This window comes from Aquabacterium humicola (assembly GCF_030167915.1).
In the GTDB taxonomy this organism is placed as follows: Bacteria; Pseudomonadota; Gammaproteobacteria; order Burkholderiales; family Burkholderiaceae_C; genus Pseudaquabacterium; species Pseudaquabacterium humicola.
The window spans coordinates 509,314-560,449 of sequence record NZ_JARGNB010000004.1 but is presented as its reverse complement, the minus strand read 5'-3'; the positions used below and the strand labels follow the sequence as shown (position 1 = coordinate 560,449).

42 protein-coding genes are annotated in these 51,136 nt (G+C 71.5%); 11 read left to right on the top strand and 31 right to left on the bottom strand.

Annotation, left to right across the window (positions count from 1 at the left end; translation table 11 throughout):
• Positions 1-186: 186 nt before the first annotated feature.
• The 3 genes from P1K89_RS21270 to P1K89_RS21260 all read right to left on the bottom strand — a co-directional run bounded on the left by P1K89_RS21270 (position 187) and on the right by P1K89_RS21260 (position 2,743).
• Positions 187-648: an Lrp/AsnC ligand binding domain-containing protein gene (locus P1K89_RS21270; protein ID WP_284618513.1), complete on the bottom strand. Its 462-nt coding sequence runs from the start codon at positions 646-648 to the stop codon at positions 187-189.
• A 156-nt stretch (positions 649-804) separates the two neighbouring features.
• Positions 805-1,326 carry an Lrp/AsnC ligand binding domain-containing protein gene (locus P1K89_RS21265; protein WP_284618512.1) on the bottom strand — a complete coding sequence of 174 codons (522 nt, stop codon included), beginning with the start codon at positions 1,324-1,326 and terminating at the stop codon, positions 805-807.
• A gap of 148 nt (positions 1,327-1,474) precedes the next feature.
• Positions 1,475-2,743, bottom strand: coding sequence for a Glu/Leu/Phe/Val family dehydrogenase (locus P1K89_RS21260; RefSeq protein ID WP_284618511.1), 1,269 nt, complete (start codon positions 2,741-2,743; stop codon positions 1,475-1,477).
• Positions 2,744-2,944: 201 nt separating this feature from the next.
• Between P1K89_RS21260 and proC the strand changes: the two genes are divergently transcribed.
• Positions 2,945-3,796, top strand: a complete 852-nt coding sequence (gene proC / locus P1K89_RS21255; RefSeq protein WP_284618510.1) for a pyrroline-5-carboxylate reductase — start codon at positions 2,945-2,947, stop codon at positions 3,794-3,796.
• A 15-nt stretch (positions 3,797-3,811) separates the two neighbouring features.
• Here proC and ubiA read toward each other — a convergent pair whose 3' ends face one another.
• On the bottom strand, positions 3,812-4,717 hold the full coding sequence (ubiA, locus tag P1K89_RS21250) for a 4-hydroxybenzoate octaprenyltransferase (RefSeq protein ID WP_284618509.1): 906 nt from the start codon (positions 4,715-4,717) through the stop codon (positions 3,812-3,814).
• Positions 4,718-4,771: 54 nt separating this feature from the next.
• Between ubiA and P1K89_RS21245 the strand changes: the two genes are divergently transcribed.
• The 4 genes from P1K89_RS21245 to tssA all read left to right on the top strand — a co-directional run bounded on the left by P1K89_RS21245 (position 4,772) and on the right by tssA (position 8,857).
• Positions 4,772-5,740, top strand: a complete 969-nt coding sequence (locus P1K89_RS21245; RefSeq protein ID WP_284618508.1) for a PfkB family carbohydrate kinase — start codon at positions 4,772-4,774, stop codon at positions 5,738-5,740.
• Positions 5,737-6,669, top strand: a complete 933-nt coding sequence (locus P1K89_RS21240) for a pseudouridine-5'-phosphate glycosidase (RefSeq protein WP_284618507.1) — start codon at positions 5,737-5,739, stop codon at positions 6,667-6,669. The genes P1K89_RS21245 and P1K89_RS21240 overlap by 4 nt, the downstream gene beginning before the upstream one ends.
• Positions 6,670-6,715: 46 nt before the next feature.
• Complete coding sequence (locus P1K89_RS21235) at positions 6,716-7,606, top strand: hypothetical protein (RefSeq protein WP_284618506.1); 891 nt, start codon at positions 6,716-6,718, stop codon at positions 7,604-7,606.
• Positions 7,607-7,945: 339 nt separating this feature from the next.
• Complete coding sequence (gene tssA, locus P1K89_RS21230; RefSeq protein ID WP_284618505.1) at positions 7,946-8,857, top strand: type VI secretion system protein TssA; 912 nt, start codon at positions 7,946-7,948, stop codon at positions 8,855-8,857.
• Between the two features lie 39 nt (positions 8,858-8,896).
• Here the strand turns inward: tssA and P1K89_RS21225 are convergent, their stop codons facing one another.
• The 6 genes from P1K89_RS21225 to P1K89_RS21200 form a co-directional block, all read right to left on the bottom strand.
• The gene (locus P1K89_RS21225) at positions 8,897-9,721 is read right to left on the bottom strand and encodes an OmpA family protein (RefSeq protein WP_284618504.1); all 825 of its coding nucleotides are present in this window, start codon (positions 9,719-9,721) and stop codon (positions 8,897-8,899) included.
• A gap of 141 nt (positions 9,722-9,862) precedes the next feature.
• Positions 9,863-10,852, bottom strand: coding sequence for a type VI secretion system-associated protein TagF (gene tagF, locus P1K89_RS21220; RefSeq protein ID WP_284618503.1), 990 nt, complete (start codon positions 10,850-10,852; stop codon positions 9,863-9,865).
• A gap of 58 nt (positions 10,853-10,910) precedes the next feature.
• Entirely contained in the window at positions 10,911-14,861 is a 3,951-nt protein-coding gene (tssM, locus tag P1K89_RS21215) for a type VI secretion system membrane subunit TssM (RefSeq protein WP_284618502.1), read from the bottom strand.
• A 16-nt stretch (positions 14,862-14,877) separates the two neighbouring features.
• The gene (locus tag P1K89_RS21210) at positions 14,878-16,338 is read right to left on the bottom strand and encodes a hypothetical protein (protein WP_284618501.1); all 1,461 of its coding nucleotides are present in this window, start codon (positions 16,336-16,338) and stop codon (positions 14,878-14,880) included.
• A gap of 46 nt (positions 16,339-16,384) precedes the next feature.
• Positions 16,385-16,654, bottom strand: a complete 270-nt coding sequence (locus tag P1K89_RS21205; protein WP_284618500.1) for a PAAR domain-containing protein — start codon at positions 16,652-16,654, stop codon at positions 16,385-16,387.
• Between the two features lie 28 nt (positions 16,655-16,682).
• Positions 16,683-17,534 (bottom strand): M15 family metallopeptidase, encoded by an 852-nt coding sequence (locus P1K89_RS21200; RefSeq protein ID WP_284618499.1) that lies wholly within the window; start codon positions 17,532-17,534, stop codon positions 16,683-16,685.
• Positions 17,535-17,786: 252 nt separating this feature from the next.
• Here P1K89_RS21200 and P1K89_RS21195 point away from each other — a divergent pair, with 252 nt between their 5' ends.
• Positions 17,787-18,641: a hypothetical protein gene (locus P1K89_RS21195; RefSeq protein WP_284618498.1), complete on the top strand. Its 855-nt coding sequence runs from the start codon at positions 17,787-17,789 to the stop codon at positions 18,639-18,641.
• A 13-nt stretch (positions 18,642-18,654) separates the two neighbouring features.
• On the opposite strand, the gene P1K89_RS21190 is transcribed toward P1K89_RS21195, so the two are convergent.
• The 12 genes from P1K89_RS21190 to P1K89_RS21135 form a co-directional block, all read right to left on the bottom strand.
• A complete protein-coding gene (locus P1K89_RS21190) occupies positions 18,655-19,239 on the bottom strand; it encodes a hypothetical protein (RefSeq protein ID WP_284618497.1) in 585 nt (194 codons plus the stop codon).
• The gene (locus P1K89_RS21185; protein WP_284618496.1) at positions 19,229-19,894 is read right to left on the bottom strand and encodes a GAD-like domain-containing protein; all 666 of its coding nucleotides are present in this window, start codon (positions 19,892-19,894) and stop codon (positions 19,229-19,231) included. The genes P1K89_RS21190 and P1K89_RS21185 overlap by 11 nt, the downstream gene beginning before the upstream one ends.
• Positions 19,891-21,420 (bottom strand): polymorphic toxin type 15 domain-containing protein, encoded by a 1,530-nt coding sequence (locus tag P1K89_RS21180; protein WP_284618495.1) that lies wholly within the window; start codon positions 21,418-21,420, stop codon positions 19,891-19,893. Before P1K89_RS21180 ends, P1K89_RS21185 begins: the two co-directional genes overlap by 4 nt.
• Before the next feature lie 7 nt (positions 21,421-21,427).
• Positions 21,428-24,529: a type VI secretion system Vgr family protein gene (locus P1K89_RS21175; RefSeq protein WP_284618494.1), complete on the bottom strand. Its 3,102-nt coding sequence runs from the start codon at positions 24,527-24,529 to the stop codon at positions 21,428-21,430.
• A 25-nt stretch (positions 24,530-24,554) separates the two neighbouring features.
• Positions 24,555-27,329 carry a type VI secretion system ATPase TssH gene (gene tssH / locus P1K89_RS21170; RefSeq protein WP_284618493.1) on the bottom strand — a complete coding sequence of 925 codons (2,775 nt, stop codon included), beginning with the start codon at positions 27,327-27,329 and terminating at the stop codon, positions 24,555-24,557.
• Between the two features lie 14 nt (positions 27,330-27,343).
• Complete coding sequence (tssG, locus tag P1K89_RS21165) at positions 27,344-28,474, bottom strand: type VI secretion system baseplate subunit TssG (protein ID WP_284618492.1); 1,131 nt, start codon at positions 28,472-28,474, stop codon at positions 27,344-27,346.
• A 10-nt stretch (positions 28,475-28,484) separates the two neighbouring features.
• Complete coding sequence (gene tssF, locus P1K89_RS21160) at positions 28,485-30,347, bottom strand: type VI secretion system baseplate subunit TssF (RefSeq protein ID WP_284618491.1); 1,863 nt, start codon at positions 30,345-30,347, stop codon at positions 28,485-28,487.
• Entirely contained in the window at positions 30,340-30,849 is a 510-nt protein-coding gene (gene tssE, locus P1K89_RS21155; protein WP_284618490.1) for a type VI secretion system baseplate subunit TssE, read from the bottom strand. The genes tssF and tssE overlap by 8 nt, the downstream gene beginning before the upstream one ends.
• 78 nt (positions 30,850-30,927) lie before the next feature.
• The gene (locus P1K89_RS21150) at positions 30,928-31,449 is read right to left on the bottom strand and encodes an Hcp family type VI secretion system effector (protein ID WP_284618489.1); all 522 of its coding nucleotides are present in this window, start codon (positions 31,447-31,449) and stop codon (positions 30,928-30,930) included.
• 31 nt (positions 31,450-31,480) lie between these two features.
• The gene (tssC, locus tag P1K89_RS21145) at positions 31,481-32,968 is read right to left on the bottom strand and encodes a type VI secretion system contractile sheath large subunit (RefSeq protein ID WP_284618488.1); all 1,488 of its coding nucleotides are present in this window, start codon (positions 32,966-32,968) and stop codon (positions 31,481-31,483) included.
• Positions 32,969-33,035: 67 nt separating this feature from the next.
• The gene (gene tssB, locus P1K89_RS21140; RefSeq protein ID WP_284618487.1) at positions 33,036-33,551 is read right to left on the bottom strand and encodes a type VI secretion system contractile sheath small subunit; all 516 of its coding nucleotides are present in this window, start codon (positions 33,549-33,551) and stop codon (positions 33,036-33,038) included.
• 41 nt (positions 33,552-33,592) lie between these two features.
• Entirely contained in the window at positions 33,593-34,390 is a 798-nt protein-coding gene (locus P1K89_RS21135) for a hypothetical protein (protein WP_284618486.1), read from the bottom strand.
• 167 nt (positions 34,391-34,557) lie between these two features.
• Between P1K89_RS21135 and tssJ the strand changes: the two genes are divergently transcribed.
• From tssJ to icmH, 3 genes are all read left to right on the top strand, one after another.
• Positions 34,558-35,199: a type VI secretion system lipoprotein TssJ gene (tssJ, locus tag P1K89_RS21130; RefSeq protein WP_284618527.1), complete on the top strand. Its 642-nt coding sequence runs from the start codon at positions 34,558-34,560 to the stop codon at positions 35,197-35,199.
• A gap of 98 nt (positions 35,200-35,297) precedes the next feature.
• Positions 35,298-36,644, top strand: a complete 1,347-nt coding sequence (gene tssK / locus P1K89_RS21125) for a type VI secretion system baseplate subunit TssK (RefSeq protein ID WP_284618485.1) — start codon at positions 35,298-35,300, stop codon at positions 36,642-36,644.
• Positions 36,645-36,686: 42 nt separating this feature from the next.
• Positions 36,687-37,484, top strand: coding sequence for a type IVB secretion system protein IcmH/DotU (gene icmH / locus P1K89_RS21120; RefSeq protein ID WP_284618484.1), 798 nt, complete (start codon positions 36,687-36,689; stop codon positions 37,482-37,484).
• A 37-nt stretch (positions 37,485-37,521) separates the two neighbouring features.
• Here the strand turns inward: icmH and P1K89_RS21115 are convergent, their stop codons facing one another.
• Positions 37,522-39,159 carry a peptide chain release factor 3 gene (locus P1K89_RS21115; protein ID WP_284618483.1) on the bottom strand — a complete coding sequence of 546 codons (1,638 nt, stop codon included), beginning with the start codon at positions 39,157-39,159 and terminating at the stop codon, positions 37,522-37,524.
• Between the two features lie 82 nt (positions 39,160-39,241).
• Here P1K89_RS21115 and P1K89_RS21110 point away from each other — a divergent pair, with 82 nt between their 5' ends.
• Together P1K89_RS21110 and P1K89_RS21105 are read left to right on the top strand one after the other, a co-directional pair.
• On the top strand, positions 39,242-40,168 hold the full coding sequence (locus P1K89_RS21110) for an Fpg/Nei family DNA glycosylase (protein ID WP_284618482.1): 927 nt from the start codon (positions 39,242-39,244) through the stop codon (positions 40,166-40,168).
• 67 nt (positions 40,169-40,235) lie between these two features.
• A complete protein-coding gene (locus tag P1K89_RS21105; protein WP_284618481.1) occupies positions 40,236-42,998 on the top strand; it encodes an ATP-binding protein in 2,763 nt (920 codons plus the stop codon).
• Positions 42,999-43,025: 27 nt separating this feature from the next.
• Here P1K89_RS21105 and P1K89_RS21100 read toward each other — a convergent pair whose 3' ends face one another.
• The 8 genes from P1K89_RS21100 to P1K89_RS21065 form a co-directional block, all read right to left on the bottom strand.
• Positions 43,026-43,523, bottom strand: coding sequence for a Dps family protein (locus P1K89_RS21100; RefSeq protein ID WP_284618480.1), 498 nt, complete (start codon positions 43,521-43,523; stop codon positions 43,026-43,028).
• A gap of 149 nt (positions 43,524-43,672) precedes the next feature.
• Positions 43,673-44,596: a LysR substrate-binding domain-containing protein gene (locus tag P1K89_RS21095; protein WP_284618479.1), complete on the bottom strand. Its 924-nt coding sequence runs from the start codon at positions 44,594-44,596 to the stop codon at positions 43,673-43,675.
• A gap of 55 nt (positions 44,597-44,651) precedes the next feature.
• Positions 44,652-45,293 carry a cohesin domain-containing protein gene (locus tag P1K89_RS21090; protein WP_284618478.1) on the bottom strand — a complete coding sequence of 214 codons (642 nt, stop codon included), beginning with the start codon at positions 45,291-45,293 and terminating at the stop codon, positions 44,652-44,654.
• A 23-nt stretch (positions 45,294-45,316) separates the two neighbouring features.
• Entirely contained in the window at positions 45,317-47,134 is a 1,818-nt protein-coding gene (locus tag P1K89_RS21085; RefSeq protein WP_284618477.1) for an NHL repeat-containing protein, read from the bottom strand.
• Positions 47,135-47,150: 16 nt separating this feature from the next.
• On the bottom strand, positions 47,151-48,218 hold the full coding sequence (locus P1K89_RS21080; RefSeq protein WP_284618476.1) for a hypothetical protein: 1,068 nt from the start codon (positions 48,216-48,218) through the stop codon (positions 47,151-47,153).
• Positions 48,219-48,256: 38 nt separating this feature from the next.
• Positions 48,257-48,604: an SH2 domain-containing protein gene (locus tag P1K89_RS21075; RefSeq protein ID WP_284618475.1), complete on the bottom strand. Its 348-nt coding sequence runs from the start codon at positions 48,602-48,604 to the stop codon at positions 48,257-48,259.
• Between the two features lie 259 nt (positions 48,605-48,863).
• Entirely contained in the window at positions 48,864-49,994 is a 1,131-nt protein-coding gene (locus tag P1K89_RS21070) for a branched-chain amino acid ABC transporter substrate-binding protein (protein ID WP_284618474.1), read from the bottom strand.
• Positions 49,995-50,028: 34 nt separating this feature from the next.
• On the bottom strand, positions 50,029-51,009 hold the full coding sequence (locus P1K89_RS21065) for a porin (protein ID WP_284618473.1): 981 nt from the start codon (positions 51,007-51,009) through the stop codon (positions 50,029-50,031).
• Positions 51,010-51,136 lie beyond the last annotated feature (127 nt).

Genomic DNA, 51,136 nt, shown 5'->3' with positions numbered 1-51,136 from the left:
GCAGCGAGTGGAGCTAAATGGACGGCGCGCCCCCGAGCCGCTCGAGCCCGGGAAGTCGGCCCCCCCGGGGCCGACCGCCGGAGTCGCGCGGTGCGGGCTGCCCGACCGCGCCTTTGTCGCTCCACAAGTCGCCAGTCCTTCGATTACGCATGCGAACGACCGCAAGGGGCGCAACCAGTCATCCACTCACACCGCGATGCGCGCCGTGTGCTTCACCTCCTCGACCACCGCAAAAGTGCGCAGGTCGCGCACGCCCGGCAGGCGCCAGACCACCGCGGCGACGAGATCGCGGTAGGCCGCCATGTCGGCGACGCGGGTCTTGATCATGTAGTCGAAGCAGCCGGCGACCTCGTAGCACTCGAGGATCTCGGGCCGCTGCTGCACCGCCGCGCGGAACGCATCGGAAACGTTCGCGCCGGTGTATTCGAGCCGCACCTCGGCGAAGACCAGCATGCCGGCGGCCAGCTTGGCCGGGTTCAGGATCGCCTCGAAGCCGAGGATGTAGCCATCGTCGACGAGACGCTTCACGCGTTCATGGGTCGCCGCGGCGGACAGGCCGACCACCTCGGCGAGTTTCTGCTTCGGCAGGCGGCCGTCGACCTGCAGCAGGCGCAGGATCTGGGCATCGATGTCGTCGAACGGGTGCATCGGGCGAACGGCTAGACGTTCCGCTACGGTGCCGCAGATCGACGGTTGGCTTTCACTGAATTCGCCCGCGCGCGGCGAGCGATGTGCGGCATTCGGTCTCGTGCGCCGAATGCGCCGGCCGGCTCGGATCGGGCTCAGATCACGGTCGGATCGCGCTTAGATCGGCAAGGCGGTGTGGTTCTTGACCTCTTCCATCACCGTGTAGGTGCGCGTCTCGCGCACGCCGGGCAGGCTCCAGATCACGGTGGCGATCATCTCGCGGTAGGCGCGCATGTCGGCCACACGGGTCTTGATCAGGTAGTCGAAGCCGCCGGCGACGAGGTGGCATTCGAGGATCTCGGGCCGGGCCTGCACCGCCGCCTTGAACATGTCCATCACGTCCGGTGCGGTGCGGTCGAGCAGCACCTCGACGAAGACCATCATGCCGGCGCCGAGCTTGCTGGGATTGAGCCGCGCCTCGTAGCCGAGGATGTAGCCGTCGCGCGTCAGGCGCTTGACCCGTTCGAGCACCGCGGTGGGCGACAGGTGCACCTGTTCCGCGAGCTTCAGGTTCGAGATGCGGCCGTCCTTCTGCAGGGCGCGCAGGATGCGGGCGTCGATCTTGTCGAGCCCGCGATCGGCAGGGCTCGCGCCCGCCGGGGCGGCGGGCGGTGTGGGATTCGGGGCGGTGTCGGCCATGGCGGCGAATTATCCAACTGCTATCGCGAACGACCGAACATCTATCCACGGGGTTTTCCCAAGCAGGACACCGCGGAACCGGCTCCGCCGGGCCGCTGGTGTCGCCCCCTTGAGGGGGTGGCGGCCGCCAGGCCGACTCGGGGGTGGGTCACGGATACAGGCCGCGTTCCTGGCGCGCCATCAGGATGCGCTCGCAGGCGACGGCGAAGGTCGCGGTGCGCAGCGTGACGCGGTGCTGGTCGGCGGTGTCCCAGATCTTGCGCAGCGCGCCGACCATGATCTTGTCCAGGCGCAGGTTGATCTCGTCCTCGGTCCAGAAGAAGGACGAGAAGTCCTGCACCCACTCGAAGTAGCTGACCGTCACGCCGCCGGCATTGCAGATCACGTCGGGCACGACGAGGATGTTGCGGTCGGCGAGGATGTCGTCGGCCGCCGGCGTCGTCGGGCCGTTCGCGCCTTCGAGCACCAGTTTGGCCTGCACGCGGCGGGCACGGTCGGCGTTGAGCTGGCCTTCGAGCGCGGCGGGGATCAGGATGTCGACCGGCAGGTCCCAGAACGCCTCGTTGTCGCAGACCTCGGCGCCCTTGAAGCCCGCGACGCCGCCGGTGTCGCGCACGTGGGGGATCAGCGTCGCGAGGTCGAGGCCGTTCGAGTTGACGATGGTGCCGGTGTGGTCCTGCGCGGCGACGATCTTCGCGCCGGCCTGGCCGAACAGCTCGGCGGCCGACGAGCCGACGTTGCCGAAGCCCTGCACCGCGACGCGCGCGCCTTCGAGCTCGAGGTTGATGCGGCGCGCGGCTTCACGGCCGGTGACGAACACGCCGCGGCCGGTGGCCTTGACGCGGCCCAGCGAGCCGCCCAGGTGGATCGGCTTGCCGGTGACGACGCCGGTCGACGTGGCGCCGGTGTTCATCGAGTAGGTGTCCATCATCCAGGCCATCACCTGGGCGTTGGTATTGACGTCCGGTGCCGGGATGTCCTGCTGCGGGCCGATGATGATGCCGATCTCGCTGGTATAGCGGCGCGTCAGGCGCTCCAGCTCCTTGGTCGACAGCCTCTTCGGGTCGACGCGGATGCCGCCCTTGGCGCCGCCGTAGGGCAGGTTCACCGCGGCGTTCTTGATCGACATCCAGGCCGACAGCGCCATCACCTCCTCGAGCGTGACGTCCGGGTGGTAGCGCACGCCGCCCTTGCCGGGACCGCGCGACAGGCTGTGCTGCACGCGATAACCCTCGTAGTGCGCGACCGTGCCATCGTCCAGCTCGATCGGCACGTCGACGATCAGCGCGCGCTTCGGGCGCTTCAGCGACTCGGCCCAGCGGGCCAGGGGCCCCAGGTAGGGGATCACGCGGTCGACCTGCGACAGGTAGGTGCCCCACGGGCTGTCGGCAGTCGGGTTGACGTACGAGAGGGTCATGAAAGGGTCCTGTTGGGAATGGTTCGAAACGGGAGCCTGTCGGCTTCGTGAGCCGCGCTGCGGCCCGTTCCGGCGCGCACTGTAGGGACCGCCGTAACCGCTGTGTTGCATCATGCATTCTTTGCATAACCCGTCCGTTCCCGGGTATGACGCGGCGCAGCAGGCCGGTTCGCCACGGCGGCGCTGTCTACACTGCGGCGCATGAACGCACTCGACCTGGCCCCCTCCGCCCACCCGACGATCGCCTTCATCGGCGGCGGCAACATGGCCAGCGCGCTGATCGGCGGGCTGCTGAAGACCGGCCGGCCGGCGGCCAGCGTGCTGGTGCTGGACCCCGGCGCCACGCAGCGCGAGAAGCTGCAGGCCGACTTCGGCGTGCGCACGCTGGCGGCGGCCGATGGCTCGCTGCGCGAGGCGGCGGTGGTGGTCTGGGCGGTCAAGCCGCAGCTCTTCAAGGAAGCCGCGGCGCCCTGCGCGGCGCACATCGGCGGCGCGCTGCAGTTCAGCGTGATGGCCGGGATCCGCTGCGCATCGATCGCCGCCGCCATCGGGGCAGAGGCGGGCAGCGCGCGCATCGTGCGCAGCATGCCGAACACGCCGGCGCTGATCGGCCGCGGCATCGCCGGGCTGTTCGCCACCGCCGCGGTGCAGCCGGCGGAGCGCACGCTGGTCGAGCAGCTGCTCGCGCCGACCGGGCAGACGATGTGGGTGGCCGCCGAAGCCGACCTCGACGCGGTGACCGCGCTGTCCGGGTCGGGCCCGGCGTATGTCTTCCACTTCGTCGAGGCGATGATGGACGCCGCCGCCGCGATGGGGCTGACGCCGGAGCAGGGCAAGCGCCTCGCGCTGGCCACCTTCGACGGCGCCGCGGCGCTGGCCGCGCAGTCGGACGAACCACCGTCGGTGCTGCGCGAGCGCGTGACTTCCAAGGGCGGCACGACCTACGCGGCGCTCGAATCGATGCGCGCCGACGGCGTGCACGCGGCGATCGTCAGGGCCGTGCGCGCGGCGCAGCAGCGCGCGAAGGAACTGGGCGACGAGTTCGGAAGCTGACGTCCGAAGCGGGCGTCAGCCGCGCAGCGCCAGGTCCAGCATCACGCCGGCGAACACCACCGCGCCGATCCAGTGGTTGATGCGGAACGAGCGGAAGCAGCCTTCGCGCGTGCGGTGGCGGATCAGCGTGAAATGCCAGGCGGCCAGCGCCGCCGCGACGCCGATGCCGACGAGGTACCAGCCGCCGAGGCCCAGCGTGCGGCCGATCGCCGCCCAGCTGCCGAGGTAGATCGCATACGCGGCCATGATCGCCGCGACGTCGAAGCGCCCCAGCGTGATCGCCGAGGTGCGCATGCCGATCTTCAGGTCGTCGTCGCGGTCGACCATCGCATACGCGGTGTCGTAGGCCAGCACCCAGAACAGGTTGCCGAGCAGCAGCCACCACGCATGCGGCGGCACCGCGGCGCCCACCGCCTGCAGGCTCCATTCGCGGCCGCCCTGCACCGCCGAGAAGGCCATCGGGATGCCGAAGCTGAAGGCCACGCCCAGCACCGCCTGCGGCATCGACACCACCCGCTTCGCATACGGATAGACCAGCGCGATCGCCAGCGCGGCGAAGGACAGCAGGATGGTCGGCGGGTTGGTCGTCAGCACCAGCGCGAAGGCCAGCAGCGCCAGCACCGCGCCGAAGCGCAGCGCGTTGCCCACGCTCAACGCGCCGCTGGTCACCGGCCGCTGCGCGGTGCGCTTGACGTGGCGGTCGAACTCGCGGTCGGCGACATCGTTGACGCAGCAGCCGGCACTGCGCATCAGGATCGTGCCGCCGATGAACACCCCCAGCAGGTGCCAGCCGGGAAATCCGTCGGCCGCGATCCACAGCGCCGACAGCGTCGGCCACAGCAGCAGCAGCCAGCCCGCGGGCCGGTCCCAGCGGATCAGGTCGAGGTACAGACGGGAGCGATCGAGGGACAGCGCGGACATCGGTGGAGATTGTTGCACCGCGGGTCGGTCGGACCCGCTTGTTAAGCTGGTCCGATGCCCACCTCTGCAGCGCGCATCGTCGTGATCGGCGGCGCCAACCTCGACATCGCCGGCCGGGCGACCGCGCCGGCCCGGCCCGGTGATTCGACGCCGGGCCGCGTGCACACCGCCGCCGGCGGCGTCGCCCGCAACATCGCCGAGAACCTCGCACGGCTGGGGCATGCGGTGCGGCTGGTCAGCGCGGTCGGCGACGACGACGACGGGCGCCGGCTGAAGCGCCTCACCGCGGCGGCCCGGGTCGATGCCGGCGGCTGCCGGGTGATCGCCGGCGCGCGCACCGCGCGCTACCTGTCGCTGCATGCCGAAGACGGCCGGCTGCTGCAGGCGGTCAACGACATGGCGGTGCTCGATGCGCTGGGGCCGGACGCGCTGGCGGCCGAAGCCGGCCGGCTGCGCCGCGCGGCGGCGGTGGTGGTGGACGCAAACCTGTGCGAGGCGGCGCTCGGCTGGCTGTTCGACCAGCCCATCGACGCAGCGCTGCATGCCGACGCGGTGTCCGCCGCCAAGTGCGAACGCCTGCGCACCGGCCTGGCCCGGCTGCACACGCTGAAGCTGAACCGGCTCGAGGCCGAGGTGCTGAGCGGCCTGCCGACGCGCACCGCGCGCCAGCGCGAGCGCGCCGCCGCGTGGTTCCATGCGCAGGGCGTGCGGCGCCTGGCGATGAGCCTCGGCGCCGACGGGCTGCGCCTGAGCGAGGCCGGCGGCGCGGTCTGCGAGCGGCCGGCCTGGCCGGTGCCGGTGCGCAACGTCACCGGCGCCGGCGACGCGCTGATGGCCGGCCTGGTGCATGCGCAGCGCGCGGGCTGGCCGCTCGAACGTGCCGCCGACTTCGCGCTCGGCTGCGCGGCGCTGACGGTGGGCATCGATGCCAGCAACCATCCCGGGCTGAGCGAACGTTCGGTGCGCGCGCTGCAGCGTCGCCGGCCGTCCATCGCCATCGCGGCGGCCGACAATCCGGCATGAGCCCACACCACCCCCTGCTCGACATCCACCCCGAGGTCGCCGCCGCGCTCGCCGAACGCCGCCCGGTCGTCGCGCTCGAATCGACCATCATCTCGCACGGCATGCCGTGGCCGCAGAACGCCGACACCGCGCTGGCGGTCGAGGCCGAAGTGCGTGCGCACGGCGCGGTGCCGGCGACGATCGCGATCATCGACGGCCGCCTGAAGGCCGGCCTCGCGCAGGACCAGATCGAGCTGCTCGGCCGCAGCGGCCATGAGGTCGCGAAGGTCAGCCGGCGCGACATGGCCGCGCTGGTCGCGCGCGGCGGCACCGGCGCGACCACCGTCGCCGCGACGATGATCGTCGCGGCGCTCGCCGGCATCCGCCTCTTCGCCACCGGCGGCATCGGCGGCGTGCACCGCGGCGCCGAAACGAGCTTCGACATCTCCGCCGACCTGCAGGAACTGGCGCGCACGCCGGTGGCGGTGGTCTGCGCCGGCGCGAAATCGATCCTCGACCTCGGGCTGACGCTGGAGTACCTGGAAACCCACGGCGTGCCGGTGATCGGCTACCGCACCGACCGGCTGCCGGCGTTCTTCAGCCGCGACAGCGACTTCGGCGTCGACCGCCGCCTCGACGACCCCGCCGAGATCGCGCGGCTGCTGCACGCGCAGTGGACCCTGGGCTTCGCATCCGGCGTGGTGGTCGCCAACCCGATCCCCGCGGCGCACGCGCTGCCGCGCGACACCATCGACCGCGCGATCGCCCAGGCGCTGGCCGACGCCGCCGCGCAGGGCATCGGCGGCAAGGCGGCGACGCCGTTCCTGCTGGCCAAGGTCAACGAGCTGACCGGCGGCGTGAGCCTGGCAGCCAACATCCAGCTGGTGCTGAACAACGCGCGGCTCGCGGCGGCGATCGCGCGGGACTACGCCGTGCTGTCATCGGCCTGACTCGGGTTCTCCCTAGCATGCCCGGCTCTTCGCAAGGGGTTGGGACATGCACACACCAGGGACGCGCGCCGGCATCGGCCGCCCATCGGCACGCCGCGCCGCGGCCGCCTTCGCCATCGCGTGCGGGCTCACGCTCGGTTCCGCCTTCGCGGCGCCGATGGCCCGCGCGGCCGACGGCGCGGCGGTGCTGGCGGCGGCCGAATTGCGCGTAGGCGTCGAGCGGCTCGCGAAGCTGCGGCTCGAGCTGGCGGCCTCGACCGACCCGGCCCGTGCGCGCGACGAGCTGGGCAAGGAACGGCAACGCGTGCTCGGCGCGCTCGAGCTGCTGCGCGCCGATCCCAGCCTCAGCGGCCGCCGCCGCGGCCAGGTGGCGCGGCTGGCCGAAGGCGTCACCGCCTTCGTCGAGCGCCTCGACGGCGCCGGGCCGCATGCGGGCCACGCCTGGCCGGAGGTCTACCGCGACAGCGAGGCGCTGGCCGCGCAGATGAGCTTCGTCAGCACCGGCCTGTCCGGCGAGATGAGCGACGCCGCGCGCGCCGCGCTGGTCGACCTGCTGACCCGCGCGGCCGCCACCGCGCTGCGCGTGGGCAAGCTGAACTTCGCCGCGGCCGCGGGGCCGGCCGGCGCGTCGAGTCCGACGGCGATCGCCGTCGACGTCAAGCAGGCGATGGGCGAGTTCAGCGCCGCGCTCGAAGCGATCTCGACCAGCAGCCTGCCCGACCGCCGCATGCAGGACGACCTGGAGCTGGCGCGCCAGCAGTGGCTGATGTTCAGCGCCGCGCTGAACGCCGGCGGGCTGGTCAAGGAGCGGCGCCGGCTGAACGAGGTGGCGACGACGGCCGACCGGATCGCGCAATCGCTGCTGGCGATCGCGCAACGCGCGATGCGCACCGGCCCGGCGCCGTCTGCGCCCGCCGAGCTCGCGCGGCGCGGCTGATCCACGGGCGGGCCGAAAAAAGGGCCCCCGCGCGGGCGCGGGGGCCGGAACCCGGTCAGCGGCTCAGGGAGGAAAGAGACGCTCCGCGCGAGGCGCGGTCAGGGCCGGGAAGCTGCGATTCAACCAGAATTTCGTAACGCGGGCGTATCGGGAGTCGCCCCGCCGAGGCGGCCGGCCGGCACCGGCCCACGGTCCGAACCTTCGCCTCCGCCGCCCGATGACGGCGCCGGGTGGCGCGCATCCCCCCAATTCCTCGGCGCTCGTAACGAACCGTTCGCCCATCTTGCGCGTTAGGCGCCGGCACAATGCCGGGCCTGCTCTCGACGCTTCGCCGACACGATGGACCTCACCACCGCGCAGCCGCTGCTGCACCCCATCGACGAGGCCTCGCCCTGCGGCGAGGACCTGTCGTTCAGCGAGGCGTTCGACACCATCGCCGAGCTGCGGCGCGAGGACGATCCGACGCTGCCGCTGGGCGAGTGGAAGGAAAAGGGCAAGGAGCCGAAGGTCGCCGACTGGGCGGGTGTCGAGTCGCTGTGCATGCAGCTGCTGCGCACCCGCAGCAAGGACCTGCGCCTGGCCGGCTGGCTGGCCGACGCGTGGGCGCAGCGGCGCGGGCTGGCCGGCCTGGCGGACGGGCTGGCGCTGTGCACCGGGCTCGTCGAGCGGCACTGGGACGACCTGCATCCGCTGCCCGACGGCGGCGACAGCGAACAGCGCATCGGCAGCCTGAACTGGCTGCTGACGCGGTGCACGCCGCTGGTGCGGCTGGCGCGCGATCAAGCCGCGGTGCCGCTGCGGCGCGCGGACGCCGAAGCAGCGCTGCGGGCGCTGGTCGCGCTGCAGGCATGCATCGACCAGCGACTCGGCGCCGACGGCCCGAGCTTCGTCGCGGCGCGCGAGGCGCTGAAGGCGCTGCTCGACGACCTGCCGGCGGAGGCCGACACCCCGCTCGATGGCGCATCGGACGGTGCACCGGCGCCCAACGGTGCCGCGAAAGCCGGCGCCGCGTCCGCGGGCACCGGCGGCCCGCCGCAGAACCGCGCGCAGGCGCTGCAGCAGCTGAAGCAGGTGGCCGAGTTCTTCCGCCGCACGGAGCCCCACAGCCCCGTCGCCTACCTCGCCGAGAAGGCCGCGCGCTGGGGCTCGACCGACCTGCACGGCTGGTTGCGCAGCGTGGTCAAGGACGACGGCGCGCTGTCGCAGCTGGAAGAGCTGCTCGGCGTCGAACCGCCGCCGTCGAACCACTGACGGCCCTCCGCGGCCAGCGATGGCCGCGCCGATGGTCTGCTAGGCGAGCAGGCGGAACTCGATGCGCCGGTTGCGCGCACGGCCGGCGGCGGTGGCGTTGTCGGCCAGCGGCCGGTCCGGCCCGAGGCCGGAGGTCACCAGCGCCGCGGCCGGGATGCCTTGCTGCACCAGGTAGGCCTTGACGCTGTCGGCCCGTGCGGCCGACAGCAGCAGGTTGTTCGCGCGGCCGCCTTCGGCATCGGTGTGGCCGACGATCTCGAAGCGCCGGCCCTGCAGCTGGCGCAGAACCGGCAGCAGGTCGTCGAGCACACGCTGGCCCTCGGGCGTCAACGTCGCGTTGCCGGTCTGGAACTCGATGATGCGGTTGGCGATCGCCGCGTCGAGCTGCTGCTGGCCGCTGGCGCCGATGCGCAGCGCATCCCGCACGCTGTAGGTCGGGTTGTCGAGCCGCGCCGACAGGCCCTTGAGCACCAGCGCCTGGGTCTGCGCGCTGTCGACTGCGCCGGCCACCTCGACCACGTTGCCTTCGATGCGCAGCTGGCCTTGCGTCACGCGCTTCAGGTCCGGCGTGATCAGCTTCTGCACCTGCTCGCTCCACTTCGGCGGCGCGGCCAGCGCCGCGACGCCGAGCTGGTCGACCACGCGCTCGGCGCCGTAGAGCGCGCGCACGCGGGCGACGATGGCCGCGCGCGTCGATTCATCGGGCACGGTGCCCGAGACCACGACCTTGGGCGCGTTCGACGCGGCAGCGAGTGCGGCGGGCGCGGTCGTCTGCGCGGACGCCGCGGCCGTCAGCAGGGCCGCGGCCAGCAGCGTGCCCGGCGCGGCGAGGCCGCTGCGGCGGCGGGGCTTTGCGGTGCTCATGTTGCCCCCTTGGCGCTGCGCGCCGTCCCCCCGAGGGGGAATTCGCCCTTCGGGCGGCCGTGCGGGCTCATGTTGCCCCCTTGGCGCTACGCGCCGTCCCCCCGAGGGGGAATTCGCCCTTCGGGCGGCCGTGCGAGCTCATCACTCCCCCAGGAAAGCTTCGTTGAAGGTGGCGCGCGCCTGCGCCAGCGACAGCGGCGGCTGCTGCAGGTAGCTGCCGAGCTTGCGCAGCGCGTAGTCGGCATCGGCGGATTCGTCGACCCACAGCGGCGCGAGCAGGTCGACGAACTGCTCGCGCGCGGCCACCTGGTCGAGCGCGGCATGCAGCAGCGACGGTGCGTCGCCGGAGAAGCCCACCGCCAGGCTCGGCGCGCGACCGGGCAGCGTGCGCGGCAGGAACAGGCCGATCTCGAAGTCGCCGCGGGCGAGGAACTTCGCCACCAGGTCCAGCCACCAGGTCGCGGCATAGGCCTGCGTCGCCGGATCGTGTGGCAGCGGCAGCTTCAGGCCCTTCTCGAGCCGGTGCGCGCCGCTGGCCGGCACCGGCTGCAGCAGCAGCCCGAGCGCGAGCAGCGCACGCCGCAGGTCGGCCTGCGGCGCGGCGGCGACCAGCTGCGATTGCAGCGAGCCGATGGTCTGCAGCTCGAGGAAGTCGCGGTAGCCGGCTTCGAAGGCCAGCGGGTCGGTCTCGATGCGGCCGCGCCAGTCGTTCAGCTGGTTCAGCAGCGGCACCGCATCATCGGCGGCATGCGCCGCGTCGGCGCGCTGCGCGAGCTCGCGCCACAGCTGCGTCAACGCCATCGGCGCGCGCTGCATGAAGGCCAATGGCGCATCGACCTCCAGCTTGCCGACGATCACGAACGGGAAGCGGCGGCCCGAGGCATCGGTGCTCGCCAGCAGGTGGCCGGCCACCAGCGCGCGGCTGCGCACGCCGAGGAAGGCGAAGCTGCAGGCCCCGGCCTGGTCGTAGACCTCCTTCCAGCGCGGATCGCGGGCCATCAGCTCCAGCGCCGAGGTCAGCCACTGGTCGAGGCGGCGCGTCAGGCCGTCGCCGTCGACGTTGCGCAGGAAGTCGCCGCGCGAGGGCAGCTTGCCGAAATACACCAGCTCGACGGCTGCCGGACGGCTCATGGCGCACCCCTGCGCACTGCGCGCTGCGGGATTCGCGCTTCGGAGCGGCCGGGCGCGCTCATGGCCACACCTTTGCGCGCCCGGCGGCCGACGCCGCCAGCGCGACCGGCACCGCGGCCGGCAACGCGTCGTCGCCGCCGGCGATGAGCGCCGGCAGCTTCAGCCCGCGCAGGCCGCCGTTGGCGGTGGCCGGTGCAGCCGTGGCCGCGGCGGCGCTGGCACCGGGCTGGCTGATGACGCGCAAATGCAGCGTCACCGCGACCGGCCCTTGCGACCAGCTGAGCTCGTGGGCACCGTCGGGCAGCTTGCGTCGCTCGGCGGTCTCGAACATGCGCTGCAGCCCGAAGCGGCCGGGCACGTTCAGCAGCTCGACGCTGCGGCCTTCGACCGTCACGCCGGTGATGCGCGCGCCCGGCGTGCCGGCGGCGTTCGGCCAGACAAAGGGCGTCCACACCGCGGCGCCGTTGCGGTAGCGCAGCACCTGGCCGTCGATCTCGACGGTGTATTCGCTCAGCGCCGGCGCGCCCTGCGGCAGGACCTGGAAGCTGGTCTGCGCCGGGCCCGCGGGCGCCGCTGCGGTGGCTGCGCCGCCACTGCCCCCGCCGGCCGCCCCCTCGAGCGGCGCGACCCAGCCGGCGAACTGCGCGCTGAACTCGGGCTTCAGGCGCACGCCCATGTCGAGCCAGGTGCGCGCGACCATGCTGTCGCCGCGCCGCAGCACCAGCGGCCCCAGCGACTCGTCGGCGAACTTCGCGACCGCGCCGCCCGGCCCGAACAGCTTGCCGATCTCCTGCGGCACCGCCTCGACCTTCGATTGGGCGTCGAACGGGTACTTGCCCGCCAGCGTGCGCTGGAAGGGCTCGTGCACCTGCGCGGCCCAGGCGCGGTTCAGCTCGGTCTCCGCCGGCGGCCGCAGCACCGCGAAGGCCTGCATCAGCGGCCGCAGCAGCAGCGGGCGCAGCGCGGCGCGCGCGCTGTCGCTCATGCCGGCCAGCATCTGCTCCTCGACCAGGCGCACCGCGCCGGCGAACTCGGATTGGCCGCCTTCGAGCGTCGCGGCCATCAGCTTGCGCGCGGCCGGTCCGGGGTCGCCCTGGGTGGCCATCTCGTTGAAGCGGGTGCGGATAGCGCCCAGCGACTTGAGGTACTCGCCCAGCAGCGGCGTCGCGCCGGGGTCGCGCGGTGTCATCAGCTTGTGCAGCGCGGCGAACTCGCGGCCGATCGGTCCCATCGGCACCGCGCCGTCCGGCCCCGCGACATCGACCCGGACGTCGACGCGCGACGGCGCCATGCGCAGGATGCTCTGCCTGAACCACTCGACGAAGCCCCGCTGCACCTGCCCCAGCCGCTCGTTGAGCACCGTCGGGTTGTCCCACGAGGTCTGGTCGTTCAAGGTCGTCAGCACCTGCCTGATCGGCGAGGCGGCCGGGTCGCCGAGGCGGTTCATCTGCTGCACGGCGACGCCGAAGTTCGGGAACTCGGCCACCGCGATGCCCTGCAGGAAGCGCTGCCACTCGCGCACGTACTCGGTCTTGTACAGCTCGGTCAACGACTTGCGGATGTGGTCCGGGCTGCCCTCGAGCGTCAGGTCGTCGCGCGCAGCGGTCTGCAGCACCCAGTCGGTGCTCTGCAGCTCGCCGTTGGCGGCGTCCTTGAAGGCCTTCTCGATGTAGCCGTCCCAGGCCTCGCGGGTGAAGGTGCCCGACACCACCGCGCTGCCGGCGATCACGCCCCGGCCGGCCTCGCCGACGATGTTGGCCACCGTGACCTGCGCGAACCGCGTCGACGCCCGCGCCTTGACCTCGGCATAGACCCGCTCGCGCGCCGGCATGCCGCGCATCACGCGGCGCAGGTTGGCGCGGGTCGCATCGACCAGCGTGAAGTTGTTGTCCAGCGTCGGGAACGCCGGGTCCTGCAGTTGCGCCATCGCGAAGCTGATCAGGCCTTCGGCGCGGCGCTTGTAGACATCGGCCGGCTGGCTGCCGCGCTGCTGCTCGAGCCAGCCGCGCCAGAAGCGCGCGATCTGGTCCTTCAGGTGGCCGGGCTCCATGCGCTGGCGCTCGGCGAGCATCAGGTAGGTCTTCAGCGCGCTGTAGGCATCCTCGACGTCGGTGGGGGAGGCGTCCGCATAACGCGACAAAGGTGCGGGCGCGGTGGACGCCGCCGCGGCCGAGACCGCGCCCGTGGCGGCGGCCGGCGTGCCGGTCAGCGCCGTGGTCAGGACGCGCGCGCCGGACTCGGGCGGCCGCGTCAGCGGCTGCAGCTGCTCGGCATGGCTGTTGACCTCGCCGAGGTAGCCCTCGATCGCGCGCGCCACCGGCTGCAGCAGCACCTGGCGCAGGCCGGCGAAGTATTCGTCGCGCAGCTTGCGCTCGATCGCCTCGCCCTGGTACAGCCCGAAGCCGAGGCCGAAGGGGCGCTTGTCCTGCCAGCCGGCGAGCTGCTCGATGCGGTACTGCAGCAGCTCCAGCGCCTCCAGCCGCGCGCCGAGGTCGACGCGCCCCTCCTGCAGCCGCTGCGCCTGCGCGAGGTCGGCCTGCACGTCCTGCAGCAGCTGGCGGTTGCCGAGCCAGGCCCAGCTCCAGCCGGCCAGCGCGATCGCCAGCACGCCGACCGCGACGGCGAAGGCCGCCAGCCGCAGCCGCTGCCGCGAGCGGCTGGCGTACTGCTGCACCAGGTGGCGGTCGGCGAAGATCACGCGCTGGAACAGGTCCTTCAGGAAGAAGCCGTTGGCGGCGACCACGCGCGCGGTGGTGCGCTCGCGCCGCGCGCCCAGCGCGAAGCGGCGTGCCACCTCGTCGCTGGCGCGGCTGCTGGCCGAGCCTTCCTGCACCGCACTGGTGAAGTAGAAGCCGCGGAAGACCGGGCGGAACTGATAGGGGTTGTCCTCGAACAGCGTGGCGACGAACGCGCGCAGCGCCGGCTTCGCGGCATCGAACTCGAGCGGGAAGGTCAGCAGACCCGTCGGCAGCGCCTCGCCCCGCTGCAGCGACATGCGCGCGAGCGCGATCTCCTTCAGGCCGTCGCGCAGCTCGTCGAAGTGACGGTCGAAGGCGGTGACGGCATCGATGCGGCCGGCACCGTCGTTCGTGCCGCCGGCCGCACCGCCGGCCCCACCGCCCGCTTCGGGCACGAAGGGCAGCGTTGCGCCCCATACGCGGTCGCGCTCGGCGCGATCGAAGTCCTCGAAGAACTCGACGAAGCCGGCGATCAGGTCGGCCTTCGTGAATACCAGGTACAGCGGCGCGAAGACCTCGAGCTTCTCGGTCAGCTCCTGCACGCGCTGGCGCAGGCGCTTGGCGAGCTGGATCGCGCCCTCGGGCTTGCCCTGCATCAGCTCCGCGACGCTGACGGCAACGACGATGCCGTTGATCGGCGCCAGCGGCCGGTGCTTCTTCAGCAGGCCGAGGAAACCAAGCCACTCGGCATGGTCCTCCTCGTGCACCGCGTAGCGGCCGGCGGTGTCGAGCAGGATGCCTTCGCTGGTCATGAACCAGTCGCAGTTGCGCGTGCCGCCGATGCCTTGCACCACCGCCGCTTCGAGCCGGCTGCCATCGGCCGCGAGCGGGAAGTTCAGGCCCGACTTGATCACCGCGCTGCTCTTGCCGGCGGCCGGGTTGCCGATGACCATGTACCAGGGCAGCTCGTACAGCGCGGCGGCGCCGCTGAGCTGCCCGAGGCGCGAGCTGCGGATCGTCCTCACCGCGCTCAGCAGGCGGTCGCGCAGCGCTTCGGCCGGCACGCGGTCCTCGGCGCGGATCGTCAGCGTGGCCTGTTCGGCATCGTCCTCGATGGCCTCCTGCAGGCGCCTGGCGGCGCGGTGGGCGCGCACGCGCTTGACGAGCCAGGCGACCAGCGCGATCAGCAGCGCGGCACCGAGCAGCAGGCCGGCCCAGACCAGCGCGACTTCGAGCTCGCGCGCGCCGAGGAACAGGAAGGCGGCCAGCGCGGTGAGGCCGAGCACGGCCAGCACGCGGGCATCGAACAGCAGGGACCAGAAGCGGTTCATCGCGGAAGCAGTGCGGTCAGGACGCCGCCGGCGCGCACGCCAGCAGGGCGAAGCGCCAGTGCGTGTCGCCCAGCGACAGCGCGGCGCAGGGTCGGCGCTCGGCCTTGGCCAGCGCGGCCGCGGCGGCGATCAGCATCAGCGGCGCGGCCCCGCCATGGCCGGCCACGCTGCCGGTCATCGCCAGGTGCTCGGCGGGGTCGAGCTGCGGCAGCAGCTTCAAGGTCGCGCCGAAGAGCTCGGTGCCGCGCTGCGAATGGCGGTCGGCGTCGCAGACCAGCCCGCCGAGCTCGGACGCCGGCAGCTTCGCGTGCGCCAGCGCGCCGGCGAGCACGTCGATCGCCGTCTGGCTCGACACGCCGCCGGCCGCCTCGACCGACTTGTCGCGCCGCAGCGCCGCGGCGCGGTGCAGCCGCAGCGGCGGGTCGTCGGCCTGCGGGTCGGCCGGCCAGTCGTGCGGCGCCAGCAGCAGCGCGCAGGCGCTCTCGGCCGGCATCAGGCCCCGCGGGTGGGCGCCGGCATCGAACAGGCGGCGCTGGTGCTCCAGCGCGGCGACCGCGTCGTCGCTCAGGTCGCTGTGCGTGGCCAGCAGCAGCAGCGGCGCGGACGGCGCGTCGGCCGCCTGCGGATCGGGGCGCTGCAGGCGCCGCTCGACATCGAGCCACAGCTCGGCGCCGGACAGCACGCTGCCGTGGAAGCGCAGCTGCGAGGGTTCGATCGGGCCCGCAGCGCATTGCTCGCGCGTCCAGCGTTCGGCCAGCGCACGCTCGGCATCGGACCACGCGGCTGGCCAGCTCATCAGCACCTGCAGCCGCGGCCAGCGCAGCGTCGCCGACGGCGGCGTGGGCAGCCCCTGGCCGGCGATCTCGAGGTCGGCATCGGGGTCGGCGAAGCGCTCGCGCCACGGTGACAGCGCGAGCAGCGCGCCCGCCAACGGCGCCTGCAGCGCGGCGAGCGCGCGCTGCACGTGCAGCGCGACGGGCTCGTCCTCGGGCAGCGTCGGCAGCGACTCGTTCAGCTCGGCGAGCGGCAGGTCCGCGATGCGGTGGCTCATCACCGGCAGGCCGTCGGCATTCGTCAGGTGCGCATCGAGCGCGGGCAGCGGCTGGTTGGCCTTCGCGGCGCCCACCAAGTCGGAGGGGTCGGAACCGGCGGCGCAACACAGGTGCGCGGCCAGCAGCTGCAGCGGCGGGGCGTCCTGCGCGGCCGGCGGCGAAGCAGCGGCCGCGCTGCCGCTGGCTGCACCGGCCGACGCCGCGGCCACGGCGCCACCCGCCGCCTGGCGGGCCACCGCGGACCGCCAGGCCAGGCGCAACAGCAGCACCAGGCCGAACGCGACCAGCGGCAGCAGCACCAGGTAGCGCAGCAGCTCGTCGCCGCTGGGCGCGTGGCCGGCACTGCGCCAATGCCAGGTGATGCCGAGCCAGGCCAGGCAGCAGATCGCCACCAGCATCGCGGTGTGCTTCAGGATCGTCGTCATCGGGGCCAGGGGTCGCGGGCAGGGGCGGGCGCTGCGGCGGCAGCGTTCACAGGTGGTCGATCGTCGGATGCTGCGAGTGGAAGATGCGCGCGCCGCAGGCCGTCATGTCGCCGTCGCGGGCGACCGGCTGGCCGTCGACGATGCAGGTGGGATCGCCGGTGGCGATGACGTTGATGCCATGGCCCGGCACCGGGCAGCTCACCTTGTCGCCCAGCCGCGCGATCGGCACGCCGTGGGTGTCGGTGGCCGGCGCGGCGGAGATCACGAAGCCGCCATGGCTGTGACGGTCGCCGAGGATGATGACGGGACGGGGCATCGACACGTTCCTTTCGTTCGGTTCGGCCTCAGCGAGGCGCGGGGCGTACCGCGCCGGCGCGGCGCAGCTCGACGTGGCCGTAGTCGAGCAGCGTTCGCCAGCGACCGCCCCAATGCAGGCCGAGCGACTCGGCGAGCGCGCCGTAGTGCTCGTAGGCGCGCTTCGCCCACGGGTCGGTCTCGGCGATCACGATGCGGCCCTCGCGCAGGAAGGCGACATCGGCGGCCAGGCCGTGCTGGTGATAACTTTCGAAAGCCGCAGCCTGCGTCACCGCCGGCCCGAGCGCGGCGAGCGCCGCCTGGCGCTCGGGGCTGCGGTAGCCTTCCAGCAGCACCGCGTCCACGCCGTGCTGTTCCTTCAGCTGCCTGAAGACCAGCAGCAGGCGCTGGCGGAAATCGGGGTCGAGCAGCTCCCACTGGCGGCTCGCGCTGCCGATCAGCGGCTTGGCGACCGCCAGCTCCGCGGTGGCGAAGATCTCCGGCGGCAGCGGGGGCGGGGGCACCAGCTGCTCGCCCTGCAGCAGCGCGGCGATGCGTTCATCGACGGCGCGCGCCACCGTGTGGTCGTAACCGTCGAAGCGGTGCCAGCCGCGCAGCAGCAGCGCTGCAGCGGGCAGCAGCAGCAGCGCTGCGAACGCGGCCGCCAGCCGCCAGCGCCGCTGCACGAGGCCGCGCCAGCCGTCGGCCAGCGCCGACGCGGTGCGGCCCTGGGCCTGCGCGGCGAGCCGCCCGCCGGCGCCGAGCCAGCGTTGCGACATCGAACGCCCGCCGCCGACGAGCCCGAGTGTCCAGGCCTGCGCCCGCACGCGCACCGGCGGCAGCAGCCACACGGCCAGCAGCGCCGTCGCGACGAGGAAGTAGAGGATCACGCCGAGCAGCATGCAGAGGTCAGGCGTCGGATGTCGTTACCGATGGACGATGTTTTCAGGTGATAGCAACGCCTAGAATCCGCGCCCATCGGGCGTGGCCCTCTCCGCGGCCATCCGCCCTCAGCAGTGAAAGGCGACGCCTTGTCCGAACCCGACGCGACCCCGTCCCACCCTGCAGCGCAGCGGCCCAGCCTGTTGCCCGCGGCCGGCAACGGATTGGAGCCGATGCCAACGCGGCGAATGCTCGACGGATTAGGGGGGCGCTTGCCCGATCCCCGCGAACGCGGGTTTCGCTGGCGCTGGATCGGAGCGGCCATCGCGCTGCTCGTGGCGCTGGGGGCGTGGCAGGCGGCGCCGCTGTCAATACCCAAGCCGCTCGAGCTAGCGCGTGCGTTACACGGCCATACAAACGATACGGCGCTTGTGGCGGCGGAGCCGCAGGAGGCCGCGAGCGCGGCGAAGGTGGACGCGGCGGTGGAGCCCATCGCGGCGCCCGCGAACCCTGCGGCGTCTGCGCAATCCACGGCAGCCGCAGCCCACGATGTCGTGGAAGGCATGCCGCCGGTCCTGGTGCCCACGGTCGGCCAGGCCGCGAGCACGACCGATGCGGCGCCGCCGCCTGTGATCGCCGTCGCGGCCGCACGCCCGAAGGCCGTGACTGCGCCGGCACGCGAGGTGCCGCGCGCCCGGCCGGCTTCTGCCAGGCCTGCGTCGACGGTTGCTGCCACAGCCCAAGCCGCCCCGCCCGCGCCCGCCCCCCGGGCCGCGCCCAACCCCGAGAACCGCGACCGCGATGCCGACCTGATCGCCGCGCTGATGGCCCATGCCGCGCCGCGGCCTGCCGACGCGTCGCCCGCGCGGGGCGACGGGCGACCCACGACCACCGTGCTGCGCAGCACGGCCATCGTCCCGGACAACAAGCCGGTCGAACCGGCCGTGCGCGCGCGCCTCGATCAGCGCGTGCAGCGCTGCAAGCAGCTCGACGGCCGCGACGCCGTCGTCGCCTGCCGGCGCAAGGTCTGCGAGCAGCACTGGGGACGACTGGCGGCGTGTCCGGTCAAGTTGATGCCGGCGGCCGTGCATGCCGGCGTCGGCACGCGTCCGGCAGCGATGCCTTGACGCATCGCGGCATTCAATCCATCCAGCCCTTCAGCGGATTCGGCCGGTCGCGACTCACCACCGGACCCGACGGCCTGTCAGCAATCCAGTCGATGGTCGAGAGGTCGTCGTAGGCGCAGCCGAGCAAGCGGTTGCGGTCCAGGCTGGGGTGGCTGAACGCATCCACCGTGATCGAGGCCGCCGGCCCGACCCTGCGGCGCAGCAGATGTTCATCCGGGGTCCTCGCCAGGTCGAGGTCCATGGCGATCTCATCGGCGCTTTCGGTTCCGGGCAGCACGGCAAGGATGCGCATGCGCGCCACGACGACTTCATGCGCCTGGCGACCGTGAATCGTCACCGGTCGAGACAGCCTGTAGACGTCGGCCGTTGGCGACTCCAGCCGCCGATGCCGGCGCCGGAAGTCGGGCCGAGCCCGGGCCAGCGACCGGATCAGGCCAGGCAACTCCTTGGCCTCTGCCTTGCACGTCAGCGCGCGCTCGAGCAGGCCATTGGCGGCCGCTGCGGCGCCAAGCGGCAGCAGCAGCGCCCCGGCCAGACAGCCCCATGCGAGCGACTTGCCCAGCGCCCGCAGACCTGCACACACCCAGTCACCCGCCACGCAGGGACTGGATGTCGACGTTGGAGAACGGCATCGACGGCGCGCCGAACTGGCGCAGGATGGTCAGGTGCGGATCGATCTTCAGTTTGCGCAGGTTCTGCAGACGATTCGCGCCCCCGGCGACCAGCGCCGGCTCGAAGCCGTACATCTCGTCGGGGGCGAGCGCGCCCAGCGCGTCCAATGCACGCTCGAACAGCGGCACGCCATCGCCGTCGGTGAAGTCGAAGCGCTTCAATGCGCTCGACGCGAAGAACGAGCGGATCGAACGGTCCCGTGCTTCGGCGTCCTTGGCCTTGAGGTCCTTCGCCAACGCCGAGATCGCATTGAGCAGGCAGTTCACGGTCGCGCTGCGTCCGCTGCGCTCGCCGCACAGGTAGAGATCGCCGAACGCCGAGCGCGCGATCACGTGATACGCATCGACCTGCTCCAGCGGCGAATCGGCAAGCCATTCGTCGACGAGGTCTTCATAGTCGTCGGGGTCGACGGTCCACAACAGGCCGCGCGCGTAGCCGCACCAGCCTTCATCGATCCAGTACGACAGCAACTGGTCCGGCAGCTTGCCGCGCCACTTCGCGATCGCGTCGGCGGGCACATCGACGCGATGCGTGGGTTCGCCGAACTTGCTGATGAAGTATTCGAAGTCGTCGTCTCTCATCTCAGTCCATTGCCTCGGCACACCTCGAGCTTCACATTCATGCGCTCGCCGCCGCGACCGTTCGCGATCGCATCGTCGGCAGCGGCGTCCATGCCCGACAGGCGTCCATTCTGATTCCAGCTGGCGCCGACCGACGAATTCACGTCGGTGCGCCCCATCGTCTTCGGCTGCGGATCCGCCCAGCCGCCCGCCACCATGTCCGGCTCATGGAGGGCAGCGAGCTTCTTCATGAGGTCGTCGGTCTGACGAGCCGCCTCGGCTTCGGCTTGCGCCGGCTTCATGCCGCCTGCACGCAGGCTGTCGAAGATGCTTTCCTTGACCTCGTCGGCGAAACGCTCGGCGTACTGTTCCTGGGCCGTCTTGGCAGCGGGATTGCGGCCCTGGCGGCTGTAGGCATCCCGTGCGGCCTTGTACTGCGCCGCCGTCATGTTGTTGATCTCGTCCTGCTGCCGCTGCAGCTGCTTCGACATCTCCTTGAGATAGGCCTTCTGCTCGTCCGGCGTCATGCGCTGGAACTTCTTCTTGTCGTACGGATGGAAGCAAGGCACCCGGTGCGGCGTCGGGTCAGGCGGCCGGCGCGGCGGTTCGCGCGGCGGCTGCACCTCCTCCTGTGCATGCCGGTTGCTCTGCCCGCCCGGTGTCGCGTCGTAGTTGCCGGCCTCTTTCTTCTCGGCCTTCAGCATCTCGTCGATGCGGGCCGTGATGCGCTGCGCGACGTCGGTCAGCACGCCGGCGATCCGGTCGACGATCTCCTTGAAGAGCTGCGCCAGCTGCTGCAGCTTCGCCTTGACCGCGCCCATGGCGTACTTCGCAGCGGCCTCGGCCTTCGCGCGCGCGCTCTCGAAGGCGCGCTTCGCGTGCGTCGCGGCCTGCTGCGCGGCTTGCTGCCAATCGAACTTGCGCAGCCAATCGATCGGCGCACGCGCCCACGGGCAGCCGGCCTTGATGCGCTCGAAGGAGCGCTCGATCCACTCCATCTGCTTGAGCAGGTCGAGCAGCGGGGTGCCCTTCTTGATCGCCACCTTGGCGACCGTCTTGATCGCGCTGCCGAACTCGGGCACGAAACCGATGCAGGTCAAGCCGAGCGCGACCCAGTGCTCGGGGTTCTGGCGCGCCTCGGGCTCGCTCAGCGCGATGCAGTTGGCGATGACGTCGCGCACGTCGCAGGCCTGGTCGACCAGCGGGATCAGGCTGATGATGCCGCCGACGATCACCTGACCGGTGGTCGGGTTCTTGTTGAAGTCGCCCTGCAGCGCGCCCCACAGCCACTTCGCGCCCTGCAGGGTCGCTTCGGCCTGGTAGCTCTGGCTGACGGCCTGGTTGTACTGGCCCTGGCCGGCGTAGAACAGCAGCTTCTCCCACCACGGCATGCCCGGCGGCGGCTTGCTGAAGTCGTACTCGAGCCGGCGGGGCGCGGTCGGCTCGCCGATGTGCCGGCTCAGATGCACACCGGCATCCCAGAAGGAACGCTGCGCCGGTTCGGGCAGCTTCGCGATGCCTTGCCAGAAGGTGACGGCGTCGCTCATCGCCTCGTCACTCCATCCAGCCGCGCAGCGGGTTCGGCTCGTCCTGGCCGATCGGTCCCTTGCGCGCGTCTTCGCCGTAGTGCACCTTCGCGGCGCCGGGCGGCACGTCCATCAGCAAGGCCTTGCCCGAGCCGTCGAGCACGCCCTTGCGCTTGCTGCCGTCGGCGAACTCGACCTCGTAGGGCGCGCCCTGCACCGGTTCGTCGTCGCTGTGCAGGTAGTGCAGCGCGAGGTCGATCGGCTTGACCGCGACGTCCTGCGGCACCGGCAGCCGCTTGAACCCGTAGGGCACGTTGGCACCCGGCGAGTTGAAGATCTTCTGCCCCGCCTTGAACAGCACCGAGCCCGGGCCGGTCAGCGAGATGGCGCCGTTCTCCATGCGGATCGCCGCGCCGGCGGCCCACAGCAGCACGTGCTTCGGCGCCGCGATGGTGACCTGCGTGGTGGTCGAGACGACGTGGACCTTCCTGTCCGCGGCGAACCGGGTTGCGCCGGTCTGGCTCTGCGTCTGCACGTTGCCCGACGCGGCGTGCATCGCGATGCCGGTCTCCTGGTTCGGCTTCTTCGGATCCTGCGCCTGGCCATACGTGAAGAGGATCGCCGCGCCTTTCACCGCCGTCGCGTGGTTCGCCTGCGCGATCTGCTGGAGGTCCTGGCCGGCGACGAACGAGGCGTTGGCCGCCGCCGTCAGCAGCGTGCTGGCCGGCGTGAAGCTGCCGATGCCGGCGGGTGCGGCGAGCACGAGGTCCGGCCGGCTCCAGGCGGGCACCGTGCCGTGGCCACCGCCGATGGTGGCTTCGTCGCCCGGCTCCGGATCTGCACCACCGCGCGTGGCGGTGGTCTCCAGGCTGTCGAGCGTCGCGCAGAGGCCTTGTTCCGCGGGCAGCTGCTTCGCCTTGTCGCTGCGCTTGGCACCGATCACGTTCGGCTCGCGCGGCGCCTTCGCATGGTGCTGCTGCGCACTTTCGGCCAGCGTGTGCAGCAGCTGCCGGCCCTGGTCGAGCTGCGCGATCGGCTCGCGTGCGTCGATCGGCGGGCTCGCCTGCTCGCTGTTCGGCCGGCGATGCGCGCTGAGCAGCGCACCGGAGCCGGCGCGCACCGCACCCCACGCTGCGGTGGCCAGGTCGGCACCATGGCCGCGGTGCTGCTGGCGGCGGTTGTCGATCTGGTGGCGCAGGTGGCCGAGCTGCAGCCGCGTCTGCGCGCTGCTGCTGTAGAGCTCGATGCGGCCTTCGCCCGGCGAGTCGTCGAACACCAGCTGGTTGTGGCCGCCGAAGCCGCCCTGGCTGGTGGCCAGTGCCTGGCTCTTGTAGCCGGTGTGCACCTGCGCATGCTGGTGGGCCTGCAGCTCGCCCTCGGCACGCTCGCCGGGGAACCACGCCGGCGCCGAGCCCACCGCGCCGGCGGCACCCGCCGGCACCTGGTTGCCCTGCGCGTCGACCGCGCCGACGCCGTTGTAGACGACGCCGATGACCACCGGCCGGTCGGGGTCGCCGCCGGTGAACGCGACGACCACTTCCTGGCCCAGCCGCGGCATGAAGTTCGCGCCCCAGTTGGCCCCGGCGACGCTCTCGGCCACGCGCACCCAGGTGCCGGAGGCATCGGACGCCGGTGCGTCGTCGGCGCCGCTCGGCGCTTCGAGGCGATGGCTCGCGCGGCTGCCGCGCTGCCAGTGGAACTGGACCTTGAGACGGTGATCGCGGTCGGTGTGCACCGGCTCGCCCAGGCCCACCACCTGCGCCGTCTGCACGCCCGAGATGAGCGGCCGCGCCTGCAGCCGCGGATCGGGCAGGCCACGCTCGTCGAGCGCCGCGATGCGCAGCGGCAGGCGCGCCGGCTGCGCGGTCAGCGTGCACTGGTAGACCGGCTCGTCGTCGGCATTGGCCGGTGCCGCATGGTGCTGCGTGATGTCCCGGGCCAGCGCGTCGACGGCCGCGCGGCCGGCCTTCGCATCGGCGGCCAGGTTGTTGCGCGCCTCGTGCGTGACCGCGGTGATGACGAACTGGTCGCGCGCCGCATCGCTGCCGTCGTGCACCGGGTGATCGATCAAGGTGAATCGGGTCGCCGGCGCGGCGGTTCGCCAGGCGCCGCGGGCCGTCACCTGCTCGCGCAGCGCGTCGATCGCCTCCATCTGCACGCGCGCCAGCCGCTCGCCCTGCGCGGCGTCCTCGTAGGCGTACTGGCCCGGCACGTCGTGCAGGCCGAGCTCGGGCAACGCGGCCTCGGCGCCCTCGCGGCCCTGCTCGCGCAAGGTGACGCTGCGGTAGTCGCGGCTGGCCAGGGACAGGGACGCGGTGTGCACGCGGCGCCGGCGCTGCCAGCGCACCAGGCTGTCCTCGGGCAGCGCGGCACCGGCCTGCGTATAGCGCACGCGCGCCTGCGCATTCGGCACCAGCGCGCCGTTGTGGTCGGCGATCACCAGCGTGTGGGCACCCAGCGCCGGGCTCGCGGCATCACCCGCGTGCTCCCACCAGCAGAAGAGCCCTTCTTCGCGCAGCAGGCGTTGCACGAACGCCAGGTCGGTTTCCTGGTACTGGATGCACAAGGACCGCTGCGGGTAGGCCGCCGGGTCGGCGAGGTCCCAGCGCCACGCGGGCGCGAGCTGGCCCTGCGCTTCGTAGTCGGCGAAGACCTGTTCGACGATCTCCATCACGCTCGCGCCCTGGAACACCCGGCTGTCGCGCCGATGGCCGAGGAAAGCCAGCCAGGGCTCGACCACCAGCCGATAGCGCGCGAAGCCGCCATCGCTGCCGAGCAGCTGCACGTCGGTGACATGGCCGTGCCAGGGACGCAGGTCGGTGCGGCTGGCCTGCGTCAGCAGCTCCAGCAACAGCGGACGGCCGATCAGGCGCTTGAGCTCGAGGTGCGCATCGGTGGCCAGCGCGTCGATCTGCATGCGCAGTCCCGCCGGCGCGGACTCCTCGCCGGCCGGGCCGACGGCTTCGTCGATGCGCACGCGTTCGGGCAGCAGCACGCCCGGCCCCAATGTCGTGTGCAGGCGCAGCAGCCGGTCGCGCTGGCCGTGGGGGCCCAGCGCGCTGGCGACGTGCGGGAACAGCGCCGAGAGCTGCGCGGAAAGTGCATCGGCGGCGGCATCGAGCAGGTCCATCGCGGGCGGCCGAGTCCTTCGCGCGTCAGGCGATGCTGTACTTGAAGTCGCCGGCCTTGCTCGCCGAGACCTGGATGCGCGCGAGCTTGATGCCGTCGACCATGCGGGTCAGCACCGCCTCGGCCACCTGCGGCAGCAGCGTGCCGTTGAGGATGTGGTCGACGTTGCGGGCGCCGGAGTCGACCTCGGTGCAGCGCGCGAGCACCGCATCCACCAGCTTGCCGTCGTAGGCGAACGCGGCCTGGTGGTTCGTCTGCACGCGCGCGGCGATGCGATCGAGTTTCAGGCGGATGATGCGTTCGAGCACCTCGTCGCTGATGGGGTAGTAGGGCACCACCTTCAGCCGGCCGAGGAAGGCCGGCTTGAAGTGCTTGAACAGCACCGGCCGCAGCGCCTCGGCCAGCGCATCGGCGTCCGGCCACGAGTCGGGCGGCTGGTTCAGGCAGGCCTGCATGATCTGCGCCGAACCGACGTTGCTGGTCAGGATCAGGATGCAGTTGCGGAAGTCGATCTCGCGGCCTTCGGCGTCATCGAGCACGCCCTTGTCGAAGACCTGGAAGAAGAGCTCCAGCACATCGGGGTGCGCCTTCTCGACCTCGTCGAGCAGCACGACGCTGTACGGATTGCGGCGCACCGCCTCGGTCAGCACGCCGCCTTCGCCGTAGCCGACGTAGCCGGGCGGCGAGCCCTTCAGGCCGGCGACGCTGTGCGCCTCCTGGTACTCGCTCATGTTGATCGTGATCAGCTTGCGCTCGCCGCCGTAGAGCGCCTCGGCCAGCGCCAGCGCGGTCTCGGTCTTGCCGACGCCCGACGGGCCGGCGAAGAGGAACACGCCCTTGGGCTTGTTCGGGTCCTCCAGCAAGGCCCGCGCGGTGCGCACACGCTGCGCGATCGCGCCCAGCGCCTGCGGCTGGCCGATCACGCGCTGTTCCAGCCGCGACTGCAGCTCGAGCACCGCGCGCAGCTCGTCCTTGACCATCTTGCCCAGCGGGATGCCGGTCCAGGCCGAGACGATCTCGGCGACCACATGGCCGTCGACCTGCATCGGCACCAGCGCGGACTCGCCCTGCAGCGCGGCGAGCTCGGCGCGCGCGGCCTGCAGTTCGGCCTGGGTGGGCGACAGCACGGGCGCCGCGGCCGCGTCGGCGAGGGCCTTGCGCGACTTGCGCGCGCCACGCGCCGGTGCCGCGCCGTCCGCCAGCGCGACGGCGGGCTCGGGCATAGCGACGTTCGGTGCGGTTGGCGCCGCTTCGCTCTCGGCCTTCGCCCGCAGCGATGCGATGCGATCGACCAGCGCCCGCTCGGCGTCATGACGCTGCCGCAGCGCGGCCAGCTCGGCGCGCAGCGCGTCGGCCTGCTGCTGCAGCTCGGCCAGGCGCTCAGCATGCGGCGTGCCGGTGGCCACCTCGCGCTGCAGCGACTGCTGCTCGGCGATCAGCCGCTCGAGCTGCTTGTCGCGCGACTCGATCGCGGCGGGCACCGCGCTCAGGCCCAGCGCGACCTTCGCGCAGGCGGTGTCGAGCACGCCGATGGCCTTGTCCGGCAGCTGGCGGCCGCTGATGTAGCGGGCCGACAGGCGCACCGCATCGGTGATCGCCTCGTCGAGCACGCGCACGCCGAAGTGCTTCTCCATCAGCGGCACCATGCCGCGCAGCATCGCGGCGGCCACCGGCTCGGCCGGCTCGTCGATCTTCACCACCTGGAAGCGCCGCGCCAGGGCCGCGTCCTTCTCGAAGTATTTCTTGTACTCGCTCCAGGTCGTCGCGGCGACCGTGCGCAGCTCGCCGCGCGCGAGCGCGGGCTTCAGCAGGTTGGCCGCGTCGTTCTGCCCGGCCTGGCCGCCGGCGCCGATCATCGTGTGCGCCTCGTCGATGAACAGGATGATCGGGTGCGGGCTGCGCTTGACCTCGTCGATCACGCTCTTCAGCCGGTTCTCGAACTCGCCCTTGACGCTGGCACCGGCCTGCAGCAGGCCCATGTCGAGCACGTGCAGCTCGACGCCCTGCAGCGGCGGCGGCACCTGCCCGGCGGCGATCGCCAGCGCCAGGCCTTCGACGACCGCGGTCTTGCCGACGCCGGCCTCGCCGGTGAGGATCGGGTTGTTCTGGCGCCGGCGCATCAGGATGTCGATGGTTTGCCGGATCTCGGCGTCGCGGCCGATCACCGGGTCGAGCTGGCCGTCGCGCGCGCGCTGGGTCAGCTGCGTCGTGTAGCGGTCGAGCGCCGGCGTGGCACGGGCGGCTGGCGTCGCCGTCGAGCCGTCTGCCGCCGCCACGCCCTCGTCCGCCGTCGCCGAGGGATCGACGTGCACCGCTTCGGCCGCCTCCTGCGAGCCGACCGTGAACTCGCCGAGCCGGTGCTTCAGCTCGTCGAGCCGGAAGCGCGCGAACAGGCGGCTGCCGCGCGCAGCAATCTGCTGCAGCCCCGGCTCGCTCAGCAGCGCGAGCAGCAGGTGCGCGCTGCGGATGCGCGCATGGTGGGCGTCGAGCGAGGCGATCAGCCACGCGTGTTCGAACAAGGTCGGCAGGTGCGGGCTGAACACCGGCGTGCGGCTGTTGCCGGTCTTGAAGCGGCCGAGCTCGGCCTCGAGGTCCTGCTGCAGGGCACTGGCGGGCACCTCGAAGCGCCGGCACAGCAGCGCGAAGTCGCTGCGCGGCTGCTCCAGCAGCGCGAGGAACAGGTGCTCGACGTCGACCTCGTAGTGGCCACGCGCCATCGTGAGGTTGGCCGCGCGCTCGGCCGCGGTGCGGCAGGTGGCATCGAGCTTGGAGATCAGGGTCTTGAGGGTCGTGTGGCTCATGGCGTTCGCCGGCGTCAGGCCAGCGCATGCAGGTCGTAGCCGGCGTCGCAGCGGTCCTCGCGCACCGGCCGGGTGATCAGGAAGCCGTCCCAGCCGAGGCGCGGCGCGCGCTCGGCATCGAGCCGCGCCGGCTGCACGTCGTCGGCCCGCAGGGTCAGCCGGATCTCGTGTTCCAGCGTGATGCCGGTCAGCAGCCCCAGCCATTCGCGCAATGCCAGATGCGCCGGCCCGCCGGGCAGGAAGCGCTCGAAGAGGCTGCGCTCGAGCGGGCCGATCGCCAGGCGCAGGCGCAGGTCGCGCTGCCAGACGCGCTCGCCGATCACCGCGCCACCGCCCAGCACGCAGGCACCGGACGGCCCGTCGACCAGCACCGAGCGCTGCTCGGGCGGCAGCGTGAACCAGCGGCCGACGAAGGGCTCCAGCCGCACCGGCGCCTGGAAGTAGTCGGCGAGGATCTGCCGCACCGCGGCCGCCGACACCGGCCGCTGGCGCAGCAGGCCGGCGTAGTGCGCGAGCGCCTCGTCGGCGATGCCGCCCTCGCGCCCGCGCAGCCGGTGGCGCAGCGGCCGCTGGCCGAAGCCCACCAGCGCCAGCATCTGCGGCAGGGCCTCGCGCTGGCGGTCGGCCTCGAAGCGCAGCGGCAGGCGGTGCTTGCGCCAGGCCTGGTAGAACAGCACGACCGCGCGGTGCACGAAGACATCGAGGAAGCGGCGCGCACTCTGGTCGCGGTGCAGCTGCTCGCGTTGCGCGAAGAGCTCGGTGTAGAAGGCGGGCAGCGTGCCGCCGGCGCCGAGCAGGCCCATGAAGGCCGGCGTGATCTCGATGCGCTCGAAGGCCGCCGGCGTCAGCGGCGCGGGGCCGTCGGCCCGCGGCTCACCCGCCGCCGGGCGCGGGATCGGCTTGAACTCGGCGATCTCGCTCGGCGGAAAGGCCAGCGACAGCGAATTGCGAAAGCGCACGCGGCGGTTCAGCACGTCGGACGCCGCGTGCGGCTCGGTTTCCGCCCGTGGGTTGGCCGGCGGGCTCGCCGGCGGGTTGTCCAGCACATGCCAGCGCTCGAGCAGCCGCACGGCCTGCATGAAGCCGTAGCGGTGCGGCTCCGCCAGCAGGCGGTCGACCGGGCTGGACAGGCGGGGGGGGCGCATCATCGGCCGCCTACAGCAGCGGCCCCGCGCCGGCGCGGCGCGGGAACTGCATCAGCCGCTCGCCGGTCGACGCGGACACGAGCTCCAGCTGCGTGAAGCTGTTGACCTGCACGTAGAGCCCGAAGAAGTGGTCGAGCACCTGCGCGAACAGGCGCAGCGCGTGGCCGGCATAAACCTTGTCGTCGACCGTCAGCCGCACCTGCACACCCCGCACGAAGGTCGGGAACGGGTTGCCCGGCAGGCAGGCGCTGGCCGGCGCGTAGGCGATGTCGATCAGGCCGTCGACGAGCCGTGCGTTGCCCGCGCTGCGCGGCAGGTCGTACAGGCGCAGCATCTCCTGCAGCGCGTGCACGCCGGCGCTGCCGTTCGCATCGCCGAGCGACAGGTGGTTCAGCGACAGGTGCGACACCAGCCGCCACAGCGCGCCGTGGCCGCGCTCGAAGCGCTGGCTGGCCGTGGGCACGCGCAGCAGGCGGATCTCGCGCGCGACGCTGCCACCTTCGGCGAACAGGTCGCCGCCGGCATGGCCGATCGTCAGCTGCGAGGGCAGGTCGCGGTTCGTCGCCAGCACGTCGATCGACAAGGTGTCGGCCTGCGGCGCCGCCGGATCGAAGTGGATGTCGACGATGCCGATCTCGGTTTCGTAGCCGGGGCTGCGCTCGGCAAGGCTGTCGTCGCGCGTTGAGTACCAGTAACGCCCGGCCTGCTCGCCTTCGTGCAGCAACTGCGCGTGGCGCAGCGAGTAGAAGGGCTGGAAGGGGTGGATCTGCTCGCCGTGCGGCGTCTGCTGCACGCGGAACACGCGTTCGATGGAATGCACCTCGTGGCCGAAGGCGCGGCGGCCGCCGTCGGGCAGCACGGGATAGGTGGTGCCGGTGTGCGTGATGCGGATCGGGTCGGCGCGCTGCGCGAACAGGTTGACCACCGGCGTGCAGCCGGGCACCAGCGCCGCGGGGCCCGCGAGCTCGAGCTGGCGCGCGATCTCGCCGTCGCCGCGCAATGCGGCCATCGGGAAGTGCAGCGTCAGCCGGCGCGTGCGCGGGGCCGCGGCGCCACCGGGCAGCGGCAGGTCGATGAAGTTGAACTTGGCCGGGAAGGCGAAGAACTCGGTCAGCAGCCGGTAGGCGGGATGGGTGCGCGCATCGTGCGCGACCAGCGCCTCGTCGTCGGCGAACCCGACGCTGCGCGGAAGGGCGCCCGGCAGCGGCACCCAGGGGCCGGGGGCATCGGCCTGCACCAGCGTGGCCAGCGCATGCGCGGTCAGCGCATCGCGCAGCGCGTTGACCATCGAGCTCTCGCCGTCGAGCGCAACGCGCAGGGCCGGCGCCTGCAGCATCGACCAGTCGAGCTGCGGCGACTGCAGTTCCAGCGTGACGAAGAACTCGGTCGTCGCCTCGCGCGGCAGCGGCGTGCCGGCGGGCGCCTGGATCACGCCACGGAAGCCGGCGTCGACGACGCGCAGCGGCAGCAGCGTCACGTCGTAGGCGGTGCGGAAGCGGCACTTGACGCCGCGCACCGGCCGGCTGTCCAGCAGCGTGCCGCGCGGCAGCGTCAGCGGCTTGCTCAACTGCGCCGCGGCGGCACCGAGCTCGAAGCAGGCGATCGAGCACGACGGGAAGGGCCGCAGGTAGTGCGGGTACAGCACCTCCAGCAGCGACTCGGTGAACAACGGGAAGTCGTCGTCGAGGCGCTTGTGCACGCGCGCGGCGAGCAGCGCGAACGACTGCACCAGGCGCTCGACGTGCGGATCGTCGATCAGGTCGCTGGCGGCGGCCAGGCGGCCGCCGACTTCCGGGTAGGCGGCGGCGAACTCGCTCTTGTGCGTCTGCAGGAAGTTCAGCTCGCGCTGGAAGTGCGGCAGCAAGTCACGCATGGTCGCCGCTCGCTTCCGGCGTCAGCACGGGCCGGCCCGCCTTCGACACCGCGTAGCGGTTCGAGCCGGGCTGCAGCACCGCGTCGAAGCTCACCGGCTCGACGTTGGGTTGCAGCAGCAGCTGCGCGCGGATCGAGAACGCCAGGCCCGAGAAACCGGCCGGCGCTTCGCGCACGCGCACCTCGACCTGCGTCAGCCGCTTGTCGTGGTCGGCGAGCGCCGTGCGCAAGGCCTCGGTGATGCGCCGGCGATCGCGATCGCTCGCCAGGCTCATCGCCGAGATGTCGGTCAGGCCCAGCGTCAGCAGCGAACGGCCGGTCAGCGGCCAGGCTTCGAGCTCGGACGGCTCGAACGGCGCATGGGTGTTCAGCAGCAGCTCGATGTCGCGCGCGACCGAGTCCTTGACCTGCTCGACGGTGAAGCGCGGCGCGGTGCCGCCGCCGCGCAGCGCGGTGCCTTCACCGAGCAGCTTGTCGAGCAGCGAAGGGGCGAAGGTATTCATGCCGGGAACCCATCGGACACGGAAAAGGCGGCGGCCCTCGGACCGCCGCCTAACACGCAACAAGCGTAGATCGGAAGATCAGCCGACGGCCTTGTTGGTGCGCAGGTTCCAGCCGGCCTTGCCGGTGGACACCGGTGCGTCGCCCTTGGTGTTCTGGTGCTTGTACTCCCAGATGATCTGGCCGTACTTCAGGCCGAAGGTCTCGCTCGGCAACTCGCCGGCGCCGATGTTCGTCGTGACCGACGAGACGACGACGTCCTCGAGCAGGATGCGGTAGTAGTCGACGCGCGACTGCGAGGTCTGCGTGCTCGTCTTGCCGCCGAACGCGCGGTGGAAGACGATCTCGACCTTCGGGTACAGCGTGCCGGCCGAGCAGGCGCGCAGCAGCTTCGACGTCGCCTTGTCGATGTCCTTCGTGAACAGCATTTCGCCGTGCTCGGTGCGCTCGGCGGTGTGGCCGCCAGCGGTCGACGCGGTCGAGGACTTGGGCTGGAACACGGTGTGCGAGAACGTCGACACCTCGATCCAGTCCTTGTGCTTCTCGTCGGTGCTGTCGCCGTTCAGTTCACTGCCTTCGAACTTGACGTAGATGTCCTTCATGACTGGTCAAACCTCCTGGATGTGTGTTGAATCAACCCTTCTGGGACGTGGGCAGCTCGGCGACGAGGCGAAGGGACACGGAAAGCTCGTCGAGCTGGAAGTGGGGCCGGATGAAGGCCACGGCGCGGTACACGCCGGGCCGGCCCGCCACTTCGGACACCTGGATGCTGGCCTCGCGCAGCGGGTAGCTGGCCTTGGTTTCCTGCGTCGCGTTGTCGTCGTGGACGACGTACTGGTGGATCCAGCGGTTGAGGAATTCCTCGACGTTGGTCGCCGACGCGAAGCTGCCGATCTTGTCGCGCATCATCGCCTTCAGGTAGTGCGCGATGCGGCAGACGCTGAAGATGTACTGCAGCTGCGCCGACAGCACGGCATTGGCATTGGCGGCATCGGAGTCGTACTTCTTCGCCTTCTGCGCCGACTGCGCGCCGAAGAAGGCGGCGTAGTCCTTGCCCTTGCAGTGCACCAGCGGCATGAAGCCGAGGTCGCTCAGCTCCTTCTCGCGGCGGTCGGTGATCGCCACCTCGGTCGGGCACTTCAGCGCGACCTCGCCCTCGTCGGTCTTGAAGGTGTGGGTCGGCAGGTCCTCGACCAGGCCGCCGCCTTCGACGCCGCGGATCGCCGCGCACCAGCCGAAGTTCTCGAAGGCCGCCGTCAGGCGCGCGCCCATCGCGTAGGCGGCATTGACCCACAGGTACTTCGAGTGGTCGGTGCCGTCGACGTCCTCAACGTAGTTGAAGCCCTCGACGGTATTGCCGTCCTTCGGGTTGTAGGGCAGCCGGCCGAGGAAACGCGGCACCGTCAGGCCGACGTAGCGCGAATCCTCGCTCTCGCGGAAGGACTGCCACTTCGCGTACTCGACGGTGTCGAAGACCTTCGACAGGTCGCGCGGGCGGCCGAGCTCGGCGAAGGAATCGAGGCCGAAGAGCTCCGGCGACGCCGCCGACAGGAAGGGCGCGTGCGACGCGGCCGCGACGTGCGCCATCTGCTCGACGAAGTACATGTCCTCGGCATTGCGCGTCATCTCGAAATCGCCGATCAGCGCGCCGAACGGTGCGCCGCCGAAGGTGCCGAACTCTTCCTCGTAGACCTTCTTGAACAACGCGCTCTGGTCGAAGTCGACCGCCGCCTTGAAGTCCTTGACCAGTTCCCGCTTCGTCGCGTTGAAGGCCTGGATCTTCATGCCCGCACCGGTGGAGGTGTGCTTGCACAGGTAGTGCAGCCCGGTCCAGGTCGACTCGAGCTTCTGGAACTGCGGGTGGTGCATCACCTCGCTCAGCTGCGCGCTGATCAGGCGGTCGATCTCGGCGATGCGTGCATCGAGCGTCACCGACAGGTTGGCGGAGACGACCACCGTGCCCTGCATCACCTCGCGCACCAGCTCGCCGATGATGTCCTTGGCGCGGGTGCGTTCACCGTCGGAGCGGGCGACCCGGCTCTGCGTGACGATCTGGTCGAGCAGGCTGGTCTCGGTGGCGGCGGCAGCGGGAGCCTGCTGTTCGGCGATGGCGGCATTCATGGCAAGGAGTCCTCGTTCAGTGCACGGGCTGCGAACGCTCGACGGCGGGTCGAGCGCCCGCGTTCGGTCATTCCGGCCGCGGGCCGGCTTCCTGGCTCAGCTGTGCAAGCTTCTCGGTGCTGGCGAGCACCTCGCCGAGCAGGTCCTCGAGCTTGTCGTTGCCGGCGAGCTTGTTGCGCAGGTCGGACAGCTTGCTGCGCGCCTCGAGCAGGCGGCGCAGCGGCTCGACCTGCTGCACCACCGACTCGGGCCGGAAGTCGTCGACCTTGTCGAACGCGAGGTTCACCGCGAACTCGCCGCCGTCTTCGCTGAGCTTGTTGGCGACGCGGTAGCTCGCCTTCGGCGCCATGCCCTTCATCACGTCGTCGATGTTGTCGAGGTCGACACTGACGAACTTGCGGTCCTTCAGCTTCGGCAGCGGCTTGTCGGGATCGGGCGTTCCGGTGAAGTCGCCGAGCACGCCGACGACGAAGGGCAGTTCCTTCTTCTCGATCGCATCGCCGATCTCGACGTCGTAGGTCAGTTGCACGCGCGGCGGCCGCACCTTCTGCAGCCGCTTCTGGATGCTTTCCTTCTTCGCCATGGGGCGTTCCTTTCAGCGCTGGCCGCTCGGGTCGAGCGGCCTCAGTTCAGGACCTTGAACGGGTCGGTGGTCTTGACGGCCGGCGCCAGCGCGGCCGGCTTGGGGGCGGTGGGCGCGGCGACCACGGCGGGCTTCGCGGCCACGGGAGGAGGGGCAGCCGGCCGGCTCACGGCCGACGGCGTAGCACCGGACTGCGCCGCCACCGGCACCACGACGGATGAAGCGCGGTTCGCCGGCGCATGGGCGGCCTGCCGCGTCGATGGGGCGGCAGGCGCCGGCGTGCGCGTGGCGGCCACCGGCGCATCGGCGCGCACCGGCGGCACCAGCGTGGTCTCGCCGAGCGCCTCGCGCATCGCGCGTGTCAGGCCGAGCGCTTCGTCGCGGCTGCCGACGGGGTAGGCGCTGCGCTCGCGCAGCGCGAGCAGCGACACCGTGGACAGGCGCAGCCCGCTGACCGCGAGCACGCTGTGCGCGAGCGTGTCCTGCGCATCGCGCTGCAGCACCTCCTGCGCGGCGAGGATCGCGTTGCCGTAGTCGGCCGCATCGAAGTAGTCCTCGGCCAGCTTCTGCCACGGCGCCTTCTGCGTCGGATAGGCCTTCGCGGCCGCGCGCCACGCCTTGCGCGCAGCGTCGCGCTGGTTCGCCTGCAGCGCCGACTGGGCCTGCTGCATCAGCTCCTGCAGGCTCGGCTGCACCGGCACCTGCGTGGACGCGGACGGCGCCGGCGCGAGTGCCGGCGCGGAGGCGCAACCGCCCAGCGCGAGCAGCACGCAGAGGGCGGTGACGGCGATCGCCGGCGCGCGATGCGGATGGCGGGACTGCTCGTCTGGACTTCGCAATTCCACCCTCCTTGGTTGATGCTATCGGCCAATCGACGCGGCCCCATCGGCCTCGTCGGAGCGGCGAATGTACTGGCATTCTTCGCGCCGGGTCCCCCACGAACTTGGGATCGCGGAAGCCCGCGCATCGGTTCGAATCGCGCCGTCGCGCATCGACAATCCGGACCATGCGATCACGCTCCGATTCCACGTTGTCGACGGCCCTGCGCCGCTGCGCGCGCGTGTCGGGAGTCCTTGTCGCGGCAACGGCCTGCGGCGCGTGCGCCACGAATGGAGAGGGCCCGGTTTCGAAGGCCCTCGAGCTGGTCGGCCTGAAGGCGCCGGCGGTGCCTGAAGGCCTGCCGAAGGAGCTGCCCGCCGCCCCCCGGAAGGTGACGCTGCGATTGCATGCTGGCGATCGCCTGAACACCGATGCAGCGGGACGCTCACTTTCCATTGTTGCGCGCGTTTACAAGCTGAAGGCAAGCGATGCCTTCATGCAGGCGCCCTACGACAACTTCGCGCGGGAGAGCCCGTCGCGCGACGCCGCGTGGAGCCGCGACGTGATCGAGTCGCGCGAGCTGGTGCTGGCGCCCGGCCAGCGTCACGAGGTGATCGAGACGCTGGCGGCGGACGCGTCGCACGTCGCGGTGGTCGCGCTGTTCCGCGCGCCCGCGGAGCAGCGCTGGCGCTTCGTTTTCGATGCCCGCGCGGCCGCGAAGACCGGCATCACGCTCGGCCTGCACGGCTGCGCGATGAGCGTGGCCGAAGGGCCGGTGGTCGATGCCGCACCGGAGACGCTGCGGGTGGCCGGCGTGCAGTGCAGATGAGTTCCTTCAGATGAAGCCATTCGCTGGTCTTCACGCTGGTTTCACGCGTTAGCGGCCGTTCATTCCGGCACCCATCCCCTCATTCATCGAGGTCCGACTTGATTCCGTCATCCAAAGTGCTCTGGGGCGAAGGCCTGTTTCTGCGGCCGCAGCATTTCCAGCGCCAGGACGCGTACCACGAGTGGCGCCTGGCCGAGGTCGCGCGCACGCTGCATCCGTATGCGTGGGGCGTGCGGCGCATGAAGATCGACGTCGAGTCGCTGGCCGCCGGCGTGTTGCGCTTCGAGGAACTGCAGCTGGTGCTGCCCGACGGCGAGCTCTACTCCGCGCCGCAGGACGACGAGCTGCCCGACGCGCTGTCGCTGGCCTCGCTCGGCGCCGGGGTGCTCGAGGTGACCTTCCACGCCGCGCTCGCGCCGATGCGCAGCCACGGCGCGAACTTCAGCCCGGCGCTGGTCGGCGACGGCGCGCTGCGGTACGCCCAGCGCAATGCGCCGGCCAACGACTGGTTCACGTCGGCCGCCGAAGCCGACATCAGCCTGCTGCGCCGCTGCCTGCGCATCCTGCCCGACAGCGAGCCGCGCGATCACCTGGTGCACCTGCCGCTCGTGCGCCTGAAGCGCAGCGCGACCGGCGTGTTCGAGCTCGATGCGCGCCACATGCCGCCGGCGACCACCATCGCCGCCGCGCCGACCCTTCAGCTGCTGCTGCGCCGCCTGCTGGACGTGCTGCAGGCCAAGGTCGACGCGCTCTACGGCTTCCACCGCGAACCCTCGCGCCACGTGATCGAGTTCCGCTCCGGCGACATCGCGTCGTTCTGGCTGCTGCACACCGCCAGCGGCGCGTTCGCGCGCCTGTCGCACTACCTGCACCACCCGTCGCTGCACCCCGAGCGGCTGTACGAAGCGCTGCTGGAGCTCGCCGGCGCGCTGCTGACCTTCTCGAAGGCCTATACGCTGGCCGACCTGCCGGCCTACGAGCACCGCCAGCCCGAGCGCGCGTTCAACCGGCTCGACGAGATCCTGCGCGACCTGCTCGAGACGGTGATCTCGACGCGCTGCTTCTCGATCGCCCTCGACGAGGTCAAGCCCTCGTTCCATCGCGCGCGGCTCGACTCGCAGAAGATCGGCCCGCAGACCGCCTTCTTCCTCTGCGTGCAGTCGGCGCTGCCGCTGTCCGAGCTGATCGAGGCGGTGCCGCCGCGCTTCAAGGTCGGTGCGCCGGACGACGTGGACAAGCTGGTGCTCGCCGCCACCGCCGGCGTGCGGCTCGCGCACACCCCGCAGGTGCCGGCGGCCATACCCGTGCGGCCCGGCGCCGCCTACTTTGCGATCGAGCCGCGCGGCCCGCTCTATGAACGCATGCTGCAGGCGCAGAGCGCGGTGGTCTACGCACCCGCCGGCCTGCCCGAGCTGAAGCTCGAGCTCTTCGCGCTGAATGGCTGAACAACCCGCGTCCGAACGACCTGCGGCTGAAGGACCCCGACGATGAACGCCCGCGCCCCGCTGCCCTCGCTGTTCGGGCAGCATGAACCCCTCGGCCACCGCGCCGCTGCGGACGCCCCGCAGGGGCCGCGCCACGATGCCCGCGACCTGCTCGACCTGCTGTACGACGGCTGCTACATGATCTTCCTGCTGCGCAACGGGCAGCCGCCGGCCGATGCCGGCGCGTTCCGCGAGCGCGTGCGGGCCTTCCTGCACGGCTTCGAGCGCGGCGCGCAGCGACTGCAGCAGGGCGCCGACAACATCTTCCTGGCCAAGTTCGCGTTCTGCGCGCTGGTCGACGAGGTGATCCTGACCTCGGACTTCCGCATCCGCGACGAGTGGGAAGTGCGGCCGCTGCAGCTGGAGTTCTTCGGCGAGCAACTGGCCGGCGAGCGCTTCTTCGAATACCTGGAGCAGCTGCGCAGCGACGGCGCGCCGCGCGTGCAGGTGCTGGAGGTGTTCCACCTGTGCCTGCTGCTGGGCTTCCAGGGCCGCTACCTGCTCGAAGGCAGCGAGAAGCTGGGTTACCTCACCGCACGGCTCGGCGAGGACATCGCGCACCTGCGCGGCCGGCGCGCTGCCTTCGCGCCGCACGGCGAGCCGCCGGACCGTGTCGTGCACCGCCTGAAGCGGGACGTGCCGCTGTGGGTGCTCGGCGCGATCTTCGCGCTGGTCGGCACGCTCGGCTTCATCGGGCTGAAGTGGTCGCTGGGTCGGCACACCGCCGCCGAACTCGCCGCGCACCAGCAGGTGATCAAGCTCGCGCCGCAGGCGGCGCACGTGACGATCACGCTGCCCTGAGTGCGGCCGCCGGGCCGCACGAGGCCACGCGCGGCGATCAGCCGTCGAGCTGCTTCTGGAACACCAGCCCCGCGTGCTCGCGCAGCGCGTGGAACCTGATCTTCGGCCAGTTGGCCTCGATCGCGCGCAGCTCGGGCGCGTACTCCACCAGCAGGGTCGGCGCGTTCACCGCGTCGTAGGCCATGCGGTGGCTGTTGCCGTCGATGAAACGCTGCAGCTCCTTCGCATCGGCCGCCGGGCCGTCGCCGGTCTCGCAGGTGACCCAGCGCGCGATCTGGAAGCGGCAGGGGCTGATGCGCGCCTTGCAGCCGTACTCGTGTTCCAGCCGGTGCGCGACGACCTCGAACTGCAGCTGGCCGACCGCGCCCAGCATCAGCACCGAGCCGGCGACCGGCCGGAAGACCTGGATCGCGCCCTCTTCGCCCAGCTGCTGCAGCCCGGCCTTCAGCTGCTTGGTCTTCAGCGGATCGGCCACCTCGACCATGCGGAACATCTCGGGCGCGAAGAACGGCAGCCCGGTGAACTGCAGGCTCTCGCCTTCGGTCAGCGTGTCGCCCAGCTGCAGCACGCCGTGGTTCGGGATGCCGATGATGTCGCCGCCGAAGGCCTCGTCGAGCAGCTCGCGGCGCTGCGACAGGAACGAGACGACGGTGTTCGGCCGCAGCTCCTTGCCCGAGCGAACCACCTTCAGCCGCATGCCGCGCTCGAAGTGGCCCGAGGCCACACGCACGAAGGCGATGCGGTCGCGGTGCGCCGGGTCCATGTTGGCCTGGATCTTGAAGACGACCCCGGTGAACTTCGGCTCCTCGGGCCCGACCTCGCGCTGGATCGCGGGCCGCGGATTCGGCGGCGGCGCCAGGTCGACCAGCGCGTCCAGCACCTCGCGCACGCCGAAGTTGTTGACCGCCGAGCCGAAGAACATCGGCGTCTGCCGGCCGGACAGGAACTCGGTGCGCTCGAAGGCCGGTGCGGCCTCGCGCACCAGCTCGATCTCGCCCTTGGCCTGCTCGTACTGCATGCCGAAGCGCGCGGCATAGGCCGGGTTGTCGAGGCCGGCCAGGATCTCGTCGTCGGCGCCGGCGCGGTCCTCGCCGGGGCTGAAGACGCGCATCTGCTCCTCGCGCAGGTCGAGCACGCCGTGGAAGACCTTGCCCATGCCCACCGGCCAGGTGAAGGGCACCACCGTCATGCCGAGCTCGCGCTCGATCTCGTCCATCAGGTCGAGCGGCTCCTTGACCTCGCGGTCGAGCTTGTTGACGAAGGTGAGGATCGGCGTGTTGCGCGCGCGGCAGACCTGCAGCAGGCGGCGCGTCTGCGGCTCGACGCCGTTGGCCGCGTCGATCACCATCAGCGCGGCGTCGACCGCGGTCAGCACGCGGTAGGTGTCTTCGCTGAAGTCCTGGTGGCCCGGCGTGTCGAGCAGGTTGATCACGCAGTCGCGGTATTCCATCTGCATCACCGACGAGGCCACCGAGATGCCGCGCTGCTTCTCGATCTCCATCCAGTCGGACGTCGCATGGCGCGAGGCCTTGCGCGCCTTCACGCTGCCGGCGATCTGGATCGCGCCGGAGAAAAGCAGCAGCTTCTCGGTCAGCGTGGTCTTGCCCGCGTCCGGGTGGGAAATGATCGCGAAGGTGCGGCGGCGGCGCACCTGGGTCGGGATGTCGGCGGACATGGGAAGGTGTTCTGCAAAGGCAACCGGCGATTATCCGTGCGCCGCCTTTTCCCGGTGCGGCGGGCGCAGGCAAACTCGCCCCATGCCCGAGTTGCCCGACGTGACGGTCTACATCGAGAGCCTGGCCGCGAAGGCGCAGGGCCAGGTGCTGAAGCGGCTGCGCATCCTGAACCCCTTCGTGCTGCGCAGCGCGCTGCCGCCGATCTCGGAGGCCGAGGGCTGCACGCTGCAAGGCATCGAGCGGCTGGGCAAGCGGCTGGTGCTGGTGCTGCGGCGGCCACCGGCGGCATCAGCCGCCGATCCAGGATCCGGTGGGGAGCGCCTGCTGGTGATCCACCTGATGATCGCCGGCCGGCTGCGCTGGCTGGCCCCGGGCGCCAAGCCGCCGGGCCGGATCTCGCTCGCCAGCTTCGAGTTCGAGACCGGGCAACTGGTGCTGACCGAAGCCGGCACGCAGCGCCGCGCCTCGATGCACCTGCTGGCCGACCGCGCCGCGCTGGCGGCGATGGACCCGGGCGGGCTCGACGTCTTCGCCATCGACGCCGCGGCCTTCGGCGCGCAGCTGCAGCGCGAGAACCACACGCTCAAGCGTTCGCTGACCAACCCGCAGCTGTTCAGCGGCATCGGCAACGCGTATTCCGACGAGATCCTGCACCGCGCGCGGCTGTCGCCGGTGAAACTGACACGCGCGCTGGGTGCCGACGAGATCACTCGGCTCTTCGACGCGACGCGCGCGGTGCTGGGCGAATGGACCGAGCGCCTGCGCGCCGAAGCCGCGGCCCATGGCGGCTGGCCCGACAAGGTCACCGCCTTCCACCCGCAGATGGCCGTGCACGGCCGCTACGACCAGCCCTGCCCCGACTGCGGCACGCCGGTGCAGCGCATCGTGCATGCCGACAACGAAACCAACTACTGCGCACGCTGCCAGACCGGCGGCAAGCTGCTGGCCGACCGCGCGCTGTCGCGGCTGCTGAAGGCCAGCTGGCCGAAGCACGTCGACGATCTCTGACATCGGCACCTCGGACCCCCGGGTTCGGCGCGTTGCGCGGCGGCGGTGTGCGCGGGATAGTGCGGGCATGGTCTCGCGCTGGTTGTTCGCGTGCCTGGCGCTGCTGCTGAGCACGGCGCTGGCGCGGGCCGCGCCCGAACCTTTGCGCTATGGCGTGCTCGCCGAGCTGCCACCCTTCCAGGTGTGGCCCGAGGGCGGCGAACCGGGTGGCGCGGACCTCGCGCTGGTGCAGGTGCTCGCGGGCAAGCTCAACCTGCCGCTGCGGCCGGTGCGCTACACGCGCTGGAGCGAGCTGCAGGCCGACCTGCTCGCCGGCCGCATCGACCTGGCCAGCGCGGTCCGCCGCAGCGGCGGCACGCGCGACGAGCAGCTGGCCTACACAGCGGCCTACTGGCGGGTGCGCCAGGCGCTGGTGACGCGCCGCGACGCGCCCTCGGGTGCGTTGACGCCCGACCTCGCCGGCCGCATCGTCGCGGTGGTCAACGGCTACCCCAGCGAGCAGGAAGCCGACGCGCTGTTCCCGCTGGCCACGCGCGCGGTCGTCGACAGCGTCGGCCAGAGCCTGCGCGACGTCGCCTCCGGCCGCGCCGACGTCGCCTTCGAGGCGCTGCCGGTGGTGCTGGAGCTGATCGAGCACGAGCAGCTCGCCGGCCTGCATGTCGCACGCACGCTCGAGCTGCCGACCGGCGCGCTGCACCTGGCGCTGGCGCCGTCGCGCCAGGCGCTGGCGCAGCGGCTGTCGCAGGAGATCGTCGCGCTGGCGCCGGGGTCGGTCGAAGCCATGGTGCGGCGCTGGAGCGCCACGCAGCCGCTGGCCGATCGCAACAACGCCTTCGTGCTCGACGACGACGAGCGCTCACGCCTGGCCGCACTGCCGGCGCCGGTGATCGCGGTGGTGCCCGGCCACCGGCCGTTCATCGACGTCGGCGCCGGCGGCGAGCCGGTCGGTCTGACGGTGGACATGCTGCGCGCGGTGCTGCAGCGGCTGGGCCTGCGGCCGCGCGACTGGCGCGTCGTCAGCCCCGAGGCACTGCCGGCGCTGCTGGCGCGCGGCGAGGTCGACTGGGTGATCGGCGTCGACGAGAGCGCGCAATACGACGGCCAGCTGCGCTTCCTGGGGCCCTACATGGAGCAGCCGGTGACGATCATCGGCCGCCGCGACGCGGTGCTGCTGGACCTGGGCCAGCTGCGCGGCCGCCGCCTCGCGCTGCCGGCCACGCACGCCGGGCGCACCTGGGTCGATTCGCGCTACCCGGCGATCGACCTGATCGCCTGCGGGCGGCTGGCCGACTGCGTCGACGCGGTCGAGCAGGGCCGGGCCGACGCGACGCTGGCCGACGTGATCGGTGCCGCGACCCTGCTCGCCGAACGCCCGCGCGCGCCGGTGCAGCTGATGGGCGCGGTGCCCGAGCTGCGCGTGCAGCACAGCCTGGCGCTGGCGGCGCGCCATGGCGCCCTGGCCGCGGTGGCCCAGCGCGCGCTCGATGCGAGCGCCAGCGCCGACCTGCCGGACCTGAAGCTGCGCTGGTTGAACGCGCCCTCGGCGGCCACCGTGCAGCGCGAGACGGTGCGGCGCTGGGCACCCTGGGCCGGCGGCGTGATCGTCGCGCTGCTGGCGCTGTGGTGGTGGCACAGCCGGCGCCTGAAGCGCGAGGTGCACCGCCGCCAGGCCGCGCAGCAGGTGGCCGAACGCGCCAGCCAGACCAGCGCGCGCTTCGTCACCTTCCTGGCGCACGAGGTGCGCAACTCGCTGCACTCGGTGATTGCCGGCACCGAGCTGCTGCGGCACTCGCAGGGCAACCAGCCGAGCATCGCGGCCGGCCTGCGCGAATCGGCGCGCTCGACCCTGACCCTGCTGAACAACCTGCTCGACCGCGACCGCCTCGAAGCCGGGCGCCTGTCGCTGCACCTGGAATCGGCGCACCTGGAGCCGGTGCTGCGCAGCGTCGCGCTGGAGATGGGCCCGGCGGCGCAGACACGCCAGCTGACCTTGCGCTACCGCCCAGCCACCTGGGACCCGTTGCTGCGCATCGACGCGATGCGCGTGCAGCAGGTGGTGCGCAACCTGGTGGCCAACGCGATCAAGTACAGCGAACGCGGCGAGATCACGATCGAGTCGCGCTGCGAGAACGCGCTCGATGGCGACGGCGACGGGCCGCGGCGCTGCCGCGTCGAGGTCAGCGTGCGCGACCAGGGCCCGGGCGTCGCGCCGGAGGACCAGGCGCACCTGTTCGAGCCCTTCTTCATCGCCGGCGAGTCCTCGGCGGCCGGCGCGCGCACCGGGCTCGGGCTGGCGCTGTGCCGCGACATCGCGCGGCTGATGGGCGGCGAGCTGAGCCTGGACAGCCGGCGCGGCCACGGCACGGCGATCACGCTGCGCTGGACGGCCGAGCTGCAGGCCGAGCCCGAGCCGGCGGCGCCCGGGTGGCGCATGACGCCGCGGCGCGTGCTGCTGGTCGAGGACGCCGAGGTCTACGCGATGCTGATCGAGCACGCGCTGGCCAATGCCGGCTGCCCGGTGACGGTGGTGGGCTCGGTGGCCGGTGCCGAAGCGGCGCTGGCCCGCGAGCGCTTCGACCTGGTGCTGACCGACCTGCACCTCGTCGACGGCGGCGCGGCGCGGGTCATCGCGGCGGCGCGGCCGGCGTCGGACGACGGCCCGGCGCCGACCCTGGTGGTGATGTCGGCCGAGCTGCAGGATGCCGACGTGCAGGCGCTGCGCGATGCCGGCGCGCAGCTGGTGCTGGCCAAGAGCAGCGACGCGGCGCTGTTCGTGCGCCAGCTGCTGCAGCATCCGGCGCTGCGCACGGCCGTGGAAGCGGCGGCCTGAAGCTGCGGCGGCCGCGCCTTTCAGGCGTTATTCCTCGAGCAGGGAGCGCAGCATCCACGCGGTCTGTTCGTGCACCGTCAGGCGCTGCGTCAGCAGGTCGGCGGTCGGCTCGTCGCTGGCCTGGTCGGCCAGCGGGAAGATGCTGCGCGCGGTGCGGGCGACCGCCTCGTGGCCCTCGACGAGGATGCGCACCATCTCCAGCGCCTTCGGCGGCGTGGCCGGCGCGTCCTTGATCGACGCCAGCTGGCCGAACTGCGCGTACGAGCCCGGGGCGGGGTGGCCGAGCGAGCGGATGCGCTCGGCGATCGGGTCGACCGCGTTCCACAGCTCGGTGTACTGGGCCATGAACATCGCGTGCAGCGTATTGAACATCGGCCCGGTGACGTTCCAATGGAAGTTGTGCGTCGTCAGGTACAGCGTGTAGGTGTCGGCGAGCAGCTTCGCCAGGCCGCCGGCGATGGCACCGCGGTCGGCCTCGCTGATGCCGATGTTGACGGGCAGGCCGCGGTTCTTGATCTCGGGCATGGGACCTCCGGAAGTGGGTTCGACGGACTCTAGCGCCGGGCGACTGCAACCCGGCGCAATGACCCCAAGCTTAGGCCGCGCCGCCCGACGGGGCCATTCGATTGCGTCAAGCGCCGCGATAGCCGGCCGGGCGCGGCGGCTGCGCGCGCTCAGGCCGTCAGCCGCTGCACGCCGTCGAGCGCGCAGGCATACACCGCGTTGCGCAGCGCGGCGATCGCCTCGTAGCGGGTGAAGCTGCGCCGCCACGCCAGCACGACGCGGCGCGTCGGCACCGGGTCCTCGAAGGGGATGTAGGCCACATGCGGCTGCGGATCGCGCGGCATGCTCAGCTGCGGCACCACCGTCACGCCCATGCCCGAGGCCACCATGTGCTTGATCGTCTCCAGCGACGAGCCCTCGAAGCTCTTGCGGATGCCCTCGGCATCGCTGGAAAAGCGCGCGAACTCGGGGCAGACCTCGAGCACGTGGTCGCGGAAGCAGTGGCCGGTGCCCAGCAGCAGCATGGTCTCCTTCTTCAGCTCGTCGGCGCTGATGCGCTTGCGCTGCGCCAGCGGGTGCGCCTTCGGCACCGCGACGACGAAGGGCTCGTCGTACAGCGGCGCGATCGCCAGGCCGGTGTCGGGGAAGGGCTCGGCCATGATCGCGCAGTCGAGCTCGCCGGTGCGCAGCATGTCGAGCAGCTTGACGGTGAAGTTCTCCTGCAGCATCAGCGGCATCTGCGGCGTCATCTCGATCGCGTGCTTCACCAGCTCGGGCAGCAGGTAGGGGCCGATCGTGTAGATGATGCCCAGGCGCAGCGCGCCGTTGAGCGGGTCCTTGCCGCGCTTGGCGATCTCCTTGATCGCCGCCGCCTGCTCCAGCACCGATTGCGCCTGGCGCACGATGGCCTCGCCCAGCGGCGTCACGCTGACCTCGCTGGCGCCGCGCTCGAAGAGCTTCAGGTCGAGCTCCTCCTCGAGCTTCTTGATCGCCACCGACAAGGTCGGCTGCGAGACGAAGCAGGCCTCGGCCGCGCGGCCGAAGTGCTTCTCGCGGGCGACGGCGACGATGTAGCGCAGCTCGGTGAGCGTCATGACCCGGGATTATCGCGATGCGCCGCCGGCCTGCGCATCGCGCTGCGCGCGGCCGTCAGGACGCCCTGTCGCGCCGCCTGCGCAGCACCACCGGCGCCCACAGCGCCGACGAGAGGGCCAGTGCCGCGAGGGCCGCCGAGCCCGGCTCGGCGATCTGGATCGGGCACTCGAAGTTGCCGCCCGTCGGGCTGTTGACCGCCACGCAGGCGCCGTTGTAGGTCACTGCCAGGAACTCGGCATTGCGGCCGACGATGTCGCGCTCGTTGGCGCCGAGCCCGAAGGACACCTCGGAGATCCCGGGCCCGACGGCGTCGAAGGTCAGCGTCAGCAGCGTAAAGCTGCCGTCGGCCTGCAGGGCGGCCAGGGCGTCGTCGGTCGCCGGGTCGAAGGGGTCGACCAGGTTCGAGTACACGAACAGGTCGAAGCTGTCGGCCAGCAGCGTGCTCAGGTCGGTCCACGGCCCGCCGAGGCCGGGACCGAGCGTGATGCTGACCGCGGCGAGGATGGCCGGGTCGAAGTACACGTTGAGGTCGATCACCGAGACGATCTCGGTGCCCAGGCCGCTCACATTGACGTCCAGCGAGAACTGGCTGCCCGTCACCTGCGACGAGACGCTGGGCACGATCGAGACGATCGCGGACTGTGCCGGCGCGGCGAGCAGCGCGGCCAGGGCCAGGGCGATGGCATGTTGCTTCATGGTCGTCTTTCGCAGCATCGGTTTCAGATCGGGGCCGAGGTGGCGCAGTTGCTGCGCGTGCACTTGAAGGTGCAGGCCCGCACGTCGCGCGCGTCGATCACGCCGTTGCCGTCGCCGTCGCGCGGGTCGTTCGTGATCAGTGGCTTGCCGATGCCGGCGCGGATCAGCGCCAGGTCGGCCGTGTCGACATCGCCGTCGCCGTCGACATCGCAGGCGTTGACCGCATTGGCCACCGTCACGTCGAACAGCACCGGCGACTGGTTCGCCGCATTGGCATCGAGCGTCATGCGCACCTGCAGGAAGCGGCCGGCCTGGCCGAAGGCCACGCCGCTCGTCACCGGCACGTAGGGCTTGCTCGCGAGGTCGCCCGCCACGTCGGCGGCGCGCACCTCGGCGGTGACGCCGGCGCCGGTGGGCACGCTGGCGTTCCACGACACCGTGCCCCAGGGCGTGCCGGCGGCGCCGCCGTCCTGCATCACGGTCCAGGTGCCGGTCTTCGTCGTGATGCTCAGCGCCGCGGTGCCGGACGCATCGCTGTAGGTGTACGGCTCGAAGCCGACCGGGATCACGCCGAGGAAGTCGCCGCTCGCGCCCGTGTACTTCGCCATGTTGTGGGTCTGGCGGTGCACCTGCCAGACGTTGTTGGCGGCATCCGGGATCACGCCGCGGCTGTCCGAGCTGCCGACCTGGCTGCCCTTGTCCCAGATCACCGCGCCGGCGCCGGTGAACTTGGTGACGCCGCCGCTGCGCTTGCTGACAAGGATGTTGCCGTCGTTGTCGGTGCCGACCGCGTAGGTGGCGTAGAACACCGCCGCCGGCGTCGACGCGTTGTTGGTGCCGTCGTCGACGTGCTCGACATAGCTCCAGCCCGAGCCGCCCATGATCACGCGCGTGACGTTGGCGGCGTCGCGGCGCAGCGCCAGCCCGTACACCGCCGAGGGCACCGGGATGCTGCGCAAGGTGTGCGGCCCGGCGTCGCTGCCGGTGTTGGCGATGCGGGTCAGGATGCCGTAGGGCCAGTTGGCGCCCCACAGCGTGCCGTTGTGGTCGATCAGGCAGCCGTAGTTCGGCCAGCCGGCGGTGCCGACCGGCCCGGCGATGGTGTGGCCGTCGGCCGAGCTGACCTTGAAGTACTCGGCGTTGTTGTAGAGGCCGACCCACAGGTTGCCGTCGGTGCCGATGCACAAGGCGCGGCCGATGCCGTTGAAGCGGGTGATGCCGCCGCCGTAGAGGCCGTCCGGCACGCGCCGCACCCAGGCGATGCGCTCGTCCTGGATCTCGGACGGATCGATCACCCCATTGCCGTTGGTATCGGTCAGCGGCTTCATCTCGGCGAGCGCGATCGAGCCGTTGGCATTGGTGTCGACCGAGGTGTCCATCACGCCGTTGCCGTTGCGGTCGATGTAGCCGCTGGCGAGGATCTTGAACAGCGTCGGATAACCGCCGAAGGAGCGGTTGAGCACGTAGGCATTGCCGTCGGTGTCGACCGCGGTGCGCGAGGGCGCCGGGCCGTTCCACGCGTCGTGCGCGTAGGTGCCCGAGCCGAACCAGGTGCGGTAGCGCGACAGCTCGCGGCCCGGCGAGCCGCCGATCTGCGTCGAGTCGATCTTCGACAGCGTGTCCTCGCCGGCATTGGCGATCCACAGCACCGGGAAGCTGGTGCCCGAGACGTTGAGCTGCAGCTGGTGGTTGTTCGGCGCGCTGTGGTTGACGCCGATCAGCGTGCCGAGGTCGAAGTCGGCGTCCAGCGTATAGGTCTTGCTGGCCGCTGCCGCCAGCCCCGCCGCGAGGGCGAGGGCCAGCGCGACCGGTGCCGTTGCGAATCTGCGAAGAACGTTCATGCGCGCCTCCTGCTGCTCATCGAGGGCCCAGCGCCAGCGCCGCCGCGCCGGACGCGGGCGACGGCCGCTGCACATAGGGCCGGATCATCACGTCGTGCCCGTCGTGACGCGTCAGACGCGTCGCGTCGCCGCCCTGCGCGGGCACCGCGTAGAGCTGGGCGCGGCCGTCGCGAAGGCTGACGAAGTAGATCGCCGTGCCGTCGGCCGACCACGCGGGGTAGTTGTCCTCGTCCGGGTGCCGCGTCAGGTTCACCGCGCCGCTGCCGTCGGCGCGCATCACCCAGATGTCGCCGCGCGCGAGCTCGCTGCGCGAGCCTTCGCGGCTGGAGACGAAGGCCAGCTGCCGGCCGTCGGGCGACCAGACCGGCGATGCATTGGTGAACGGGTTGTCGGTGATCGTCTGCGGGTCGGAGCCGTCGGGCGCGATCGAGCGGATGTTCAGCGCCGGTCCCTTGCTCTCGACGAAGGCCAGGCGACGGCCGTCGGGCGACCATGACGGAAAACCCTTCTGGTTCTTCGACAGCGCGGCGGTGACGTTCTTCGCCTCGCCGCCGCCGGCCGGCATCGTGTAGATGTCGCCCGCGCCCATCACGTCATGGCCGACGAAGGCGATCCAGCGACCGTCGGGCGACGGCACCGGGCCGCCCTTGTCGAGCTGCGTGGCGGTCAGCGCCTGCAGCTGGCCGCCGTCCGCGTCCATGCGATAGAAGTTCGCATAACGCTCGCGCATCGAGCGGAAGACGATGCGGCCGTCGGGCGTCCACGCCGGCGCGTTGTCGGCCTGGGGCGAGTGCGTCAGGCGCTTCTGGTTCGTGCCGTCGGCGTCCATCACGTAGATCTCGGCGTTGCCGTCGCGGTAGGACGTGAAGGCGATGCGGCGGCCGTCGGGCGACCAGGCGGGTTCGGTGTTCTCCTGCGGTCCTTGCGTCAGCGCATGGTCGCCGGCGCCGTCGGCGCGCATCAGGTGGATCTGCGCGTTGCCGGCGCGGTTCGACACGAACAGCACGCCGCCGGCCTGGGCGAACGCCGGCGCGGCGGCGCCCAAGAGCGCCCCGCACAGCATCAGGCAGCCCCAACGGCCCATGGTGTGTCCCTCCTGCGCCGCCGCCGCGGCCGCGTTCGTCAGCGGAAGTGGCCGAAGCGGCCGGTGCCGATCTGGTTGCCGCTGCTGTCGAAGACCGCCACCGCGTACGCGCCGGTGATCTGCGGCTCGAACTTCACGACGAAGCTGCCGCTGGCGCCCGCCTGCGCGACGAGGTCGATCGGCGTCAGCTGGTCGTGCGTGATGCGCACGGTGACGTTGCTGTACGCCGCGACGCCATTGCCGCGCACATTGATCCGGCCGTCGGTGTCGGGGGTGGAGGGGATCGAGACCGCGGGCCCGGCCATCGCGGCCAGCGACCCGAGGGCCGCCGCGGCGGCCACGAGGAAGCGCGCCGTGCGGCGGCCTGCTTCACGCGCATGCACCATGTGTGTTTCTCCTTCCTTCACCGCACGGACGCACAAACGTCCGGCGACATCGAGAACAACCTGTTGCGCATGCCGATTGAGCGCCCGCCGCCCGTACGGTGCAACCCCCATTTCGGGGGCGACAAAAAAAAGGGGCGACCTCGCGGCCGCCCCTGAAGCTCGCCCCCTGGCAGGGGCCCGTCGATCAACTGGTCGCATCGTTCGCGGCGGTAGCGCGCTTCCCGGGCGCGCCGCCACCGGCCCCCTCACCGGGGGAAGTTCACAGCGGGAATTTCTTGCCGTCCTTGTAGACGTACAGCGTCATGGCCGGGCTCTTCAGCTCGCCGTCGGCCTCGAAGCCCACCTTGGCGGTCACGCCCTGGTAGTTCGCTTCCTTCAGCTTCGGCATGTAGACCTTCGGGTCGGTCGAGCCGGCGCGCTGCATCGCATCCACCAGCACGTGCACGGCGTCGTAGGTGTACGGCGAGTAGACCTGGAACTGGCCCGGGTACTTCTTGTCGTAGCGGTCCTTCCAGGCCTTGCCGCCGGGCATCTTGTCCAGCGACGCGCCGCCTTCGGCGCAGGTCACGTTGCCGAGCGTCTTCGCGCCGCCCGACAGCTCGGCGAGCTTGGCCGTGCAGATGCCGTCGCCGCCGAAGAACTTGACGTTCGACAGCCCCAGCTGCTCCATCTGGCGCAGCATCGGGCCGGCCTGCGGGTCCATGCCACCGAAGAAGATGCCGTCCGGCGCCTTGGCCTTGATGGCGGTCAGGATGGCCATGAAGTCGGTGGCCTTGTCGGTCGTGAACTGCTCGTCGACGATCTGGATGCCCTTCTCGGCGGCGGTCTTCTTGAAGACCTCGGCGACGCCCTGGCCGTAGGCGGTGCGGTCGTCGATGATCGCGACCTTCTTCAGCTTCAGGTTGTTGGCCGCGTGCAGCGCCAGGCCGGCGCCCAGCGCGTTGTCGTTGGCCAGCAGGCGGAAGGTGGTCTTGTAGCCCTGCTGCGTCAGCTTCGGGTTGGTGGCCGAGGGCGTGATGTGCGGCAGGTTGCACTGGTTGTAGACCGTCGACGCGGGGATCGTCGTGCCCGAGTTCAGGTGGCCGACGACGCCGTGCACCTTGGCATCGCACAGCTTCTGCGCGGCGGCGGTGCCCTGCTTCGGATCGGCCGCGTCGTCTTCGGCGACGAGCTCGAGCTTGACCTTCTTGCCGCCGATCGTCACGCCCTTGGCGTTCAGATCTTCCACGGCCATGCGCGCGCCGTTCTCGTTGTCCTTGCCGTAGTGCGCCTGCGCGCCGGAGACCGGGCCGACGTGGCCGATCTTGACGACCTCCTGGGCCTGCGCCTGGGCGGCGAACATCGCCAGCGCAGCGACGGCGATCGAATGGATGACGAAGTGCTTCTTCATGTCGTGCTTTCGAAAGTGGTTGCCGTCGTGGCGATCAGAAGTTGTGGCGCAGGCCGACCGCCAGCGAGCTGAAGTCGCCGTAGATCGTGCCCTTGTCGTCGACCTTCGTGTAGAAGCCGTAGACCTTGGTGCGCTTGCTCAGCTTGTAGTTAATGCCGGCGGTGAACTGGTTGGCCGAGGAGTCGCCGCGGATGCCGGTGGCCTTGAAGTAGTCGCTGTAGTTGCCGGCGTGGCCCCAGTTCAGGTGGAACTCGGTCAGGCCGCCGAGCGTGTACATCGCCGACAGGCGGGTGGTCGTGCGCTTGCCGTAGTTCGCGCCATACCCGTTCTCGTCGCGCTGCACGTAGGCGCCGAGGCCGAAGTCCCCCAGCTCGTAGAACACGCGCACGGCAAACTGGTTGGCCTTGTCGTTCTTCTCGTAGCCGGCACCCAGGTGCAGCGGGCCGGCCTGGTAGTTGGCGGCCAGGTCGTAGCTGTTCTTGCCCGACCCGTTGGTCGTCTCGTGCAGCGACATCGCGCCTTCGACCGTCACCGGGCCCAGCGACGGCAGGCGGTAGGCGATCTTGTTGGTGTTGCGGCCGACGTAGGCGTAGAACGCGTCCGACGACCTGCCGGTGTCGTGGTTGTGGTTGCTGATGTAGTCGGCCGTCGCGTAGTAGGCCTCGCTGGTGAAGTTGCCCAGGCGCACGGTGCCGAAGGCTCCGCCGACGTTCACTTCGCTCTGGCGGGCCCAGAACGCGGTCTGCGACTGCGTGCCAGTATCGGCGTTGAAGCCGTGCTCGAGCTGGAAGCCGGCCTTCAGGCCGCCGCCCATGTCCTCGGTGCCCTTGAAGCCGATGCGCGACGAGTTGTTCTGCAGCACGGTCTTGCTGACATTGCCTTCCTTCTGGCGCTCGACCGTCAGGTTCAGGCGGCCATAGGCGGTGACGCTGGACTGGGCCTGCACGGCCGTGGCACCGGCGAGCAGGGCGATGGCAGCGACGATCGCGCGGCCGAGGTGAGCGGAGTTCTTCATCTAGTCGGGTCCGGTCAAGGGTGGGGCTGTTCCGGACCGAAGGCCGCGACCCCTCAGTCGCACTGCTTCGGCCGGCATTCACGGCGCACCGGCTATTCGCCGTGACGCTGCGCGGCGCAGTGTTCCG

Excerpts from the sequence above, each read along its gene's own strand:
- proC (WP_284618510.1), top strand. The coding sequence starts at position 2,945 with ATGAACGCACTCGACCTGGCCCCCTCCGCCCACCCGACGATCGCCTTC.
- P1K89_RS21095 (WP_284618479.1), bottom strand. The coding sequence starts at position 44,596 with ATGACGCTCACCGAGCTGCGCTACATCGTCGCCGTCGCCCGCGAGAAG.
- P1K89_RS21205 (WP_284618500.1), bottom strand. The coding sequence starts at position 16,654 with ATGCCCCGTCCCGTCATCATCCTCGGCGACCGTCACAGCCATGGCGGC.
- tssF (WP_284618491.1), bottom strand. The coding sequence starts at position 30,347 with ATGCGTGACTTGCTGCCGCACTTCCAGCGCGAGCTGAACTTCCTGCAG.
- P1K89_RS21075 (WP_284618475.1), bottom strand. The coding sequence starts at position 48,604 with ATGGTGCATGCGCGTGAAGCAGGCCGCCGCACGGCGCGCTTCCTCGTG.
- P1K89_RS21090 (WP_284618478.1), bottom strand. The coding sequence starts at position 45,293 with ATGAAGCAACATGCCATCGCCCTGGCCCTGGCCGCGCTGCTCGCCGCG.
- tssC (WP_284618488.1), bottom strand. The coding sequence starts at position 32,968 with ATGAATGCCGCCATCGCCGAACAGCAGGCTCCCGCTGCCGCCGCCACC.
- tagF (WP_284618503.1), bottom strand. The coding sequence starts at position 10,852 with ATGAGCCGTCCGGCAGCCGTCGAGCTGGTGTATTTCGGCAAGCTGCCC.
- tssH (WP_284618493.1), bottom strand. The coding sequence starts at position 27,329 with ATGAGCCACACGACCCTCAAGACCCTGATCTCCAAGCTCGATGCCACC.
- P1K89_RS21185 (WP_284618496.1), bottom strand. The coding sequence starts at position 19,894 with ATGAGAGACGACGACTTCGAATACTTCATCAGCAAGTTCGGCGAACCC.
- P1K89_RS21260 (WP_284618511.1), bottom strand. The coding sequence starts at position 2,743 with ATGACCCTCTCGTACGTCAACCCGACTGCCGACAGCCCGTGGGGCACC.
- P1K89_RS21200 (WP_284618499.1), bottom strand. The coding sequence starts at position 17,534 with ATGCTGCTCGGCGTGATCCTCTACTTCCTCGTCGCGACGGCGCTGCTG.
- P1K89_RS21180 (WP_284618495.1), bottom strand. The coding sequence starts at position 21,420 with ATGAGCGACGCCGTCACCTTCTGGCAAGGCATCGCGAAGCTGCCCGAA.
- tssB (WP_284618487.1), bottom strand. The coding sequence starts at position 33,551 with ATGGCGAAGAAGGAAAGCATCCAGAAGCGGCTGCAGAAGGTGCGGCCG.
- P1K89_RS21070 (WP_284618474.1), bottom strand. The coding sequence starts at position 49,994 with ATGAAGAAGCACTTCGTCATCCATTCGATCGCCGTCGCTGCGCTGGCG.
- P1K89_RS21085 (WP_284618477.1), bottom strand. The coding sequence starts at position 47,134 with ATGAACGTTCTTCGCAGATTCGCAACGGCACCGGTCGCGCTGGCCCTC.
- P1K89_RS21110 (WP_284618482.1), top strand. The coding sequence starts at position 39,242 with ATGCCCGAGTTGCCCGACGTGACGGTCTACATCGAGAGCCTGGCCGCG.
- tssG (WP_284618492.1), bottom strand. The coding sequence starts at position 28,474 with ATGCGCCCCCCCCGCCTGTCCAGCCCGGTCGACCGCCTGCTGGCGGAG.
- tssE (WP_284618490.1), bottom strand. The coding sequence starts at position 30,849 with ATGAATACCTTCGCCCCTTCGCTGCTCGACAAGCTGCTCGGTGAAGGC.
- tssA (WP_284618505.1), top strand. The coding sequence starts at position 7,946 with ATGGACCTCACCACCGCGCAGCCGCTGCTGCACCCCATCGACGAGGCC.
- icmH (WP_284618484.1), top strand. The coding sequence starts at position 36,687 with ATGAACGCCCGCGCCCCGCTGCCCTCGCTGTTCGGGCAGCATGAACCC.
- tssM (WP_284618502.1), bottom strand. The coding sequence starts at position 14,861 with ATGAACCGCTTCTGGTCCCTGCTGTTCGATGCCCGCGTGCTGGCCGTG.
- P1K89_RS21240 (WP_284618507.1), top strand. The coding sequence starts at position 5,737 with ATGAGCCCACACCACCCCCTGCTCGACATCCACCCCGAGGTCGCCGCC.
- P1K89_RS21100 (WP_284618480.1), bottom strand. The coding sequence starts at position 43,523 with ATGCCCGAGATCAAGAACCGCGGCCTGCCCGTCAACATCGGCATCAGC.
- P1K89_RS21105 (WP_284618481.1), top strand. The coding sequence starts at position 40,236 with ATGGTCTCGCGCTGGTTGTTCGCGTGCCTGGCGCTGCTGCTGAGCACG.
- P1K89_RS21210 (WP_284618501.1), bottom strand. The coding sequence starts at position 16,338 with ATGACGACGATCCTGAAGCACACCGCGATGCTGGTGGCGATCTGCTGC.
- ubiA (WP_284618509.1), bottom strand. The coding sequence starts at position 4,717 with ATGTCCGCGCTGTCCCTCGATCGCTCCCGTCTGTACCTCGACCTGATC.
- tssJ (WP_284618527.1), top strand. The coding sequence starts at position 34,558 with ATGCGATCACGCTCCGATTCCACGTTGTCGACGGCCCTGCGCCGCTGC.
- P1K89_RS21245 (WP_284618508.1), top strand. The coding sequence starts at position 4,772 with ATGCCCACCTCTGCAGCGCGCATCGTCGTGATCGGCGGCGCCAACCTC.
- P1K89_RS21265 (WP_284618512.1), bottom strand. The coding sequence starts at position 1,326 with ATGGCCGACACCGCCCCGAATCCCACACCGCCCGCCGCCCCGGCGGGC.
- P1K89_RS21065 (WP_284618473.1), bottom strand. The coding sequence starts at position 51,009 with ATGAAGAACTCCGCTCACCTCGGCCGCGCGATCGTCGCTGCCATCGCC.
- P1K89_RS21150 (WP_284618489.1), bottom strand. The coding sequence starts at position 31,449 with ATGAAGGACATCTACGTCAAGTTCGAAGGCAGTGAACTGAACGGCGAC.
- P1K89_RS21115 (WP_284618483.1), bottom strand. The coding sequence starts at position 39,159 with ATGTCCGCCGACATCCCGACCCAGGTGCGCCGCCGCCGCACCTTCGCG.
- P1K89_RS21270 (WP_284618513.1), bottom strand. The coding sequence starts at position 648 with ATGCACCCGTTCGACGACATCGATGCCCAGATCCTGCGCCTGCTGCAG.
- P1K89_RS21225 (WP_284618504.1), bottom strand. The coding sequence starts at position 9,721 with ATGAGCACCGCAAAGCCCCGCCGCCGCAGCGGCCTCGCCGCGCCGGGC.
- P1K89_RS21080 (WP_284618476.1), bottom strand. The coding sequence starts at position 48,218 with ATGGGCCGTTGGGGCTGCCTGATGCTGTGCGGGGCGCTCTTGGGCGCC.
- P1K89_RS21175 (WP_284618494.1), bottom strand. The coding sequence starts at position 24,529 with ATGGACCTGCTCGATGCCGCCGCCGATGCACTTTCCGCGCAGCTCTCG.
- P1K89_RS21235 (WP_284618506.1), top strand. The coding sequence starts at position 6,716 with ATGCACACACCAGGGACGCGCGCCGGCATCGGCCGCCCATCGGCACGC.